The 40,914-nt window shown below is 56.2% G+C and carries 32 protein-coding genes and 1 pseudogene; 14 read left to right on the top strand and 19 right to left on the bottom strand.

Annotation, left to right across the window (positions count from 1 at the left end; genetic code table 11):
• Positions 1-732, bottom strand: a 732-nt coding sequence (locus tag ABJF76_RS04785; protein WP_413822523.1) for a penicillin acylase family protein, incomplete at its 3' end; no start/stop codon positions are given.
• Positions 733-837: 105 nt separating this feature from the next.
• Between ABJF76_RS04785 and ABJF76_RS04780 the strand changes: the two genes are divergently transcribed.
• A complete protein-coding gene (locus tag ABJF76_RS04780) occupies positions 838-1,710 on the top strand; it encodes an NAD(P)-dependent oxidoreductase (RefSeq protein ID WP_413821492.1) in 873 nt (290 codons plus the stop codon).
• 198 nt (positions 1,711-1,908) lie between these two features.
• Here ABJF76_RS04780 and ABJF76_RS04775 read toward each other — a convergent pair whose 3' ends face one another.
• Both ABJF76_RS04775 and hemB read right to left on the bottom strand, forming a co-directional pair.
• Complete coding sequence (locus tag ABJF76_RS04775) at positions 1,909-2,475, bottom strand: YSC84-related protein (RefSeq protein WP_413821493.1); 567 nt, start codon at positions 2,473-2,475, stop codon at positions 1,909-1,911.
• A gap of 130 nt (positions 2,476-2,605) precedes the next feature.
• The gene (gene hemB / locus ABJF76_RS04770; protein WP_413821494.1) at positions 2,606-3,607 is read right to left on the bottom strand and encodes a porphobilinogen synthase; all 1,002 of its coding nucleotides are present in this window, start codon (positions 3,605-3,607) and stop codon (positions 2,606-2,608) included.
• Positions 3,608-3,807: 200 nt separating this feature from the next.
• Here hemB and ABJF76_RS04765 point away from each other — a divergent pair, with 200 nt between their 5' ends.
• Positions 3,808-4,335, top strand: coding sequence for a component of SufBCD complex (locus tag ABJF76_RS04765; RefSeq protein WP_413821604.1), 528 nt, complete (start codon positions 3,808-3,810; stop codon positions 4,333-4,335).
• 55 nt (positions 4,336-4,390) lie between these two features.
• Entirely contained in the window at positions 4,391-7,849 is a 3,459-nt protein-coding gene (gene mfd / locus ABJF76_RS04760; protein ID WP_413821495.1) for a transcription-repair coupling factor, read from the top strand.
• Between the two features lie 103 nt (positions 7,850-7,952).
• On the opposite strand, the gene ABJF76_RS04755 is transcribed toward mfd, so the two are convergent.
• The 3 genes from ABJF76_RS04755 to ABJF76_RS04745 form a co-directional block, all read right to left on the bottom strand.
• The gene (locus ABJF76_RS04755; RefSeq protein ID WP_413821496.1) at positions 7,953-9,161 is read right to left on the bottom strand and encodes a multidrug effflux MFS transporter; all 1,209 of its coding nucleotides are present in this window, start codon (positions 9,159-9,161) and stop codon (positions 7,953-7,955) included.
• 121 nt (positions 9,162-9,282) lie between these two features.
• Positions 9,283-9,927, bottom strand: coding sequence for a DsbA family oxidoreductase (locus tag ABJF76_RS04750; RefSeq protein WP_413821497.1), 645 nt, complete (start codon positions 9,925-9,927; stop codon positions 9,283-9,285).
• 1 nt (position 9,928) lies between these two features.
• Positions 9,929-11,452, bottom strand: coding sequence for a class I adenylate-forming enzyme family protein (locus tag ABJF76_RS04745; protein ID WP_413821498.1), 1,524 nt, complete (start codon positions 11,450-11,452; stop codon positions 9,929-9,931).
• Positions 11,453-11,516: 64 nt separating this feature from the next.
• Here ABJF76_RS04745 and ABJF76_RS04740 point away from each other — a divergent pair, with 64 nt between their 5' ends.
• The gene (locus tag ABJF76_RS04740) at positions 11,517-12,140 is read left to right on the top strand and encodes a helix-turn-helix domain-containing protein (RefSeq protein WP_413821499.1); all 624 of its coding nucleotides are present in this window, start codon (positions 11,517-11,519) and stop codon (positions 12,138-12,140) included.
• Between the two features lie 7 nt (positions 12,141-12,147).
• On the opposite strand, the gene ABJF76_RS04735 is transcribed toward ABJF76_RS04740, so the two are convergent.
• From ABJF76_RS04735 to ABJF76_RS04715, 5 genes are all read right to left on the bottom strand, one after another.
• Positions 12,148-12,804, bottom strand: coding sequence for an aquaporin (locus ABJF76_RS04735; protein WP_413821500.1), 657 nt, complete (start codon positions 12,802-12,804; stop codon positions 12,148-12,150).
• A 4-nt stretch (positions 12,805-12,808) separates the two neighbouring features.
• Positions 12,809-14,638, bottom strand: a complete 1,830-nt coding sequence (locus ABJF76_RS04730) for an extracellular solute-binding protein (protein ID WP_413822522.1) — start codon at positions 14,636-14,638, stop codon at positions 12,809-12,811.
• Positions 14,639-14,988: 350 nt separating this feature from the next.
• Positions 14,989-15,741 carry a DUF502 domain-containing protein gene (locus ABJF76_RS04725; protein WP_413821502.1) on the bottom strand — a complete coding sequence of 251 codons (753 nt, stop codon included), beginning with the start codon at positions 15,739-15,741 and terminating at the stop codon, positions 14,989-14,991.
• A gap of 82 nt (positions 15,742-15,823) precedes the next feature.
• Complete coding sequence (locus tag ABJF76_RS04720; RefSeq protein WP_413821503.1) at positions 15,824-16,735, bottom strand: pseudouridine-5'-phosphate glycosidase; 912 nt, start codon at positions 16,733-16,735, stop codon at positions 15,824-15,826.
• On the bottom strand, positions 16,732-17,625 hold the full coding sequence (locus ABJF76_RS04715) for a PfkB family carbohydrate kinase (RefSeq protein ID WP_413821504.1): 894 nt from the start codon (positions 17,623-17,625) through the stop codon (positions 16,732-16,734). Before ABJF76_RS04715 ends, ABJF76_RS04720 begins: the two co-directional genes overlap by 4 nt.
• 144 nt (positions 17,626-17,769) lie before the next feature.
• Between ABJF76_RS04715 and rpiB the strand changes: the two genes are divergently transcribed.
• A complete protein-coding gene (gene rpiB, locus ABJF76_RS04710; protein WP_413821505.1) occupies positions 17,770-18,207 on the top strand; it encodes a ribose 5-phosphate isomerase B in 438 nt (145 codons plus the stop codon).
• Positions 18,208-18,213: 6 nt separating this feature from the next.
• Here rpiB and ABJF76_RS04705 read toward each other — a convergent pair whose 3' ends face one another.
• The gene (locus ABJF76_RS04705) at positions 18,214-19,014 is read right to left on the bottom strand and encodes a DUF4198 domain-containing protein (RefSeq protein ID WP_413821506.1); all 801 of its coding nucleotides are present in this window, start codon (positions 19,012-19,014) and stop codon (positions 18,214-18,216) included.
• Here ABJF76_RS04705 and ABJF76_RS04700 point away from each other — a divergent pair.
• The gene (locus tag ABJF76_RS04700) at positions 19,013-20,206 is read left to right on the top strand and encodes a HupE/UreJ family protein (protein WP_413821507.1); all 1,194 of its coding nucleotides are present in this window, start codon (positions 19,013-19,015) and stop codon (positions 20,204-20,206) included. The two genes, ABJF76_RS04705 and ABJF76_RS04700, sit on opposite strands and share 2 nt — an antisense overlap.
• A 24-nt stretch (positions 20,207-20,230) precedes the next feature.
• On the opposite strand, the gene ABJF76_RS04695 is transcribed toward ABJF76_RS04700, so the two are convergent.
• The gene (locus tag ABJF76_RS04695) at positions 20,231-20,845 is read right to left on the bottom strand and encodes a thiamine phosphate synthase (protein ID WP_413821508.1); all 615 of its coding nucleotides are present in this window, start codon (positions 20,843-20,845) and stop codon (positions 20,231-20,233) included.
• Between the two features lie 137 nt (positions 20,846-20,982).
• Between ABJF76_RS04695 and ABJF76_RS04690 the strand changes: the two genes are divergently transcribed.
• From ABJF76_RS04690 to ABJF76_RS04675, 4 genes are all read left to right on the top strand, one after another.
• Positions 20,983-21,711 (top strand): RNA methyltransferase, encoded by a 729-nt coding sequence (locus ABJF76_RS04690; protein WP_413821509.1) that lies wholly within the window; start codon positions 20,983-20,985, stop codon positions 21,709-21,711.
• A gap of 61 nt (positions 21,712-21,772) precedes the next feature.
• Positions 21,773-22,921 (top strand): heme A synthase, encoded by a 1,149-nt coding sequence (ctaA, locus tag ABJF76_RS04685; RefSeq protein WP_413821510.1) that lies wholly within the window; start codon positions 21,773-21,775, stop codon positions 22,919-22,921.
• A complete protein-coding gene (locus ABJF76_RS04680; protein ID WP_413821511.1) occupies positions 22,918-24,393 on the top strand; it encodes a carboxypeptidase M32 in 1,476 nt (491 codons plus the stop codon). The genes ctaA and ABJF76_RS04680 overlap by 4 nt, the downstream gene beginning before the upstream one ends.
• A 196-nt stretch (positions 24,394-24,589) precedes the next feature.
• Positions 24,590-24,922, top strand: coding sequence for a hypothetical protein (locus ABJF76_RS04675; protein WP_413821512.1), 333 nt, complete (start codon positions 24,590-24,592; stop codon positions 24,920-24,922).
• 175 nt (positions 24,923-25,097) lie between these two features.
• On the opposite strand, the gene gyrA is transcribed toward ABJF76_RS04675, so the two are convergent.
• Together gyrA and ABJF76_RS04665 are read right to left on the bottom strand one after the other, a co-directional pair.
• On the bottom strand, positions 25,098-27,818 hold the full coding sequence (gene gyrA / locus ABJF76_RS04670) for a DNA gyrase subunit A (protein WP_413821605.1): 2,721 nt from the start codon (positions 27,816-27,818) through the stop codon (positions 25,098-25,100).
• 314 nt (positions 27,819-28,132) lie between these two features.
• Positions 28,133-29,074 carry a radical SAM protein gene (locus ABJF76_RS04665; RefSeq protein ID WP_413821513.1) on the bottom strand — a complete coding sequence of 314 codons (942 nt, stop codon included), beginning with the start codon at positions 29,072-29,074 and terminating at the stop codon, positions 28,133-28,135.
• 198 nt (positions 29,075-29,272) lie between these two features.
• Here ABJF76_RS04665 and zwf point away from each other — a divergent pair, with 198 nt between their 5' ends.
• The 4 genes from zwf to ABJF76_RS04645 all read left to right on the top strand — a co-directional run bounded on the left by zwf (position 29,273) and on the right by ABJF76_RS04645 (position 34,753).
• On the top strand, positions 29,273-30,724 hold the full coding sequence (gene zwf / locus ABJF76_RS04660; protein ID WP_413821514.1) for a glucose-6-phosphate dehydrogenase: 1,452 nt from the start codon (positions 29,273-29,275) through the stop codon (positions 30,722-30,724).
• On the top strand, positions 30,721-31,389 hold the full coding sequence (gene pgl / locus ABJF76_RS04655; protein ID WP_413821515.1) for a 6-phosphogluconolactonase: 669 nt from the start codon (positions 30,721-30,723) through the stop codon (positions 31,387-31,389). The genes zwf and pgl overlap by 4 nt, the downstream gene beginning before the upstream one ends.
• 5 nt (positions 31,390-31,394) lie before the next feature.
• The gene (gene pgi / locus ABJF76_RS04650) at positions 31,395-32,972 is read left to right on the top strand and encodes a glucose-6-phosphate isomerase (RefSeq protein WP_413821516.1); all 1,578 of its coding nucleotides are present in this window, start codon (positions 31,395-31,397) and stop codon (positions 32,970-32,972) included.
• Between the two features lie 161 nt (positions 32,973-33,133).
• On the top strand, positions 33,134-34,753 hold the full coding sequence (locus ABJF76_RS04645) for a long-chain-fatty-acid--CoA ligase (RefSeq protein ID WP_413821517.1): 1,620 nt from the start codon (positions 33,134-33,136) through the stop codon (positions 34,751-34,753).
• Between the two features lie 902 nt (positions 34,754-35,655).
• Here the strand turns inward: ABJF76_RS04645 and ABJF76_RS04640 are convergent.
• From ABJF76_RS04640 to ABJF76_RS04625, 4 genes and pseudogenes are all read right to left on the bottom strand, one after another.
• Positions 35,656-37,038 carry a hypothetical protein gene (locus ABJF76_RS04640; RefSeq protein ID WP_413821518.1) on the bottom strand — a complete coding sequence of 461 codons (1,383 nt, stop codon included), beginning with the start codon at positions 37,036-37,038 and terminating at the stop codon, positions 35,656-35,658.
• Positions 37,035-37,770, bottom strand: a pseudogene (locus tag ABJF76_RS04635) (transposase); the annotation flags it as partial. The gene ABJF76_RS04640 and the pseudogene ABJF76_RS04635, both read right to left, overlap by 4 nt.
• 49 nt (positions 37,771-37,819) lie before the next feature.
• Positions 37,820-39,721 (bottom strand): PhoX family protein, encoded by a 1,902-nt coding sequence (locus ABJF76_RS04630; RefSeq protein WP_413822521.1) that lies wholly within the window; start codon positions 39,719-39,721, stop codon positions 37,820-37,822.
• Positions 39,722-39,891: 170 nt separating this feature from the next.
• Positions 39,892-40,914, bottom strand: a 1,023-nt coding sequence (locus ABJF76_RS04625) for a sulfatase-like hydrolase/transferase (protein ID WP_413822520.1), incomplete at its 5' end; no start/stop codon positions are given.

Below are 40,914 nucleotides of genomic sequence, written 5' to 3'. Positions count from 1 at the left end.
GTCAATATCGGCAAAAGACCGCGGCACGCCGGGCACAAGTGCGGCGTATTTCGGTAGGTTTGCCACACCGGGGCCAGGCACATCGGGCAAGATGTCGGCCAAACGCGCCGGATCATCTAACGCCAGTGACATACGGGCACGCAAGATTTCTTCGTTCATGTGGCTGGACAGTTGCAAGCCCATCAACTTGGCAATGGCCAAGCTGTCTGCGGGCCGCCACGGAGCCAGAGCGGTTTTGAACAAAAACATCTCGGGGGCACCACGCCCCAGCGCCTCGGCGTTGATTTGGTCAAGGCGGGCGTTGACGCCAGCGGCATATGCCTCAAGCGCTGCGCGGGTTGTTGGATCTTGGGCCTCGACCGATTGCACGGCCAGACGATAAATATCGAGCCGACGCACAAAGCTGTCGATATCAACAGTGGGCATGCCAAAAACTTCGCTCAGACGGCCCTGCGCTGTGCGGCGTTGCATCATCATCTGCCAAAGGCGGTCTTGGGCGTGGGCAAAGCCAAGCCCGTGAAACACGTCTGTGTCAGTATCGCCAAAGATGTGGGGGACATTTGCGTTATCACGCACAATTTCGACGGTATTGGAAATGCCCAACACACTGACTTCGGCGTCGTAATCCGGCAATGAGCGCGAGGCAAGGTAATAGATCATCGCCACACCTAGTACGCTCAGCACGATCAGCGCCGCTGTCAGTCGTACCAGCCATTGAAACACCACTGCCATATCCGCTGTTTGCCTCTTGTTCTGACGTGCACCCTTGGGCCAAGACTGTTAGGTAGACACAGCAAGAAGCGCAAGCCGGGGCTTGGGCAAAACGGAGTGATTTGAATGGCGAAACTTGCATTTTTGGGTCTTGGCGTGATGGGCGCGCCGATGGCGGGGCATTTGCAAAAGGCGGGCCACGATGTGACGGTGTATAACCGCACGGCTTCCAAGGCGGACGCGTGGGCCGCAACTTATGGCGGGACAGCGGCGCGCACGCCCCGCGAGGCTGCACAGGGGGCCGAGATTGTTTTGGCCTGTGTGGGCAATGATGACGATCTGCGTTCGGTCTGTGTTGGGCCTGACGGCGCTTTTGCAGGCATGGGCACTGGCACTGTGTTTGTGGATCACACGACAGTTTCGGCCACTGTCACGGCCGAACTTTATGCAGCGGCTGATGCTGTTCAGATCAGCTTTGTCGATGCACCGATTTCTGGTGGGCAGGCGGGTGCAGAGAACGCGGCCCTTTCCATTATGTGCGGCGGCGACGAGGGGGCCTATGCCCGCGCCGAGCCTGTTATGAACGTCTATGCCAAGCTGTGCCGCCAGATCGGTGCGACCGGAATGGGGCAGATGACCAAGATGTGTAACCAGATCGCAATTGCGGGTGTGGTGCAGGGCTTGTCCGAGGCGCTGCATTTTGCCGAAAAGGCAGGCCTTGATGGCCGCGCGGTGGTCGAGGTGATTTCCCAAGGTGCGGCGGGTTCGTGGCAGATGGCCAACCGTTACGAGACGATGTTGGATGATGAATTCGAGCATGGTTTTGCGGTCGATTGGATGCGCAAGGATTTGGGAATTTGTCTGGACACAGCGGATCAGAACGGCGCTAGCCTGCCGGTCACGGCACTGGTCGATCAGTTCTATAAGGATGTGCAAAAGATGGGTGGTGGGCGTTGGGATACGTCGAGCCTGTTCAAGCGCTTGAAAGCTTTGGATTAAACCAATCAGTGGCGGGTGCGTGGCCTAAGGTTCAATGCATCCGTCAATTGATTTCTGCGTTAGCTTTGTGATGTAATTTATTGAAATTAAAATTTTTAGGTTGGTTTGTGTGTTTCTAGAAAACAGGGCGTAAACCGAAGAACACTGCCAGCTGGTGAACAGCTGACGGTGTTCTTCGTCCAAATTAGGAAGACGAATTTAAGGAATAATGCGCGTGTATTTGGTGCCTTCAAGCGTGGCGCCAACCCGCAGACCTGCACGAGCAAACACCACCGCAAGGACCGGTGAAAGCGTTGATATGGTATCAGCTGTCGCGCCTTCGCCTTTGTCAGAAAAGACGTATTCGACATCTGCACCGGCTGCCCAACCTGGCGCGCGGCGGAAATCGGTCAGCGAGTCTTGGGTGGTGAAAAACAGAACGTGCGCAAATTGCTGTGCGCCGATCTGCAACCCGCCTGAACCTTTGACCAAAGAATAGTAATCTACGGTCGCGTTGTTCACCAACAATGCACCGCGCCCATAGGCCCCGCCAAACCCAATGCCTGCTTCGGTGACCAATGGCATCACCAACATCCCTGCGGACCGGCCTGCCAGTTGCTGGGTGTTGGGATAGCGTCGATACATCTCTTCGAGGGTTGCTTGAACGCGTGCGTCAATTGTTACGCTGCCCCGGCTGCCTACGCCATTGCCACATGCTGCCAACACACCTGTGCTGGCCAGCGCGCCTGCGGCGAACACGCGCCGCGACATTCTGAAATCTGTCATTTTGAACCGCCTGTACTGCTCATGTTTGTGCGCGGTTTGCCCGCGCTTGGGCAGACCATACGCCTTCAGGGGGCGGTTGTCACTATTAGGCGGGGGTTTGGCGGGTTTCTGCTTTAAGCCCCGTGATTTTTCACACAGAGCGTAAGGCACGCGCAGCGGCAGGGGCAAAATAGGTCAGTATCCCGTCACAGCCCGCCCGTTTGAACGCCATCAAGCTTTCCAACATCACACGGTCTTCGTCGATCCAATCGTTTTGAGCGGCCGCCTTGATCATGCTGTATTCGCCAGACACCTGATAGGCGAAGGTCGGCGCGCCAAACGTGTCACGCGCCCGGCGGCAGATATCAAGGTAGGGTAGGCCGGGTTTGACCATGATCATATCAGCACCTTCAGCCAAATCACGTTCGATCAGCCGCATCGCCTCGTCCGTATTGCCCGGGTCCATCTGATAGGTCTTTTTGTCACCGGTCAGTGCGCCCGATGCGCCGACAGCATCGCGGAACGGCCCATAAAAGGCGGAAGCATATTTCGCCGCATAGCTTAAGATCATCACATTGTGATGGCCCGCGGTTTCAAGTGCGGCGCGCATTGCGCCAATTCGTCCGTCCATCATGTCAGACGGGCCAATAATGTCCGCGCCCGCATCCGCTTGGGACAAGGTCATTTTTACCAAGGCTTCAATGGTGCGGTCGTTGACGATTTCGCCATTCTCAACAAAACCGTCGTGGCCGTTTATGTTATATGTATCAAGGGCCACATCGGTCATCACGGCGATCTCGGGCACGGCTGCTTTGATCGCACGAATGGCGCGGTTTGCGTGGTTGTTTGGATCCCACGCGCCTGCGCAATCTTCGGTACGTTCTTCGATGCCGGTGTAGGGAAAGATGCAGATCGCCCGGATGCCTAGATCGGCGGCCTCGCGCGCCGCTTCGACCACTTTGTCGACAGAACGGCGATACACACCGGGCATCGATGGGATGGGTTCTTTGATGCCTTCGCCGCTGCGTACAAAGACTGGCCAGATGAAATCATCTACCGTCAACGTATTTTGACGCACAAGGCTGCGGATCGCAGGTGTCGCGCGGGTGCGGCGCAGGCGGGTGGCAGGAAAGGGGGCTTGGGTCGGGCGCATATCTTAGTCCGGTCTGTTTCGAGGCATGGGTGGCATGAAAGGACGGGGCTGGCAAGTTAGCAGCGTGCGGCCATGCTGTGACGTCTGTGCATATGGTATCACATTTTGCATCGCCCAAGCCTAGGCAGCGCTACGCGTGCAGGTTAAGAGGGTCGTCAACAATGACGGGCAGGACCCGCAAACAGGCAGCAGGACAGCGCGTGGACTGGTACGACACTATCTTTGAGTTGATCGACATGCGATCTTTCTCGAACCTTTGGTTCTGGATCGCGCTTGCTGTCGTTTGGTCCACGGCAAGCCACTGGGTTTTGGGCGTGCCTTTTGACATGGTGGCGCGCGCGCGGCGCTATGGTGAACAGGCCGAAACCGACCTTGAAGACCTTGTTCGGATCAACACCAACCGATTGCTGTTTATCAACAATGTCTCAGGCATTTGGGCGCTGGGATTTACTTGCTTCTTCCTGACCGGATTGGCGATTTTAGGCTTTGTTTATAGTGTTGAAATTGCGCAAGCCGTGTTTTTGCTGGGGTTTCCTATGTCGCTTGTGGGCGCATTGAGCCTCATTACGGCGCGCGCCATTCAGGCCGAGTCTGCCACGGGCGAAGTGTTATGGAAGCGTTTGTCGCGCCTCCGCATCTATGTTCAGGCCATCGGAATGGTGTCGATCTTTGTGACGGCCCTGTGGGGGATGTATCAAAACATGTCCGTGGGCCCCTTCGGCGGTTGACACCCCGCGTTTATGCCCCAATTGAAGAGGCCTGTTTCCCAACCTCAGCGAGCCCATGAGCCAATCTGACCACATCACCGTTTCGGGTGCGCCCGAAGGCTTTGACGCCAAGTTGATCCTTGACGAAGTTGCCGCACGTGGCCCTGTGGTCCATGTGGCGCGTGACGACAAGCGGTTGGCAGCAATGCAGGCGGCGTTGCGCTTTTTTGCACCTGACATGCCGGTGTTTGTGTTTCCGGGGTGGGATTGTCTGCCTTATGACCGTGTGTCGCCCAATGCCGATATTTCAGCGCAACGCATGGCGACGCTGGCGGCACTCGTGCACGAGACTCCAAAACAGTTTGTGCTGTTGACCACTTTGAATGCAGCGACACAGCGCGTGCCTGCGCGCGATCTTTTGCGCGAAGCGGCGTTTAAAGCGTCGGTCGGCGGGCGTGTGGATGAAAGTGCGCTGCGTCATTTTCTTGTGCGTATGGGATTTGTGCAAAGCCCGACAGTGATGGAACCGGGTGATTATGCCGTGCGTGGGGGCATCATCGATATCTATCCGCCGGGTGATATGGGCCCTGTGCGTCTTGATCTGTTCGGTGATGTGTTGGACGGCGCGCGCCGTTTCGATCCGGCCACGCAGCGCACCACAGAAAAGTTGGATGTGGTGGAATTGGCGCCCGTGTCCGAAGTGATCTTGGATGAGGCCGCAGTCACACGGTTTCGCCAGAACTATCGGTTGGAATTTGGCGCAGCGGGCACCGATGATCCGTTGTACGAAGCGATCAGTGCCGGTCGGAAACACCAAGGGGCCGAACATTGGCTGGCCTTCTTTCATGACCGCCTTGAAACCTTGTTTGACTATCTGCCTCAGGCGACAATTTCGCTAGATGAACAAGCCACTCCGTCGCGTCTGGCACGATGGGAAAGCATCGCGGATCAATACGAGACGCGGCGTTTAGCAATGACGCATCGCTCAAAGATGGATTCGGTTTATAAACCCGCGCCACCCGAAGGGTTGTATCTGGACGAAGCCGCCTGGGACGCTGCGGTTCGGGCGTCGCGCGTGTTGCAGCTCGGGGCTCTTCCGCAGGCCACGGGCCTTGGTGTCACGGATGCAGGCGGGCGGATAGGGCGCAATTTCTCACCCGAGCGCCAACAGGAAACTGTAAGCCTTTTTGGGGCTTTGGCGACACATATTAAGGCAAAACTTGACGACGGCCCCGTGGTGGTTGCCAGCTATTCAGATGGCGCGCGCGAACGTCTGACAGGATTGATTGAAGACGAAGGACTGGCCGAAGTTATCCCAATCACGGACGCCACGCGCATCGGCAAGCGCGGGCTGCATCTGGTGGTGTGGGCGTTGGAACATGGGTTCGAAGCCCCCGGCCTGACGGTGATTTCCGAACAGGACGTTCTTGGCGATCGCTTGATCCGGTCGCCCAAACGCAAACGCCGGGCCGAGAATTTCCTGACCGAAACGCAATCGCTGACGCCCGGCGATTTGGTGGTGCACGTGGATCACGGCGTTGGGCGCTATCAGGGCATGGAGGTGGTCACAGCCGCCGGGGCCGCACATGAATGCCTGCTTTTGGAATACGCTGAACGTTCAAAACTGTTTTTGCCGGTCGAAAATATAGAATTGCTGTCCAAATACGGCCACGAAGAGGGGCTGTTGGATCGACTGGGTGGTGGTGCGTGGCAATCCAAGAAGGCCAAGCTAAAAGAACGCATCCGCGAGATGGCGGACAAGTTGATCCGTATCGCGGCCGAACGCGCGTTGCGCAAGGCCCCCGTGCTTGAGCCGCCCCCGGGCATGTGGGACGCATTTTCGGCGCGCTTTCCTTATGATGAAACCGACGATCAACTGAGTGCCATTGGCGCAGTTGTTGACGATCTGACCAGTGGTGCGCCAATGGACCGGCTGGTGTGCGGCGATGTGGGCTTTGGTAAAACCGAAGTGGCGATGCGCGCCGCCTTTGTTGCGGCGATGTCGGGCGTGCAAGTGGCGGTCATTGCGCCGACGACCTTGTTGGCGCGTCAGCACTACAAAAGCTTTGCAGAACGCTTTCGCGGCTTTCCGATACATGTGCGCCAACTAAGCCGCTTTGTGTCAACTAAAGACGCATCCGCCGCACGCGATGAAATGGCGCGCGGTACGGCCGATATTGTCATCGGCACCCATGCGTTGTTGGCAAAAAACACCAAATTTCAAAACCTTGGTCTGTTGGTCATCGATGAAGAACAAAAATTTGGGGTGACCCACAAAGAGCGCCTAAAACAAATGCGCAGTGATGTGCATGTGCTGACGCTGACAGCGACGCCGATTCCGCGCACGCTGCAACTGTCCTTAACGGGTGTGCGCGATCTGTCGATCATCGGGACGCCGCCTGTGGATCGATTGGCGATCCGGACCTATGTGTCTGAATTCGATACAGTTACGATCCGAGAGGCGCTTTTGCGCGAACACTATCGCGGCGGGCAGTCTTTTTATGTGGTGCCGCGCGTGTCGGATTTGCCCGAGATTGAGGCTTTCCTGAAGGAACAACTGCCTGAACTGACCTATGTGGTGGCGCATGGTCAGATGGCGGCGGGCGAGCTTGATGACCGGATGAATGCGTTTTACGACGGCAAATTTGATGTATTGTTGGCCACGACGATTGTGGAAAGTGGTCTTGATATCCCGACGGCGAACACGATGATCGTGCACCGTGCAGATATGTTCGGGCTGTCACAGCTTTATCAAATCCGCGGACGGGTGGGGCGCAGTAAAACACGCGCCTATGCGTATCTGACGACCAAACCGCGCGCCAAGTTGACGGCGATGGCGGAAAAAAGACTGCGTGTTTTGGGCAGCCTCGACAGCCTTGGGGCCGGATTCACGCTGGCATCGCAAGATTTGGATATTCGCGGGGCTGGGAATTTGCTGGGCGAAGAACAGTCGGGCCAAATGCGCGATGTGGGGTTTGAGCTGTATCAATCCATGTTGGAAGAAGCGATTTCCAAGATTAAATCCGGCCAACTGGAAGGTTTGAGCGAAGAAGATGGCCAATGGGCGCCGCAGATCAATTTGGGCGTGCCTGTTCTGATTCCTGAGGCTTATGTGCCGGATTTGGATGTGCGGTTGGGCCTGTATCGGCGTTTGTCTGGGTTGACGACCAAGGTGGAACTGGAAGGGTTTGCAGCCGAGTTGATCGACCGCTTTGGTGCGTTGCCGCGCGAGGTGAACACGTTGATGTTGGTCGTGCGTATCAAAGCGATGTGTAAGCGGGCCGGGATTGCCAAGCTGGACGGAGGGCCCAAGGGGGCGACGATTCAGTTTCACAATGACAAGTTTGCAGCGCCCGAGGGGCTCGTTGCCTTTATCCATGACCAACGAGGGTTGGCGAAGGTGAAGGACAACAAGATCGTGGTACGGCGCGATTGGAAGAAAGACAGCGATAAGATCAAAGGCGCCTTTGCCATCGCGCGTGATCTTGCAGAAAAGATCATCGAGAAGAAAAAGAAAACACGGGCCAGTTCGTAAACCAGAGACCGACACGGTCTCTGGTTGTTTTCCGACACGGAAAATCGGCGTGCCTTATGGGAAATCATGTCGATTTCCGTCCGGTTTTTGGGTCAAAGACCGATTAGTCGGCCACTTCAGCCCGGCGCATGGATTGCATCAAAACAGATGCGAGCAGACAGACGAACAAGACAACTGAAACCAAAGGCATCGGAGTGCCATCAAAAAGCAGCCCAATGGGTGAGGCGAGCGCCGCCCCCAAAATGGTAGAGACCGCGCCAATCACAGAGGCCGCCATACCGGCAATATGCCCCATCGGCTCCATCGCAATGGCGTTCAGGTTGGCCACTGTCAGCCCGCCTTGAAACATCACGCCCCACTGCCAAAAAATGTAAAAGGCGAACAAATGTGGCAGGTCCGCCAGCATCCAAAGAACAAAAACGGCTGAAACAAGCACCTGCGCGCTTAACGCCCACGTCACTAGGCGGCGCATACCGTAGCGGCCAACCATTGTCGCGTTCAATAGGCTTGATACGCCCGACAGCATTGCAATCGCTCCGAACCAAATCGGAAAGCTGTCGGCGCGCTCAAAGGTGACATCAAAGATGGGTTGGACCATCATCAGGACGCAAAACAAGATCATGAGCATCAAGGTCTGCACAAAGATCGACAAGCGAACGGTGGGGTTGGCGAACATTTGACGCACCGCATCCCACATCAAAGACAACCGCAAAGGTCGGCGTCTGTCCGCTGGCAATGTCTCGGTGATGCGGGTGCCGAACCACACTAAAACGATCGCGCCAAAGATCAAAAAGGTTGGAAAAATTGCGCGCCAACCGAACGCCTCCATGATCAATGATCCAACCAGCGGTGCCACAGCAGGCACCAGCAAAAACACCATCATCGTCAAGGACAGGATGCTTGCCATCGTGCGTCCACTGTAAAGGTCGCGAATGATGGCCGCCGAGACGATGCGTGGTCCTGCCGCGCCAACCCCCTGCAACACACGCGCTGCCAGCATCAGCTCAAGCGTGGGGGCAATCCAACTTAGCACGGCGCCAAGCGCATAGATTGCAAGCCCGACGTAAACCAATGGCTTGCGCCCAAAGGCGTCCGACAAAGGCCCCGCAAAAAATGTGCCCGCCCCCATGCCAATAACAAAAAAGGTAATGACCAAAGCGGCTTGGGCGACACCTTCATGTGCAATTTCTTGTGCTATTTGCGGCAGCGAAGGCAGCATTGCGTCGATTGAGAATGCGACTGTTGCAAACATCAAAGCCATCAACGCAATGAATTCGACCTTACTTATCTTCTGCCCTTCAGGCTTGGTCACTCTTTACGTGCTCCGCTTTGACGACGCTAAATGGCGTCATTAAGGATGAGCCGGTCAGAGGATGCAAGAACCAAAGGTTGTATTTTTGAGTTTTAAAAGTTTTGTGATTGCTGGAATCCGTTTACGCCGCACCCGCGCGCAATTCCGAGATAACTTGCGCCCAAAGTTCAGGTGGTTGCGCGCCGGGTACTGCGTGTTGGCCGGCCACGATGAAGGTCGGAACTGAATTGATTCCCATCTGGCGGCTGTGTGTGTCGCGCGCCGAGATGTCTTCACGATCCGCATCCGACGCAAGAAGCCGACGCACAAGGGCGGCGTCCATCTCGATCCCGTCGGCGATATCTGCCAGTACGTCGACATCCCCAATATCGCGGGTGTCTACGAAATAGGCTTTGAACAACGAAGATACAGCAGCAGTCTGTTTGCCTTCAATGCCGGCCCAGTGGATCAAACGATGCGCATCCAAAGTGTTGGGCGTGCGTTCGATCCCGGCAAAATCAATCTTGAGCCCGATTTTTTCGGCATGTTCCACAATAGGCGCATAGGCGCGCACAGCACCGTCTTTGCCGCCAAACTTACCTTCAAGATAGTCCCGCCGCCCCATGCCTGCGCTTGGCATAGTTGGGTTCAGTTGAAAGGGGTGCCATTCGATTTCAAACGGGTGATCTGGGTGTTCGGTCAATGCGCGGTCCAGATGGGCCTTGCCGATGTAACACCACGGGCAGATCGGGTCAGACATGATGTCGAGCTTTACAGTATCAGGCATATCAGGGGCTTTCTGTGTCTTTAGGCCAAAACAGATGCAGGCGGCGGCGCAGCAGTTTGCCATTGGCACCGAGCGGCATCTTATCAACGTGAATGTAGGCGCGCGGGTGTTTGTAATCCGCTAACTTGGGTTCGACATAAGCACGTAAATGCGTTTCGTCCAGTGGACCTGCGCCGGAATAAAAGGCGGCGATGATCCACACGCCTGATTTGACTTCGATCTGTGTGACCCCGACGGATGTGACGCCGGGTGCCCCGACAATGGCGGCCTCAACCTCAAGCGGCGACACACGATATCCGCCGGCATTCATCATGTCGTCTTTGCGACCCAAATAAGTGATCTGCCCGTCTTTGCCCATTTGGCCGATATCACCTGTGACAAACCAGTCCCCAGTAAATCGCGTTTGCGTCGCTTTGGGATCATTCAAATACCCCAGCATCAAGCCGGGGTCGGTTTTGTGCACGGCGATTGTGCCAGAAACGCCGGGTGCCACAGGGCCATCCTTGCCTAAAATAGCAATGCGTCGTCCTGGTTGTGCCTGCCCAATGACGTGCGGGGCGCAGGGGGCGTTGGGGCTGGATGAAATAAAGGTAGAACATTCCGACATGCCGTAGGCTTCGAATATGGGGCGTTTCGTGGCGGCAATCCACTTGGCGTGGGTGTGCGATGGCAGTTTTTCACCAGCGCTCAACCCGTGACGCAGGTGCGGCAGTGGGGGCAAAGTGCTGCGCGTTAACATCTGGCGATAAACCCCCGGAGCCGCTGCAAAAATCGTTGCTTTGTGTTGTGCGATCAATGCCCCAATGTCCTTTGGCCGGGTGCCGGGCCTTGGGATCAACGCCGATGCGCCAACGCTCCAGGGATCCATGAGGCCCGTGCCCAACGTGTATGTCCAATTGAACGCACCTGCATGCATCATCACATCATTTGACGTGATGCCATACCAACCTTGATGCATCATCCGGCGTGCCCAAATGGCACGGTGCGCATGCGCCACGGCGCGCGGCAAACCTGAGGTGCCAGATGTATAGACAATATACCCCAAACGCTCGGGATCGCCCATATGCCAAGGGGCAGGCGGCAGATCGCGTAGTGCGCGCAACGTTGCCACACCCATTTCCGGAGCGCCCCCGGCCGAAGCGACATCTGGGTCGCGCAAAATTATGCGAGGGCGCAATTCGGCAACGATCCGTGCGACCTCAACCGATGTGAGTGCGGCGGATGTTGGCACAGGGACCAATCCAACGGCCAAAGCGCCCAAATAGGCGATGGGAAAGTCCATAGTATTGCCCAAGCGCATTAGAATGATGTCGCCCGGCACACATCCGGCTTGCAAAAAACCAGCGCCAGTTCCACGCACCGCCGCCGACAATTGGGCGTAGGTCAACGACTGCTCAACCTCGGAGGAAACGACACTGATCGCCACCTTGTCTGGCACGGTTTCAGCATGTGACAGCACATAGGCGGCCATATTAAAGGGCGCAGGGCAGAGTGGCGGTACCTTGGGATCATTTAAGCAGGTCATTCAAGATCGCTAAGGTGGTAAGGGCGACGTTGCAAGCATGCCTGTCGCGGCCTATAGATTTGCAATGACTGGAAAAGACCCAAAATCCCTGATCGAAATCGCCCGCGCAACAGGCACAGACGATATGCCCGAACCGCTGGACCTTGGCGCGCGCGTGCGCCAGTTGCGCAAGGCGCGTGACTGGACGCTTGAACAGGCCGCAGGGCAGGCGGGGCTTGCCCGTTCGACCCTGTCCAAGATCGAAAACGGCCAGATGTCGCCCACTTATGAGGCATTGAAAAAGCTGGCTGTGGGCTTGGAAATTTCGGTGCCACAACTGTTTACGCCGCCTGAAAAGGGACAGGTCAATGGCCGCATGGCTGTGACCAAATCCGGCACCGGCAATGCGCAGGCGACTGTGACCTACGAACATGAACTGCTGGCCGAGGCGCTCACCAAGAAAACCATGTTGCCTTACCGCGCGCGTGTGCGGGCGCGGTCTATGGATGAATTTGACGGTTGGGTGCGCCACGACGGTGAAGAATTCTTGTACGTTTTGACCGGCGTCGTGCGTCTGTACACCGAATTTTACGAACCGGTTGAAATGCGTCGTGGCGACAGCGCCTATTATGACGCCACGATGGGGCACAATGTGGTGTCTGTCAGTGACGAAGACGCGCTGATCCTTTGGGTCACGTCATTGGCATAAACGGGCTTTACTTGCCGGGTCGCAAAACACTTGCAAAAAACACGTGAGCAAGGGCGACTGCAACCAATTGGGCGGCAATAAACCCTGCGATGTGACCGGGGTAAATACCTGCAAACGTGTCAGAAAACCCGCGCGCCAACGTGACGGCGGGGTTTGCAAAGCTGGTCGATGACGTGAACCAATAGGCCCCGGTAATATAGAGGGCGACCAACGTGGGCACGGTCTCTGGGCGGGATTTCAAGCCACCAAAGATCACAAACAACAGCCCCCAAGTGGCCAGAATTTCGCTAAACCATTGCGCGCCGCCTGTCCGGTGCAGGGTGGTCGAAGTTTGCAAAATCGCCAGATCGAACATCGCGTGCGCTGCCCAAACTCCGATCACAGCGCCGATCACTTGTGCCGCCATATAAGATACCGCATCACGTGCCGCGATGTCTTTGCGCAAGAAAAAGGCCAGCGTAACGGCCGGGTTGAAATGCGCACCGGATACGGGCCCAAGTACGGTGATGATCACGTAAAGCATACAGCCCGTCGCAATCGCATTGGCCAGCAAGGTGATCGCCGCGTTGCCGTCTGCAAGTGCCGCGCCCATAACCCCCGACCCAATGACCGAGATCAGCAACATTGCCGTGCCAGCGGCCTCGGCCAACAGTTTTAAACGCATGGGATTACTCTTCATACCACCAGAATTGCGGCATCCAATCCGCGCCATCGCCATAGAGCGGGATCACATCGGGGAAATGCACTTCCTTAACATGTGCAACGCGACCGGTGGTGAATTGCCAGAACGGCACAACATAGCGCCCCGAAATCAGCAGACGATCCAAGGCGCGGGTGGCGGCAAGGCTTTCGTCAGCGGTGCGCGCCGTCAGCATGGCATCAATCATTGCATCAATCGCCGGGTCGGCAGCACCCATCAAGTTGGGCGTGCCTTCGGTGTCTGCGGCTTCTGATCCCCAATAGAAGTACTGTTCATTCCCGGGGCTCAGCGACATAGCGCGGCGGTGATAGGTCATGTCAAAATCAAACGCGCCAGTGCGGGCGGTGAATTGCGCGCCGTCGACCATTTCGGATTTAACATCGATGCCCAAGCCAGACAGCGCTTGCGTATACAGATCAGCAATCGCGCGATCTTCGGTGCGTTGCTGGTTGAGCAGAATAGTAAAGGTCATCGCCTCGCCATTTGCGTTGCGCAGCTTACCGTCTTTCGTGGTCCAACCTGCGTCTTCGAACAGGCCCAAGGCGCGGCGCAATCCTGCGCGATTGCGCAATGAGCCGTCGCTTTGGGGTAGGGTATAGCCCTCTAAAACTCCGGGTAACAGCGTGTCTTTGAAGGGGGCGAGCAGGTCAGCCACGGCACCTTTGGCGGGGCCGGGCTGCATCGATAAGGGCGAGTTGGAAAAATACGAGGTGATGCGCGGCTGCGCGCCGCCTGTCAGCGTGTCGTTGATATATTCAAAGTTGAACGCCGTGATGAGTGCCTCGCGCACACGCCAGTCGTCAAAGGGCGCGCGGCGGGTGTTCATCACAAAGCCCGTGATGCCCGATGGCTTTTTGTGCGCGATTTCAGATTGCACGATCTCGCCCGAGGTGGCGCGCGGGAAGTCATAGCCGTTGGCCCATTTTTCCGCGTTAAATTCGCGGATGGCCGAGACATCACCAGCCTTGAAGGCCTCAAATTCCACATCGCCGTCGCCGTAAAAATCGATGGTGATTTCATCAAAATTAAAGGTGCCGCGCATAAAGGGTAGATCCTTGCCCCAATAATCAGGGTTGCGGGTCAACACCACGTCGCGCGCGGCCTCGTAATCGCTGACTACATATGCGCCTGATCCGATGGGGACGTCAGCAAGGGCGGCGTCGGCAAAGGATTTGCCTTCCCATTGCGCCTTTTGCAGAATTGGGCGCATGCCTGCCAGCAGGGCCAATTCGCGGTTGTCGGTGTTAAAGGTGAACCGGATTGTGGCCGGGCCAACTTGTTCAAGGCTTTCGATTTGTCCCCAAAGTGAGCGGTAGCGGCCATGCCCTTCAGTGCCGAGCGTCTCGTAGGACCACAGCACATCTTCGACCGTGACCGGGCTGCCATCAGAGAATCGGGCCTCGGGGCGCAGGGTAAATTCCACCCAAGACCGGTCGTCCGGTACCTCAATCGATTCGGCCAGCAGCCCATAAAGCGCAAACGGTTCGCCTCGATTACGCCCCATCAGGCTTTCATGTGTTAAGAAACGCAGCTGCCAGGGCACGTTGCCTTTTTGGATGTACGGGTTCAGCGAATCATAGCTGCCGGTATTTGCCAAGGTTAAGGCACCACCTTTGGGTGCATCGCGATTCGCGTGCGGAAGAGCCACAAAATCAGGTGGTAGGGCAGGTTGCCCATACATAGCTATGCCATGCTGTGGCTCTGCTTGTGCCTGATTTACGCCCGGGCCAACGGCCAAGAGAATCGCACTAATCGCGGCAAAATTTACCCGCTTAAATTGGAAATAATCCCACGCCATTTCGTCAACAATCCCTGATAACCCTTGTTTTGTTAAGCATAGCGGGCCTCGGACAGTTCTGCATTATCAAACTTTTACCTTGGACTCTTTGCGCGGTATTGCGTATAACAACATCACTGCTCGATAGGTTTCTTGCCTGTATGAAACCTGCCTCAATAACTTAACGCCAGCTTCGTGCTGGCGTTTTTTTTGGCCGTAAATGATGTCATGCAGTGATCAAGTTCGAAGGGCGCACAGGTTTGGATGGTCACGCAATGTGGCGCATTATTTCAGCACCACAGGCCATGCACCCGGATCCTGTTAACAATTCAGTAAGATTATGAATACGGCGCCAAGTGCGGCGCGCGGCGTCACTCTGCGTCGACAGGTTGCGACGGGTCTTTGCCGTTCGGGTACACAAGCCCTGCCGAAATCACCAGCTTTGCCGCATCCTCGACTGTCATATCCAGCGGCATTACGTCCTCGGCGGGCACGAACAGCAAGAAACCCGATGTCGGGTTTGGCGTGGTCGGAAGAAACACGCTAAGCATCTCGCCTGTGTTGCCGCCTTTGGCGCTGATTTCGCCCTTGGCCGTGGTCGAAATGAAGCCAATCGCCCAAATACCTTTGCGCGGGTATTCGATCAAACAGGCCTTTTCGAACGAGCTTTCGGTCTGCGCAAAGACGGTTTCTGAAATTTGTTTGATCCCGGAATAGATCGATCGCACGACGGGCGTGCGTTCCACCAGGCTTTCGGCCCAGCGGATCATCGACCGCCCGATGTACCCTTTGGCGATCCAACCGATAAAGATGGTGAATACAAAGAATACAATCACCCCCACGCCGCGCACATTAATGCGGATGCGCTCGGGGTTTGCGATTTCTATACCGTTTTCTGTGATCGTGCGCGGATTGCCCCACCAATAGTTAATGATGGATTCGGGGTGCCATGCGTTTGGCACCAGAGGCCACACAAAGCCATCAACCCAGCCAATGACGCTCCAAACCAGCCAAACGGTCAATCCGACAGGCGCAATCACCACCAATCCGGTCAGGAATGACGCACGCAGGCGTGCCAGCAGTCCGGGGCGGCGGGGTGTTTCAGGTTCGAAGGGCGTTTTCATCGATCATCCGGAGTTTGAGTCTAGGTGTAGGTAGGGTAACAGGCCCGCCACTACAATGTTCTGCGCCCGATTGTCAGGCATCCTATGAAAGAGTGCCCAATTCCGTGGCTATTTCTGCTGCTAACCGGGCATTGTTGCGAACCAGTGCAATGTTGGCGGTTAATGAACGCCCTTCGGTCAGTTCAAAGATGCGTTGCAGCAGGTAGGGGGTGACGCCTTTGCCCGTGATGTTATGGGTTGCGGCGTCTTGTGTGGCGCGCGCGATGATGGGGGCAAGGGTGGCGCGGTCGATTTCGGCTTCGGTTGGAATCGGGTTTGCGATTAGCTGCCCGCCGGGAATTCCCATCGCGATGCGTTGGGCGTGGGCCGCGGCGATGGCGTGGGCACTGTCCATGCGCAGTGGCGCGGGCAGGCCAGAACTGCGCGACCAAAAGGCCGGCATATCGTCTCGGCCAAAGGCAATGACGGGCACGCCTTGGGTTTCCAACACTTCCAGTGTTTTGGGGATATCAAGGATCGCCTTGGCGCCCGCTGCAACAACCGTGACAGGGGTTTGCGCCAGTTCCAACAGATCGGCTGAGATGTCAAAACTGCCTTCGGCCCCTTTGTGCACACCGCCAATGCCGCCTGTGGCAAAAACGTGAATACCCGCAAGGCGCGCGGCAATCATGGTGGCCGCGACAGTGGTCGCCCCGGTGCCACCGGTGGCGATGCAGGCCGCCATATCCGCGCGGCTTAGCTTGGCCACATCGCGTGCTTGCGCCAGTGTTTCAAGCTGCGTGTCGCTTAATCCGACGTGCAAAGTACCATCCATAACAGCCATGGTTGCAGGCTCGGCCCCGGCTGCACGCACGTCTGCCTCGACCTGCCGTGCGACCTCAAGGTTTTGTGGATAGGGCATACCATGTGTAATGATCGTGCTTTCGAGCGCGACAATCGGTGTGCCATTGGCTTGCGCTGCGGCAATGGCGGGCGAGGGGGTGTAAAGGGTCATTGCGGTCCTTGTCCTGATACATAGATGGCAGCGGCTTTAAGTGCGCTGTGTAAGGCGTCATCACGAGATGCGCCGCCCAAAGCGGCGGCAATGTGTGCGGCCATAAATGTGTCGCCAGCCCCGGTGACACGGGTGGCCACGACCTGCGGTGGGCGCGCGCTTATGATGTCATCACCCATGGCCTCAGCCGCGATCCCGCTGCCATCGGTGACCAACACCCGTGCCGCGCCGCGATTGATCAAGGCATGTGCGCCTTCGATTGCCGTTTTAAAGGTGCTTTGACACAGCAATCCGGCCTCTTCGAGGTTCACATAAAGTGTGCCGCGTCCGTGGGTTAGGAAGGGTTCCAACCGTTCGGCCTTGCCCGGTGATGCAGGGGCGACGCGCAAATCGGCGTGGGCCAGCAGCGGGCTGGTTGCAATTTCGCGCAGCAATTCGATGGTCAGATTGCCATCAAGCGCAACAATCCCAGCAAAGGGCGCATCCTTTGTGGCCAGCATCCCATCCTGAAGTGGGCGCAAGATGTTCGCGCCTGCTTTTTCCAAGGAATGCGCGTCGGCAATGGCTGCGATCACGCCGTTGGCGCCTTCAACCGCCATATAACGATCAGTGGGTAGATCATGTTCGCGGTAAAGCGTGTCCGTGATCATGCCCCGTGCCGCACAAGCAGCTACCAAGTCGTCACCTTCCGGATCCTGACCAACGGCACTTAGCAATGCAGGCGTCAGGCCAAAGCGTGCGCAAGTCATGGCGATGTTTAACGCGACACCGCCGGGCAGGCGAGTGATATGCCCGGCCACGTCGCTGCCTTGGCGCATATCGACTGATGCGCGCCCGATTACGTCCCAAAGAACCGATCCGATACATAGAATGTCAGCAGTTTTATTCATTGCGTATCTCTGCCGGGCCGGGCGGCAAGAGGCAAGGGCGCGCGCATGCGACACTGTGTAAGAAAACAATGCAAGAAAACAAATTGACGCCCGCGCGCGCACCTGTTCCAAAGCGACAAAGCCAAGGATCCAAGGACAAAACCAATGACCACCCGCATCGTGCTTTCAAGCGACCACGCCGCTATCGATTTACGCCAAGCTGTAGCTGCGCATGCCGAAAAGGCAGGATTTGAAGTGGTCGACATCGGCCCCACCACACCCGAAAGCACACATTACCCCAAACACGGGCAAGCGGCTGCGCAGCGCGTGGCTTCGGGCGATTGCGCGTTAGGGATTATCCTTTGCGGCACTGGGCAGGGCATCATGATGGCCGCCAACAAGGTCAAAGGCATCCGTTGCGGCGTGTGTTCTGATACGTTTTCGGCCGCGATGATCCGACAGCACAATGACGCCAACATGCTGGCGCTTGGGGCGCGGGTTGTAGGCGAAGGGCTGGCGCTTGAGATCGTAGATGCGTTCTTGGTGGCGACCTTTGAGGGCGGGCGTCACGGAACGCGCGTCGATATGATCGAAGCGGTTTAAAGCGCGCTAGCGCGGCACCGCAAAGGTTAATGCGGCCCAAAACGTATCCCACACGGCTTTCTCGTCGTCCTTGATGGGTTCAAGCACCACGGCATCAAACAGATAGCTATGACCGGGTTTAACCGGAACCGTGGCAATGCCATCGGCGTTTGTGCGGTGCAAAGTTATGGTCACGTCCCCTTCTAGTGGGCGATCAAACACTTCGACTTGCGCATCAGGGCGCGGTGCGCCGTCCAGCAGCACTTGCACGCGCATCATGCCATCGAACCCAGTTTCATATGGATTGGTCAGCGCCACAAATTCAGTCTTGAGCCCAACGGCTTGGTCCGTGCCTTGCCCATCGCCCACGGCAAACAATGCCTTGGCATGGCGCGTGTAACGTTCTTTGAACGGGACGTCGGGAAACCCGTTGGCTTTGTGGCGCGCCTCGATGTCGGGGAAGTCTTTGTGATCTGCGAATTTCGTAAATTTTGCCCATTCTTTGTAGGTCACAAAGGACGGCGTGGTCTCATAGACGACACTGATCAACCCGTCGTCAGGGGCAGGCACATTAAGCGCGGGGCGATCGCCCAAGCGGGCTTCTACGGGCATAACGTCGCCGTCTTGTACGATGTCAAAGCGGCTAAAGCTGCGTGGGAAATAGGACAATGTCGTGCCTTCAAAGTTCTGCCCGTTCTTGAGGTTGGCCACAATGTCGTCGGTTGAACCCACTTGATAGCTTTCAGCATCGATCCAGAACTCATGTGCGGTTGCACTGCCCGCCCAAATCGCGCACCAAACACACAAGAGAAAACGAGGAAGTGTCATGTTGAAAACCTTTTGTTCCGGGATGCAGAAGCTGCGCCTTTGGATGATTATGTCAAGCGTTTGGCTTACTTTCGCAAGTGGTGCAGCGCTTGCACACGAAGTTGTGCCCGCCATTGCGGACATCAGCGTCAGCGACGGTGTTGTGCGGATCGAGATCGACGTGAATGTCGAAGCGCAGCTTTCGGGGATCGATCTGGATGCGATTTCAGATACGGATGAAGCCGAAAACGCAAGCGATTACGATGATTTACGCGCTTTGCCTGCTGAGGATATTGCAGCGCGCGTCGCAGATCTTGTTGCCACTTGGAACGGGACACCACTGGTTGCCTCAGCAGGCGCGCCTGTGGTTCTGACACTGGACAGCGTGACCGTTCCAGATGTGGCGGACGGCGAATTGCCGCGCATTTCTGAACTGGTGATGGCGGGATCACTGGCCAGCGGCGCGTCAGAGATTGAAGTCACGTGGCCTGCGGGCGCGGGCAACCTGTTGCTGCGCCAACAAGGTGTCGAGGAGCCGTTTACAGGCCTGGTTCCCGGTGGTGCAAAGTCGGGTGCAATCGCTGTGGGTGGCGGTGATGCAGCGACGCCGTTGCAGGCCTTCGGCAGCTATATTCCCGTTGGTTTTGATCACATCCTGCCGCAAGGTTTGGATCATATCCTGTTTGTTTTGGGCCTGTTCTTTTTGTCGACGCGATTTGGGCCGCTGTTGTGGCAGGTCAGTGCCTTTACGCTGGCGCATACGGTGACGTTGGCCCTTGGGGTTTTGGGTGTGGTGTCGGTACCGGGCAGCATTGTTGAGCCGTTGATTGCGGCCTCGATTGTGTATGTGGCGGTTGAGAACATCTTTGCCCGCGGTTTAACGCGTTGGCGCCCGGTGGTGATCTTTGGATTTGGATTGCTGCATGGGCTTGGGTTTGCCTCTGTGCTGGGCGATTTTGGGCTGCCAGACGGGCAGGTTGTGCCGGCATTGATTGGCTTCAATGTTGGGGTCGAGTTGGGTCAGCTGACGGTAATTGCGATGGCAGCGCTTGCCTTGTGGTTGGGGTGTTTGGCGGCGAAGGCGGCCAAGCTGACCGGGGTCGAAGAACTGGTCAGCGAATACCCGGTCATGTTCCGTGCTTGGTCGATCACGGGATCGCTGATTATCGCAGCGATTGCCGTTTATTGGGTGATCGAACGTACATTGTTGTAAGGGATGGCGGGGGACACCCCCGCCTTACTTTAAGGCCGCCGTTAGGGTCGCAAGGGCGGCAACCGGATCGTCACTGTTCCAGATTTCTTCCCCGATGCCAAAGAAGTCTGTGACAGGGGCAAGGCGCGTAACGATGTCTTGTGTTAGGCCGCCTTCGGCCACCACGGGCACTTCGACCACGTCGGACCACCATTGGAATAGATCGTCTGTAGCGGTTTCTTCGTCAGCGATTCCGGTGATCGGGCCAAAGGCAACGTAATCAGCGCCGGCTTCGCCGGCCGACAACCCATCATGGCGTGAGGCGGCGCAGTAGCTGCCGACAATCGCGTCGGGTCCCAACGCTTTGCGCGCATCGCGTACTGATTTTTTGGAGCTGCTGAGGTGCACCCCATCAAGGCCCAAGCGTTCAGCGATACCTGCGTGATCTGCGACCACAATCGCGACATCGCGCGCATGTGTTACGGCACGGCACGCGTCGGCAGCCCGCGCGATTGTGTCTTCGTCGTAGGTAGATAGCGCCAGACGCAGGCATGCGATGTCGTTGGCATCAAGCACGGCGGCGAGTTGGTCTGGAAACGTCGACAGCTCAAGTACAGGCGGCGTCAGGAGGTAAAGTTGCGGCTGCTCGGTGTCACTCATTGCATGTGTCCTTCGTGGCGTTTGCGCGACCTTTACTGGATTGCTGCGCGAAAGAAAACGTTGATGCCTGCGGCGCGAGTATTTGTTGGAACAATGAAGGGATTGTCGTGCATATGCGTCTTGGGGTAGGGGCAGGCATGACACCGACCTTTGTACTGACACGGCCCCAGATGGGCGAGAATATTGGGGCTGCGGCCCGCGCTATGTTGAATTTTGGCGTGGATCGCATGCGTATTGTGGATCCGCGCGATGGTTGGCCAAATCAGGCGGCGGTGGCGATGGCCAGCGGTGCGGGCCGTGTTTTGGATGGGGCATCCGTGCATGGTGATCTGGCGGGGGCTGTGGCGGATTGCACCTATGTCTATGCCACCACAGCCCGCCAGCGCGATTTGACGAAAGAGGTGTTAAGCCCCGAAGAGGCGATGCGTGATGCCGCGCGCCGTATTGCTGAGGGTGGCCATGTGGCAGTGTTGTTTGGACCAGAACGAGCGGGTCTTGAGAACGAAGATCTTGTGCAGGCTAATGCGCTGATCTCGGTTCCTGTTAATCCTGAGTTTCCTTCGCTGAACTTGGCGCAATGTGTGCTTTTGGTAGGGTACGAGTGGATGCGCGCCGCTGGTGATATCACGCCGCGCAGCACTGAGATGGCGGGCACAGAATGGGCCAATGGTGACGAGGTCGAGCATTTGGCCCGTCACTTTGAGGAACGATTGGATGATGCGGGGTTTTTCTTTCCTGAACATAAGGCCGCAAGCATGAAGGTAAACCTGCGCAATATGTGGAGCCGCATGCCGCTGACGCGCGCCGATGTACAGGCTTTGCATGGCATGCTGCGTCAGATGGTCCGCTGGGCAACGCGCGGCTGACGCTGGACGTCTGATGCGCGCAGGCCTAGGTTATGCGGTGAGATTTCAGATCGAGGCAGACATGGCAAAACCCCGCAATATTTTCGAAGAAGTCGCGACCGCTGAGAAATCCGTCGCCACGGCCGGAGTGATTGATGCTGGTCGCGGTGGTGCGCGCGGTGCGATCCGGGTTTGGCTGTGGATGTTGTTCACTTTGGTCGTTGCGATGATCGCGGTGGGTGGTTTGACGCGGTTGACGGATAGCGGGTTGTCGATCACTGAATGGCGCCCGTTTACTGGTGCGATCCCGCCGTTGAATGCGGTCGACTGGGCGTCTGAGTTTGCTAAATATCAAGCGATTGATGAATTCCGTATTCAGAACGCTTGGATGGAACTCTCTGATTTCAAAGTGATTTACTGGTGGGAATGGGGTCATCGCCAGCTGGGCCGTGTGGTTGGCCTGGTCTGGGCCGTCGGCTTTTTGTGGTTCCTTGCGCGCCGTGCGATCCCGACCGGATGGACGTTGCCCTTGCTTGGGATTGGCGTGCTTGGTGGTCTACAGGGCGCGATTGGCTGGTGGATGGTATCGAGCGGCGTGACCAGCGGGCAAGGGGTTGTGGATGTGGCGAGCTATCGTCTGGCCACGCATCTGGGGCTGGCCTTTGTGATCCTTGGGTTCATCGCGTGGTATATCTATCATATGGGGCGCACGGAACGTGACCTGATGCAGGCGCGCCGTGTGCGTGAGGGGCAGCTGTTTCATCTGTCCACTGGGTTGATGTATTTTGCGTTTGTACAGATTATTTTCGGCGCGCTGGTGGCTGGCATTGATGCCGGGCGCAGCTATACCGATTGGCCATTGATGGGGGGGCAGGTGTTTCCGGCCAGTGCCTTTGCCCTGGAACCATGGTGGCGCAACCTGTTTGAAAGCCCGGGCCTTGTGCAATTTGTGCACCGGGTGACGGGCTATGGGCTGGCGGTCTTTGCGATTTTGGTGTGGCTACGCGGGCGCAAGTCGGCGCATGTGCGCACGCGCTTTGCTTTTAACGCAGTGATTGCTGCGATGGCGTTGCAAGTTGTCGTGGGCATCCTCACCGTTCTTTACGGTGCGCCGTGGCAGATCGCCATTGTGCACCAATTGTTGGCTGTCTTGCTGTTTGCGCTGATCCTGCGCGCGCGGTTTTTGGCGGCTTATCCCCTTGCCACATCTGTTCGAGGAACACCTGCATGACTGCTTATGATGACCTGATGGCCTATGATCACGACACGCAAGCACTGGGGCAGGTGGCCGGGCGCTTGGGCTGGGATCAAGAAACGATGATGCCGCGCGGGTCGGCCCCGCAACGGGGCGAGGAAATGGCGGCATTGGAGGCTGTCTTGCATGCGCGGCGCACTGATCCGCGTGTGGGGGGCTGGTTGGCGGCGATTGATGTTGCCGCATTAGACGAGGTTGGCGCGGCCAATGTCCGCGAAATCAGCCGCAGTTTTGAACGAGCCAGCAAAGTGCCTGCCGATCTGGCGACTGCATTGGCGCGGCTGACATCCACAGCACAGGGCAAATGGGCCGAAGCGCGCGCTGCGGATGACGTTGCTGCATTCTTGCCAATTCTGGCCGAGGTGGTCGCCCTGAAACGCCAAGAGGGCGCGGCTTTGGCGGCTGGGGGCGATATCTATGATGCGATGTTGGCGGATTATGAACCCGGCACGACAGGCGCTGATTTGTCGGCCATGTTTGGTGCGTTGCGTCCGGGCCTGACCGAATTGCGCGCGGCGATCCTTGAACGCCCGATGCCTAAAGGGGTGAGCGGAACGTTTGATGAAACGGCGCAAATGGCGCTGACGGCCAAGCTGGCGCAGGCCTTTGGGTACAACACGGAACATGGGCGAATCGACAAGGCGGTGCACCCGTTTTCGTCTGGGTCCGGCCTTGATGTGCGGATCACCACACGCACCAATCCAATTGACCCATTCAACTGCTTTTATTCGACGGTGCATGAAGTCGGACATGCCTGTTACGAGCAAAACATATCACGCGATTATCTGCTGACACCGCTGGGGCGTGGCGTGTCGATGGGCGTGCACGAAAGCCAAAGCCGAATTTATGAAAACCAACTTGGGCGCAGTCGCGCGTTCACCGGCTGGCTTTATGGTCAGATGCGGGATGCGTTTGGGGATTTTGGGATAACAGGCGAAGACGCGTTTTACGGCGCCGTTAACCGGGTCTCTAACGGCTATATCCGCACCGAAGCGGACGAGGTGCAGTATAACCTGCACGTGCTGTTACGCTTTGATCTAGAACGCGCTTTGATGGCGGGTGATTTGCAGGTCGGCGACCTTGAGGCCGCGTGGAATGACCGGTTTCGTGCTGACTTTGGGTATGCCGTCGACAAGGCATCCAATGGCGTGTTGCAGGATGTGCATTGGTCCGTTGGCTTGTTCGGTTATTTCCCGACCTATTCCTTGGGCAACGTCTATGCTGGATGCTTGCACGAGGCGCTGCGAAAGGCTGTCCCGAATTTGGACAGTCAATTGGGGCAGGGTGATACGTCTGCCGCGACGGGTTGGTTGCGTGACAATGTGCAGTGCCATGGCGGGCTTTATGCACCGCGCGATGTGATTGCACGCGCCAGCGGAACGGCACCCGGACCCGAACCACTGCTCGCATATCTTGTCGACAAATTCTCGGGTATCTACGGGTTATAACGCGACCAACGTTCAGGTCTTTGCCAACCTTAGTGTTGGCAGAAGGTACCGTGCCGAAGATGGTCTATTCTTCTCGGTTTTAGGCAATAAACTGCCTAAAATTTAGATGGAATTACCCTGATTGAAAATTGAACTTGTAAATCGATTCACAGAACGGCCTTTATTACAAATAACGTACGAGTGAGTGGAGATTATTGTGAAATACCTGACCCAAGCTGCTGTTGCAGTATCATTGCTGGCGTCGCCCTTGGCCGCGCAAGAGACATCGCAGGCTGCCGTTGTTGGTAACTCTGGCGATGCAGTTTATAGCTTGCAAGTGACTGGTGCGAATGGGGCGACATATAACTGCCTGCCAAATACGCAAAATGTTAATGGCCAAGTCGTGCGCCGTTGCCAACGTGTTGGTGCGTCCGGTGGTCAGATTTTGCAGGGCTCACTTGTCGCACCAGCTGCTGGCGCAATCGCAGCTTTGGCGGTTTTGGTGCTGGTGGGAACTGGCGGCTCGAGTTCCACAACGACCACCAACTAAGCCAAACGTTTCACAGTGTTTAAATAGCCGCGGCAGTTTGTTCTGCCGCGGCTATTTTTGTGCATATACGTTTGTCTTTGGTTGCAGGTCGCCACGTCGCGATAGGCCAAAACGCCCCCAACGCGGTTCGCGTCAAAGGCGTTTTGTCGAGATCTAAGAACGCGAGCCCAAAGTGTTACTCTACTGCGGGTTCGTCCTGTCCGTCATCTGCATCCTCATCGCCTTGATCTGCGATCCATGCCACGCTGACGACTTCTTCGCCCCGGCCTGTATCAAAGACTTTGACACCCCCAGCGGATCGTGAGCGGAAGGAAATACCCTCAACTGGGACGCGGATAGATTGCCCTTTTGACGTGGCCAGCATGATCTGGTCATCCAATTCGACAGGGAAGGAGGCAACGATGTCACCGCCGCGCATCGCCTTGTCCATAGCCGTCACACCAAGGCCACCGCGTCCGCGCACCGGATAGTCGTGGCTGGAACTTAGCTTGCCCGCACCTTTGGCCGTAATGGTCAGGATGAGGTTTTCGGCAGCAGACATTTCCACATATCGTTCGTTGGTGAAATTGGGATCTGCGGTGGCCTCTTCGTCGTCGTCAGCGGCGTCGTCGGCAAGGCCGGCCATCGCGCGGCGCATCTTCAGATATGCGGTGCGTTCTTCAGAGGTGGCGTCAAAGTGGCGAATGATCGACATCGAGACGACCTTGTCAGACCCAGACAGCTTAATCCCACGCACCCCAACAGACGCGCGGCTGTTGAACACCCGTACATCGGTCGCAGGAAAGCGGATCGCGCGGCCTGAATTGGTGGTCAACATCACGTCGTCATCGTTGGACGCAATACGCGCATTGATCAGTGTCGTTTCGGCGTGATCTTCTTCGAACTTCATCGCGATCTTACCGTTGCGCATGACGTTGGTGAAATCTGACAGCTTGTTACGTCGCACAGTGCCCGCCGAGGTGGCAAAGACCACTTGCAAGTCGTCCCATTCCTTTTCATCACGGTCCACCGGCATGATGGCCGCGATAGAAACGCCCGTTGGGATCGGCAAAATATTGACAATCGCCTTGCCCTTGGACGTACGCCCACCTTGTGGCAATCGCCATGTCTTGAGCTTGTAAACCATGCCATCTGTCGTAAAGAACAGCAGCTGTGTGTGTGTGTTGGCAACAAAGAGGGTGGTAATCACGTCCTCTTCTTTGGTTTGCATGCCAGACACACCTTTACCGCCACGCTTTTGGCTGCGGAAGTCTGCCAAAGGCGTGCGTTTGATATAACCACCCGAGGTCACGGTCACGACCATGTCTTCGCGTTCGATCAGGTCTTCGTCTTCCATGTCGCCGGACCAGTCGACGATCTCGGTGCGACGTGGCACAGCAAACAATTCACGGGTCTCAGCCAGTTCAGAGGCAATGATGCCCATGATCCGTTCCCGAGAGCCAAGGATTTCAAGGTATTCTTTGATTTTGCCCGCCAACAGCTCAAGCTCGTCTGTGACTTCCTTGACCCCAATCTGGGTCAAGCGCTGCAAGCGCAGTTCAAGGATCGCCCGCGCCTGCGTTTCCGACAAGTTATAGGTGCCATCGTCATTGGCAGTATGGGTCGGGTCATCAATCAACGCGATGTAGGGCAGGATGTCGACGGCAGGCCAGCGACGGGTCATCAGCTTTTCACGCGCCTCGGCGGCATCGGTAGATTGGCGAATGGTTGCGACAATCTCGTCGATGTTGGTGACGGCGACAGCCAAACCACACAACACGTGACTGCGCTCGCGTGCTTTGCGCAATTCAAAGGCCGTGCGACGGGCAACAACCTCTTCGCGGAAATCAATGAAACACGTTAGGAAACGGCGCAACGTCAGCTGTTCAGGGCGGCCACCGTTCAGGGCCAGCATGTTGCAGCCGAAATAGACCTGCATTGGCGTAAAGCGGAACAGCTGGTTCAAAACGACTTCGGCAGTCGCGTCGCGCTTGAGTTCTACAACCACGCGCACACCGTTGCGATCAGATTCGTCTTGGACGTGGGCAATGCCTTCGATTTTTTTGTCGCGCGCAGCTTCGGCGATGCGTTCGATCATAGTGGCCTTGTTTACCTGATAAGGAATCTCATCAATAACAATGGCGTACCGATCTTTCCTAATCTCTTCAACGCGCGTCTTGGAGCGGATGATGACCGAACCACGTCCCTCAAGATAGGCTTTGCGCGCACCCGTGCGGCCCAGCATGATGCCACCTGTGGGGAAATCAGGGCCGGGAATATAGTCGATCAATTGTTCGGACGTCAGATCTGGGTCCTCGATCAGCGCAAGGCATGCATCGACCACCTCGCCCAAATTGTGAGGCGGAATATTGGTCGCCATGCCAACCGCAATACCACCAGCCCCATTGACCAACATATTTGGAAAACGCGAGGGCAGAACCGTCGGTTCACGATCCTTGCCATCATAGTTGTCTTGAAAATCAACAGTTTCCTTGTCGATATCTGCCAACATAAAGGCCGCTGGCTTGTCCATGCGCACCTCGGTATAGCGCATCGCAGCCGGGTTATCGCCGTCCATTGAGCCAAAGTTACCCTGACCATCAAGCAAGGGCAGCGACATGGAAAAATCCTGCGCCATACGCACAAGTGCGTCATAGATCGCACTGTCGCCATGGGGGTGGTATTTCCCCATCACGTCGCCGACGGGACGCGCAGATTTGCGATAGGATTTTTCGTGGGTATTGCCCGTTTCCGACATCGCATAAAGAATGCGGCGGTGTACAGGTTTCAGCCCGTCACGAAGATCGGGGATGGCACGGCTGACGATAACCGACATGGCATAATCCAGATAGGATGTACGCATCTCATGTTCGATCGAAACCGAAGGCCCAACGTATTCGGGGCGTTCGGGTTTCATTTCATCATCATTTTCAGGGGGTTGTGGCGTGTCGTTCACGTAATTCTGCCCGTCTTTTGCGTCACTCTATATGTTGCGTTTCAGTCTATCAGAAAGCACATATAAGGTGCAACGTCTCAAACTGCGCACAGCCAGCAGTCACGGGACTTGAACGCCACCGTGCTGTTTTCATTAACTATTAATCTCTCACCTACAACGAATGCCCGTAAATAAGCGACTGACCTCATTCTTTGGGTCAAAAATACCTTGGGGAGTCCGCAGGACGGGGGCAAAGCCCCCCTAAAACATGCCGCCGCCGTAAGGCGTCCGCCGGGTCACGCCGAACAGGACGCGCCACCAAGCACGCAGAACTTTGCGCAATGTGGATGGTTCAGTGATACGTCTTTTTCAGCCTCTGCCAAAGTCGTGCCCAACTCGAATTCAGGATCATAAGGCAGCAACGTACACGCCAAAACCGCCGGTTTGTCCGCGCCTTTGCGTTTCACCACCATCCGCGAAGAAGAACACATCACCGCAGCCGGATCCTTGTTCAGGATTTCCCAGCAATCTGTTGTGATTTCAGGGACTTCAATGCTGTCGTCCATCTCAGGAAACAACACGGTCATGCCAGGGTCGAGCGCATCGATATCCCACCCATTTGCAGAAAACAGCGCGCCATAGCCTGTACGCGCCTCGTCTTCGCTTTCAGCCATTTCGATACGCCCGGCCACAGCCATACGTGCGCCGACCGAATGCAACCACGCCATACCGCGCAGGGTTTTTTCGAACGCACCCTTGCCGCGCTCTGTGTCGTGTACTGACGCCGCGTGGTGATCTAGGCTGATCCGGAAGGTAATCTTAGCGCCATAGCGCGCCACCAAATCGGCGATGCCTTCTTTGGTGTTTGGGCGCATCATTGGCGCCATCGCATTGGTCAACACCAACACATCATAACCACGCACAAGGCTGCGTTCGAGCATCTCAAGGCAGGCAGGGTTCATAAAGGGCTCGCCGCCCGTAAACGCAATCTCGCGCACATTCCATTTGCGTACATCAAGCTGATCTAAGTAATCGCTGACCTCATCGGCCGTCAGATAGACAAGTGCATCATTTTTAGGCGAACTTTTGATGTAGCAATTGGCGCATGTGATATTGCAAAGCGTGCCTGTATTGAACCACAGCGTCTCGGGATTGCTCAGTGCGACGCGGGCACGTGCCTCACCTTTGGCTGTCACATCGGGGTCTTGAAATTTACCTAAGTTGACGAGGTCTTTCATAAAATCCGATCCATTTGTGTGGCGTCTTGCATTCAGTATTAGGACATACGTTCTGACATAGCGCCGCGAAAGGCAAACCATGACGGGGTGACGGCTTTGTGATATCCATTCAAGTACAATGCGTGCAAGCCCCGTTTCGCCGTTGAGTACCCGGATGAATCAGGTATGTTTGCGCAAACATTTTTAGGAGCACATGTTATGGTGTCGCGCGTCATTCCGGTCGATCCCTTCGATCTGGTGATTTTCGGGGGGACGGGTGATTTGGCCCGTCGCAAAATTTTGCCGGGCTTGTTTCGCAGGTTTTGTGCAGGGCAAATGCCGCCAGAGGCTTGTGTCGTCGGTGCCGCACGCGCCGATATGGACACGGACGGGTATCGCGCCTTTGTGGGCGAGGCGATTGCCGAGTTTGGCGGCGATATCGCTGATGACACCGAAAACCTGGACGCCTTTTTGCAGCGCATGAGCTACGTCTCTATCGATGCACGTGGTGAAAAGGGCTGGAGCGAACTTGCGGGGCTGATGCGCGAGGGCATGGTGCGCGCATTCTATTTCTCGGTCGCTCCGGGTCTGTTTGGCGATCTTGCCGAACGTTTGAACCAACACGGTTTGACGGACGCAGACAGCCGCATCGTGGTTGAAAAACCCTTTGGGCGCGACTTGACCACTGCCAAGGAACTGAACCGCGATCTTGCGGCTTATTTCGACGAAGGCCAGATTTACCGCATTGACCATTATTTGGGCAAAGAGACGGTGCAAAACCTGATGGCTGTGCGTTTTGGCAACATGCTGTTCGAACCGCTTTGGAACAGCCAATACGTCGACCACATCCAAATCACAGTTGCCGAAACCGTCGGCGTTGGGGGCAGGGGTGAATATTACGACAAATCCGGCGCGATGCGGGACATGGTGCAAAACCACCTGATGCAACTGCTGTGCTTGATTGCGATGGAACCCCCCAGCAAGTTTGATCCAGATGCGGTGCGCGATGAAAAGCTGAAAGTTATCCGCGCGTTGGATGCGGTTGAACCGCACCACATCGTGCGCGGCCAATACGATGCGGGTGAAGAAGGTCCGAGTTTCCGCGAAGAAGTGAACGACCCACGTTCGCGCACCGAAAGCTACATCGCCATGAAAATTGGCGTCAGCAACTGGCGTTGGGCTGGTACACCGTTTTACTTGCGCACTGGTAAGCGCCTCAAAGCGCGCTGTTCGGAAATCCACGTGGTGTTCAAAGAACTCAACCACTCGATCTTTGGCGAACAAGAAGACCACCGCAATGTTCTGTCGATCCGCCTGCAACCCAACGAAGGCATGACGTTAGGTGTCACCATCAAAGAACCGGGACCGGGCGGTATGCGCTTGGTCGATGTGCCGCTTGATATGTCCTTTGCTGACGCGTTGGGCGCGGATGGCGCGGATCAGACGGATGCCTATGAGCGCCTGATCATGGATGTGATCCGAGGCAACCAAACTCTGTTTATGCGCGGCGACGAAGTCGAGGCGGCTTGGGCGTGGACAGACCCGATCATCAATGGCTGGCACACGCGCGGCGATGTGCCAAAAACCTATGACAGCGGCAGCGAAGGCCCGGTGGATGCCGTGCAGTTGCTGGCGCGTGATACCCGTGTTTGGCGAAAGGTGTCCTCATGAAAATTCTCGATTATGCTGACCGTGAAATGCTGGCTATGGGGCTGGCGGATGTGCTGGCCAGCGCGTTGAAAAACGCGTTGCTGACCCATGATGCCGTATCTTTTGTGGTGCCCGGCGGCACAACACCGGGTCCGATATTTGACAGCCTTTGCGCCGCCGATCTGGACTGGGCGCGCGTGCACGTGATGCTGAGCGATGAACGTTGGGTGCCAAGCGATCACGAGCGTTCGAACGCCAAATTGCTGCGTGAACGTCTGTTTGTGAACCGGGCTGCTGCGGCGCAGTTTGTTCCGTTTCATATGGACGGCCAAACCCCTGACACAGCGGCCCCGATGTTGTCCGAACAGCTTGCCGACAAAATGCCGATCTCGCTGCTTTTGTTGGGCATGGGCGCTGATATGCACACCGCATCGTTGTTTCCGGGCGCAGTTGGGTTGGCTGCAATGCTTGCGGATAACGCACCGCTGGTGGTGCCTGTTTCTGTTGAGGGCCAAGAACCGCGTATTTCCTTTTCTGGTCCCGCCCTTGGCGGCGCGATGGCCAAGCATCTTGTGATTTACGGCGATGAAAAACGCCAAGCGCTTGAAAATGCGCGCAATCTTGATGCAGAACAGGCCCCGATCCGGGCCGTATTGGATGGTTTGACCGTCCACTGGGCGGAGTGAAAACCATGTGGGATGTCCTAAAGACCCAAGCCGCGCGCGTCGCGGAGCGAAAGATTATTGACGTATTCGATGATGCCCGCGCTGATGATTTTGCCGTGCAGACGCAGCACATGCGCTTTGATTACGCCAAGACAAACATTGATGCGGCCACCCGTGCGATGTTGTTGAAACTGGCCGAAGCCAAAGGCGTCGCGGCGCGTCGTGATGCGATGTTCTCGGGTGAGCAGATCAACGAAACTGAAGGACGCGCAGTGTTGCACACGGCTTTGCGCAACCTTGATGGTGATGCCGTAATGGTCGATGGCCAAGACGTCATGCCGGAGGTTCTTGCGACGCTTGATCGCATGGCCGCTTATGCCGACGAAGTCCGCGCCAGTGCTATCACTGATGTGGTCAATATTGGCATTGGGGGGTCTGACCTTGGGCCCGCTATGGCGGTGCAAGCGTTGTCGCCGTACCGCGACGGGCCGCGCTGTCACTTTGTGTCTAACGTTGACGGCGCGCACATTGCCGACGTGTTGCGTGAGTTGGACGCAAAAACCACGCTGGTCGTTGTTGCCTCAAAAACCTTTACGACCATTGAAACCATGACCAATGCGCGCACTGCGCGGGCATGGATGAAGGAAAACGGTGGCGATCCAAGCGCACAATTCTGCGCACTGTCTACGTCCGAGGAAAAAACCGCAGCCTTTGATATTCCTGCAAGCCGCGTCTTTGGGTTCGAAGATTGGGTCGGTGGGCGCTATTCCATGTGGGGGCCTATTGGGCTGTCCATCATGTTGGCAATCGGCCCTGATGGCTTTCGCGCGTTCCTACGCGGCGGCCAAGACATGGATCGCCATTTCTGCGCCGCTGAGGGCCGCGAGAATATGCCCTTGATGCTGGCGCTTGTGGGTATTTGGCATCGCCAAATCCTTGGCCATGCGTCCCGCGCTGTGCTGCCTTATGATCAGCGGCTTGGCCAACTGCCGGCCTATCTGCAACAGCTTGAAATGGAATCGAACGGCAAATCCGTCGACATGGGCGGCAAACCTTTGCCCGTCGATAGTGGCCCTGTTGTGTGGGGCGCACCCGGCACCAACGGGCAGCATGCGTTTTATCAGTTGATCCACCAAGGTACGTCGGTGATCCCGTGCGAATTCATGGTCGCCTGCGAAGGCCACGAGGATGATCTGAAACACCACCACGACTTGCTGGTTGCCAACTGCTTTGCCCAATCCGAAGCGCTGCTGAAGGGCCGCGATCTGGACGAGGCGCGCAGCAAAGTGGCGGGCAAATTCGAAGGTGACGAATTGGAACGCCAAGCCGCACATCGCGTCTTTGCTGGCAATCGCCCTTCGACCACGCTGATTTACCCCAAGCTTGATCCATTTACCTTGGGCCAGATCATCGCGCTTTATGAACACCGCGTGTTTGTCGAAGGCGTGATCCTTGGCATCAACTCCTATGACCAATGGGGCGTTGAACTCGGCAAGGAACTGGCCACAGCGCTGCAACCGGTTATCGAAGGCAGTGCGTCAGCGGATGGCAAAGATGGCTCGACCCAAGCCCTTGTGGATTACCTGCACAAACATCGCGGCTAAAACGTCAATCACAAACATAAAGAAAGGGAGGTCCTCGCGGCCTCCCTTTTTCTGTTTGGCGATGTTCTAACTTGCGCAACATACATCACATCGGCAGGGTTGAACCAAAGGCAACGGCACGGGCAAACCGCCTTTCGAAGCCACGTTTTGGGAGGAACGCTATGTTAGGCCAAATGATGAATTTTCCGCTGACGATCGGCTCGCTTGTCGATCATGCGGCACGCTTTCACGCCGATACCGAAATCACGTCCGTGGAAACCAAAGGCGGGATCGAGACCACCACATGGGGGCAGGTGGGGGAAAACGCGCACCGCCTTGGCGACGCGCTTGCGAAGCTTGGTTTTGATCCCCAAACGCGCTGTGCGACCATCGCATGGAACAATCGCCGCCATTTGGAAATCTATTTTGGCGTCTCTGGCGCGGGCTTTGTCTGCCACACGATTAATCCACGACTGTTTCCCGAACAACTGATCTATATCATCACCCACGCAGATGACCGGGTGTTGTTCATCGACCGCACATTTGTGCCCTTGGTCAAAGCGATCCGCGACCAAATTCCTTGTGTCGAACATATCGTGCTGATGGAAGGGCGCGATGACGCGCTGCTGGCGGAACTGCCTGATCTTGAATTCTATGACGAGCTGATCGCGACGGGCATGCCTGACACCCCGTGGCCCGAATTCGACGAGCTGACGGCATCATCTCTGTGCTATACCTCTGGCACGACGGGCAACCCCAAGGGCGTGCTGTATACCCATCGCTCGACCGTGCTGCATGCGTTCACCTCGAATACCCGCGATTGCATCGGGTTTTGTGCGCGCGATGTCGTGCTGCCTGTGGTGCCTATGTTCCATGTAAATGCATGGGGTACGCCCTATGCCTGTGCGCAGGCAGGCGCGCGCATGGTGCTGCCTGGACCTGGCCTTGATGGGCCGTCGCTGGTGAAACTGATCGACAACCACAAGATCAACATCGCACTTGGCGTGCCGACAATTTGGCTGGGTCTGTTGAACGAAGCCAAAGCGTCAGGATCAAAACTGACCAGCCTAGAGCGCACAGTTGTGGGCGGTTCGGCGTGCCCGCCATCGATGATTGCCGCGTTCCGCGATCAATACGAGGTCGAGGTGATCCATGCGTGGGGCATGACCGAGATGTCACCCCTTGGGTCCAGCAATCAACCGCTGGCAAAACACGATGACTTGCCGATCGAAGAACAGCACAAGCTGCGCGAAAATCAGGGGCGCCCGCCTTGGGGGGTGGATTTGAAGATTGTCGATGAGAATGGCGCCGAACTGCCGCGTGACGGCGTGGCGCAAGGCGGATTGTTGGTGCGTGGGCACTGGATACTGGATGCCTATTTCCGGGCCAGCACCGAAGACACCCTGACAGACGGCTGGTTCGACACGGGCGATGTCGCAACATTGGATTCAAACGGATACCTGTCGATCAAGGACCGATCCAAAGACATCATCAAGTCGGGGGGCGAGTGGATTTCATCGGTTGATTTGGAAAACATTGCCATCGCGCATCCCGCTTTGGCGGATGCTGCGGTCATTGGCGCGCGGCATGAAAAATGGGACGAACGGCCTGTGTTGATCGCCGTGGCGGTTGATGGCGAGGCTCCTACAGAATCTGACGTGCTGAGTATCTTTGAGGGCAAAATTGCCAAATGGCAGGTGCCAGATTGTGTGGTGTTCACGGACGTATTGCCAAGGAACGCGACAGGCAAAGTGCTAAAACGCAATTTGCGCGATACGTTTGGCGATGTGTTGATGGGGTGAACAATGACAATAGGAAATCTATTTGCGCGCTAATATCGGTTGTCATTGCATTTACGCGTTAAAGGAACCACTGCGGGTGCATAGTTGGTTGGCGTGCGGCCAGTTGCCCGTGCCTCAATCGGGCACGGACTTAAATGAACCCCTAAGGATTTAACGATAACTCAATCCGATGAAATGACCATATAAGCCCACTACACCTGCCAGACCTATGCGGCGTAAAAGGCAGGGGGCGACGGGCAGCTGGCTTTGAAAATCGACATGCAGTTCCAATCAAAACAGTCGCACAAGCGTGTGAACGCGCTGAACGCGAAGCGTGTACAGAGAGGTGCATGAGGACGGATGCCTGTGAGTTCATTGAAAATTTGTCCTCTGACGACATTGGTGTGACGACCTTCCTTACCCGGCTTGGTGAGGTTTCGGAATTTGATGAGCTTTAGGGTCAGGACCAATTAAACCTGTACAGTCAGTTTGCCAGATATTGTCTTTGGCAAGGAGCGTCTGCGCAAGAATAGTAGTTCTGTTTCAAGCAGATGTGACGCAGGCAGAGGGGAAATCCGGCCAACCCAAAGGGCGACAATTCCACTTAGGAAATGTCGCCCTATATTGAAACGGCATTTGCTATTTTGCCTTCTAAAGGTTTTCACTGCAAAATACTTGCCGTTGACGATTGCGGCGGTTTTTTGCAGAACCAACAATCTTGCAAATATTCGGGAACTTTAACTTGATGAAGTCATGAAATTGCAGCTGATAGTTTGAGTGGCACTCATGAGGTTCATTGTGGATAGTGCAGTATAGAGGCAAATATGGCCGCTACCTGGTTCGTGTCTACCTGCCAGACGGCGCTTGCATAAAAACAAAAACCCCCCCCGAAGCGGGGCTCTAAGCTCTGATTTGGGGTGTTCTCAGGATTTTTTGGCCCGATGCGATGACGCCTTGCGTTGCCGCTTTGAGAGCCTCGGCATCGTTTCCATTCTACTGGCGGCAAAGAGATTCGTCATGACGTCTAGGGCCATGTCTCTCACCTTGATAGGTTTCAGCGGCTCTTGAGCTTCTTTGGGTTTGAAGAGTTCCTTCTGATTGGGGAAGAAGGTTTGGTGGAACCAATCCAGGTCTTTGCCATGATGTGCTCGAACTGTTTCCCGCTGCCCCTTTGTGAGCGCGAGTTTCGGTGCATTTGCTGAGCGCCGCGACACGGCATTGATGAGATTGTGGCGCAGTGGATTTCGGGTTCCGTCCGGCAAAAGCTGTGGAATGGTGCGGTTCAGCGCGCGCAGGCACTCTGCCCCCGAAGCGGTCAGGGATGCGTTGACCGTGGGCGGGCGCTCTAGGCCCGTTTCATCAAAACCGCATACGCTGGCGAAGTCCGAGATAAGGTCGCCGCCCTCCAGCCAATTGCGATCCAGAAGCCTAACGCTCAGTCTCTCCGCGCCAACCACGTTTACCCATCTTTCCATGGACCGATATGTACTTTCACCTTGCATGCGCCTCTTAAAAAACTGCCCAAACGTGCTCGTGTTGCCAGTCTTGATTTGTTCGGAGTACTGGCTGACAATGAGGTCCTCAGGGGCGCGGAAATATGCGACGTACTGAACTTCCGAAAAAACCTCTTGAAACATGGCGTCAAACTCCCTTACCAGTTCCTCGGAGGCCAACCAGGCGGCTGCGTGTTCGGACGAAAAGAGCGCAACGTGATCTGGCCACTTCGCAGGAAAATCCTTGAGGCGCTCGACATAGGGCAGGGACTGGCGCTTCTGCTCTTCGAAGGTCCTGCATTTGTAACGCAGCTGGCTGTCTTTCCTCGGAAGCTGTTTTCCCATCCGCGTCAGGGCACCCATGGGATATTCAAGCTGGCTGCCACGGTTCTGGAAATTCTGCTTGTAGACGATGCCCTGTTTGGCCAGAGCAACCGCGTTGTTGATCAAGAAAAGCTGGATTGACGACGATCCGACCTTTGGACATCCGATGTGGACTATAGCTTTCATTTCGCCTGACACCCCTGGTTGTTTGTACTCACTCACAATCATAGCAGCGAAGATTCTGCAACGTGCCACAGAACCGGTCAGACACTTAATCTGATATTTCCCAAGTAACTTGGTGTTTTCGTGAGTTTGACGATTTTGACCGATGTTTTCAGGCACGTCGCCTGTATTGCTTCCCAGAAGGACGGTTCTGAGGATGAATTGTATGGTGCGGCGACGAGTCCCCATGCTTTTGGGCCATTTGGGTTGGCCGAAGACGCAACTATCGAACCGCTTTTGTTCGAATTTCTTCGATGGGGCCGTCATGCCGACTTCGTCGGAGGCTTGAGATTGCGGATGGCGGCGAGGATTTGACCGAAAACGTTGCGTGGCAAAACCACCTCAGTCAATTAGAACGTGATCTTGTGGGCATGACGCACAACACGCCCCCGTAAATTTAATAAGACGGTTCTGTATGCTCGTGAGCGATCAATCGGCCACTTCTTCGGGCAACTCGGCAGGTTGCAGGAAGCTGTCAAGATTGTAGGCCTGAGCGTGAAGCTGAAGTTGGAGCTTGACTTCATTGTCGCGGAACCGCTCGCAGGACAGCCGTGTCCATTTGATCGTGTATTTGCCTTCCTTGATGTGCTGCACAGCAGTGCCACGCTGATTGTAAAAGCGCATGATCCAGTTTTGCTCCATCGGCAGGTTGGTGACGACAAACCCGACACGAGGGAACCGATCACCAGGGTGTCATTCCACCTTGGCAATGACGCGGCGTGCTTTGCTCCATGGCGCCGCTCTGTACACAAAGTCTTGGTAAAAGCGGCGAATGTAGTCGGGTGGGCGGCCTACGGGGCGCTTCAGCGGATGAGCTACGGCGTCCTGTAGCACGGCATTCCCCTTCAAGCGGATGGCGTAAAAGTAGCTCTCCGCTTCCAGCACCTCATACAGCTCCGCGATGGCAAAGGCCGCGTCAGCGCGAAACAAGAGCATCAGGTCGCGGGTCTTGTAGCGAGCGACGACGGAAGCCAGAACCTCTTGCCAGCCAAACGAGGAAGGGTGCGAGGATACCGCGCACCCTTTGGCTTGTCATTTGGCGAAGGTATTAGCCAACCAAAGCGCCATCAACCCGCTTGACGATCACAATGCTTGAACGCGGCAGCGCACCTTCACCATCCGGGAAGGGCGCATCTGGGTGCTGGATGCCGACAAACATCGTGCGGCGATCCGCGGACCACGTTAGCCCAGTGACCTCCGACCCGTTTGGACCCGTCAGAAAACGGCGGATTTCGCCCGTCACCGGATCACCTGCCAGCATCTGATTGTTGCCCATGCCGGCAAAGTCGCCTTCGTTGCTGTCGTTTCCGTCGGTTTGGATCCACATAATGCCTGTCGTGTCGAACTGCATCCCATCGGGAGAGTTGAACATGTTGCCGGCGTTGATGTTGGATGAACCTTGATACGCACCTTCTTGGGTGTTTGGGTTGCCAGCCATCACGTAAAGATCCCATTCAAATGTGCTGGACGCGTGGTCGTCATCTGAGGGCCGCCAGCGTACGATTTGACCAAAGTTGTTGGCCTCGCGCGGGTTGGGACCGTTGGGGGCAGTGTCGTCTCCGCCTGCGTTGGGTTTGATGCCGCGATTGCGATTGTTGGTCAGGCAGCAATAGCCTTCGACGGCAGTGGGGTTCACGGCAATCCATTCGGGGCGGTCCATCGTTGTGGCCCCGACTTTTGAGGCCGCAATTCGGGTAAATATCGCGATTTCAGCTGGTGACATGCCCGTTGCGGCGGGCGTCAAGGCAATCCATTCGCCGGACATATCTGCATTGAACTTGGCCACATAAAGCTGCCCATCGCTCAGCAGGGTCGACGTGTCACCACCGGGGACATATTTGTCGGAACTGAGCCATTTATACATGAATTCGCCACGTTCATCATCGCCCATGTAGACAGTGACGCGCCCATCAGGAGCGAGCGCGTATGCGGCGTTTTCATGTTTGAAACGTCCCAATGCAGTGTGTTTGATAGGGGTGCTGTCTGGGTTGGTCGGGTCAATTTCTACAATATACCCAGCGCGATGCGGTTCATTTGGGTTTTGGGTGATGTCAAAACGTGCATCAAATCCATGATAGTTATAGCGACCCGGATCAACCTTGGTCGGCACGCCATAGCGCGCATAGCCAGCAGCGGTCACATCATCCAAAATCGGTTCATGTGTCGCACCGAAATAGCCGTTAAAGTTTTCTTCGCAGGTCAGATATGTGCCCCACGGAGTACGCCCGGCGCCGCAATTATTGAATGTGCCAAAGCTTGAATCACCGCTTGGGTCTGCGTCGGTTTTTAAAAGATCATGCCCGGCAGCAGGGCCGTCGAACGTCATTTCAGTGTTGTGGTGAATGCGGCGGTTAAAGGGGCTATCGATCACGACCTCCCAACCGGTTTCGGCTTCGCGCACTTCCATGACCGACACGCCTTGAAAATTCTGCAACCGCAGCACATCGCTTGCGTCGGTGGGCATACCGTTCTGGGTGTGGGCAAGGTTTTCTTTGGAATTCACAAACTCGCTGTTTACGGCCAGCAGTTGGTGATTGCCGACGCTGAACAGCTCCATCCCATCTGTGTTTTCGCCAAACACCCGGTCGGAGCCTTGCGTGGGCACGCCCATCTGAGCATCAAAAACAGGCGCGTCGGAAAACAGCGGATCGCCCCAGCGCACCAAAACATCCCACGTATATCCCTTGGGCACATGTACGGTGCCGTCAGTTTGGATTGGCAGTTGTTCAAACGCGAAACGGTCAGTTTGTCCGGCGATGGCGCTTGTGCCTTTCAGCATCGATGTGCCCATGACGGCTGCACCCGAACCAAAGGTCAGAACGCCGCTGACAAAGCCGCGACGCGAAATGGCGGTTTCAACCACATCGTCAAAACCCTGCACATTTGCACGAGGAAAGTTCAGTTCATCCCAGTCGTCGGGGGACATTTGATGTTGTTCGATATCGGTCATGGGTGGCTCCAGTCCTGTCGCAATTGGGCAGCGCATCAGCGCCGCCGATTGTGGCAAAGCGTAATCGTCTTGTTTAAAGGTTGTGTGACAGACTGCGTCCAGATCCAGAGTTTTTATTCAACCTATGCGATTTCGGCGCAGACATGCCGATACCAGAACGGTTGGGGCGTTCAATCCTTGAGGTGGTTTTGACGCACAGGGCCGCGATATTTCTCTGTCAGGCGGGCATCCACTTCGCTTCCATCCTTAAGGAAAGGCAAAACACCTTTGCCCGTCGACGCGCCGCGCATCGCCACGATATCCGTTTCGGATTTGGTGACGCGCTGTGACATGCGCAGTCCCCAATTATGTAGATATCCGCGCAGCCGCACAATTACGGCAGCGTGTGTATCGACTTTAGCTAAGTCTTCTAACTCGTTGGGATCATTTTGTAAGTCAAACAGCATAGGCCGCAGGTCAGGGGCGGCGCAGTGCATCAATTTATATCGCCCGTCAAACACCATGAACAAGCGGCAATCGCGTGGTTCAAGCCCCAGTTTGACCGCAATGGGTTGCGCACTGAAATCGTATTCCGAGATGACATAGTCCCGCCATTCCGGCGTTTCCCCGCGCAGCCATGGCATCAGACTGCGCCCTTCGATGATGTGGTCGGGCACGGCGCCGCCTGCGGCCTCCACAAAGGTGGCAGCCAGATCAATGGATTCGACCATCGCCTCGCACACTGTGCCGCGTGTCGCGTCCGCCTCAGGGCGGGGATCGTAGACGATCATCGGTACCCGCACAGAGGCATCGTGAAACAGGTTCTTTTCGCCCAAATGGTGATCGCCCAAATAATCCCCGTGATCCGAGGTCAGCACGATCATGGTGTCCCGCATTTGTCCTGTTTCTTCGAGGTGATCTAGCAAGCGGCCCAATTGGTCATCGCATTGTTTTATCAGGCCCATATAGGCCGGTATCACTTTGGCGCGCACGTCCTCGTCCTGAAAGGCACGCCCGATGGGGCCGTTCATAAAGGTGTCAAAAACCGGATGTGCGTCGACCCGTTCGCCGTCTGAACGGTTTGCGGGCGGCACGTCATTGGGGCCGTACATCGACGCATAGGGTTCAGGCACGATATAGGGCCAATGGGGTTTTATATAACTCAGATGCGCGCACCACGGTCCTTCGGTCGCGTCGATAAAACGGATCGCTTC

Origin of the sequence: Tateyamaria sp. (genome assembly GCF_039940735.1) — a bacterium.
Classification (GTDB): Bacteria; Pseudomonadota; Alphaproteobacteria; order Rhodobacterales; family Rhodobacteraceae; genus Tateyamaria.
This window is presented reverse-complemented; position numbering and strand designations above follow the sequence as displayed.

Excerpts from the sequence above, each read along its gene's own strand:
- ABJF76_RS04780 (WP_413821492.1), top strand. The coding sequence starts at position 838 with ATGGCGAAACTTGCATTTTTGGGTCTTGGCGTGATGGGCGCGCCGATG.
- ABJF76_RS04775 (WP_413821493.1), bottom strand. The coding sequence starts at position 2,475 with ATGACAGATTTCAGAATGTCGCGGCGCGTGTTCGCCGCAGGCGCGCTG.
- hemB (WP_413821494.1), bottom strand. The coding sequence starts at position 3,607 with ATGCGCCCGACCCAAGCCCCCTTTCCTGCCACCCGCCTGCGCCGCACC.
- mfd (WP_413821495.1), top strand. The coding sequence starts at position 4,391 with ATGAGCCAATCTGACCACATCACCGTTTCGGGTGCGCCCGAAGGCTTT.
- ABJF76_RS04750 (WP_413821497.1), bottom strand. The coding sequence starts at position 9,927 with ATGCCTGATACTGTAAAGCTCGACATCATGTCTGACCCGATCTGCCCG.
- ABJF76_RS04745 (WP_413821498.1), bottom strand. The coding sequence starts at position 11,452 with ATGACCTGCTTAAATGATCCCAAGGTACCGCCACTCTGCCCTGCGCCC.
- ABJF76_RS04740 (WP_413821499.1), top strand. The coding sequence starts at position 11,517 with ATGACTGGAAAAGACCCAAAATCCCTGATCGAAATCGCCCGCGCAACA.
- ABJF76_RS04735 (WP_413821500.1), bottom strand. The coding sequence starts at position 12,804 with ATGCGTTTAAAACTGTTGGCCGAGGCCGCTGGCACGGCAATGTTGCTG.
- ABJF76_RS04730 (WP_413822522.1), bottom strand. The coding sequence starts at position 14,638 with ATGGCGTGGGATTATTTCCAATTTAAGCGGGTAAATTTTGCCGCGATT.
- ABJF76_RS04725 (WP_413821502.1), bottom strand. The coding sequence starts at position 15,741 with ATGAAAACGCCCTTCGAACCTGAAACACCCCGCCGCCCCGGACTGCTG.
- ABJF76_RS04720 (WP_413821503.1), bottom strand. The coding sequence starts at position 16,735 with ATGACCCTTTACACCCCCTCGCCCGCCATTGCCGCAGCGCAAGCCAAT.
- ABJF76_RS04715 (WP_413821504.1), bottom strand. The coding sequence starts at position 17,625 with ATGAATAAAACTGCTGACATTCTATGTATCGGATCGGTTCTTTGGGAC.
- rpiB (WP_413821505.1), top strand. The coding sequence starts at position 17,770 with ATGACCACCCGCATCGTGCTTTCAAGCGACCACGCCGCTATCGATTTA.
- ABJF76_RS04700 (WP_413821507.1), top strand. The coding sequence starts at position 19,013 with ATGTTGAAAACCTTTTGTTCCGGGATGCAGAAGCTGCGCCTTTGGATG.
- ABJF76_RS04705 (WP_413821506.1), bottom strand. The coding sequence starts at position 19,014 with ATGACACTTCCTCGTTTTCTCTTGTGTGTTTGGTGCGCGATTTGGGCG.
- ABJF76_RS04695 (WP_413821508.1), bottom strand. The coding sequence starts at position 20,845 with ATGAGTGACACCGAGCAGCCGCAACTTTACCTCCTGACGCCGCCTGTA.
- ABJF76_RS04690 (WP_413821509.1), top strand. The coding sequence starts at position 20,983 with ATGACACCGACCTTTGTACTGACACGGCCCCAGATGGGCGAGAATATT.
- ctaA (WP_413821510.1), top strand. The coding sequence starts at position 21,773 with ATGGCAAAACCCCGCAATATTTTCGAAGAAGTCGCGACCGCTGAGAAA.
- ABJF76_RS04680 (WP_413821511.1), top strand. The coding sequence starts at position 22,918 with ATGACTGCTTATGATGACCTGATGGCCTATGATCACGACACGCAAGCA.
- gyrA (WP_413821605.1), bottom strand. The coding sequence starts at position 27,818 with ATGAAACCCGAACGCCCCGAATACGTTGGGCCTTCGGTTTCGATCGAA.
- ABJF76_RS04665 (WP_413821513.1), bottom strand. The coding sequence starts at position 29,074 with ATGAAAGACCTCGTCAACTTAGGTAAATTTCAAGACCCCGATGTGACA.
- zwf (WP_413821514.1), top strand. The coding sequence starts at position 29,273 with ATGGTGTCGCGCGTCATTCCGGTCGATCCCTTCGATCTGGTGATTTTC.
- pgl (WP_413821515.1), top strand. The coding sequence starts at position 30,721 with ATGAAAATTCTCGATTATGCTGACCGTGAAATGCTGGCTATGGGGCTG.
- pgi (WP_413821516.1), top strand. The coding sequence starts at position 31,395 with ATGTGGGATGTCCTAAAGACCCAAGCCGCGCGCGTCGCGGAGCGAAAG.
- ABJF76_RS04645 (WP_413821517.1), top strand. The coding sequence starts at position 33,134 with ATGTTAGGCCAAATGATGAATTTTCCGCTGACGATCGGCTCGCTTGTC.
- ABJF76_RS04640 (WP_413821518.1), bottom strand. The coding sequence starts at position 37,038 with ATGACGGCCCCATCGAAGAAATTCGAACAAAAGCGGTTCGATAGTTGC.
- ABJF76_RS04630 (WP_413822521.1), bottom strand. The coding sequence starts at position 39,721 with ATGACCGATATCGAACAACATCAAATGTCCCCCGACGACTGGGATGAA.